At 68.2% G+C, this 40,751-nt stretch carries 42 protein-coding genes (1 of these 42 cut by a window edge); 15 read left to right on the top strand and 27 right to left on the bottom strand.

From position 1 onward, the window contains the following. Nucleotides 1-10: 10 nt before the first annotated feature. Entirely contained in the window at nt 11-1,393 is a 1,383-nt protein-coding gene (locus ABD089_RS03005; RefSeq protein WP_343884725.1) for a glycine--tRNA ligase, read from the bottom strand. Nucleotides 1,394-1,607: 214 nt separating this feature from the next. Next, a complete protein-coding gene (locus ABD089_RS03000) occupies nt 1,608-1,919 on the bottom strand; it encodes an antibiotic biosynthesis monooxygenase (RefSeq protein ID WP_343884724.1) in 312 nt (103 codons plus the stop codon). 61 nt (nt 1,920-1,980) lie between these two features. Between ABD089_RS03000 and ABD089_RS02995 the strand changes: the two genes are divergently transcribed. The 4 genes from ABD089_RS02995 to ABD089_RS02980 are packed head-to-tail and all read left to right on the top strand — an operon-like array spanning nt 1,981 to nt 5,162. Continuing rightward, nucleotides 1,981-2,937 carry a metal ABC transporter substrate-binding protein gene (locus ABD089_RS02995; protein WP_343884723.1) on the top strand — a complete coding sequence of 319 codons (957 nt, stop codon included), beginning with the start codon at nt 1,981-1,983 and terminating at the stop codon, nt 2,935-2,937. Then, entirely contained in the window at nt 2,934-3,743 is an 810-nt protein-coding gene (locus tag ABD089_RS02990; protein WP_343884722.1) for a metal ABC transporter ATP-binding protein, read from the top strand. The genes ABD089_RS02995 and ABD089_RS02990 overlap by 4 nt, the downstream gene beginning before the upstream one ends. Before the next feature lie 2 nt (nt 3,744-3,745). Beyond that, nucleotides 3,746-4,726 carry a metal ABC transporter permease gene (locus tag ABD089_RS02985; protein WP_343884721.1) on the top strand — a complete coding sequence of 327 codons (981 nt, stop codon included), beginning with the start codon at nt 3,746-3,748 and terminating at the stop codon, nt 4,724-4,726. Between the two features lie 19 nt (nt 4,727-4,745). Continuing rightward, nucleotides 4,746-5,162 carry a Fur family transcriptional regulator gene (locus ABD089_RS02980; protein WP_343884720.1) on the top strand — a complete coding sequence of 139 codons (417 nt, stop codon included), beginning with the start codon at nt 4,746-4,748 and terminating at the stop codon, nt 5,160-5,162. A 33-nt stretch (nt 5,163-5,195) separates the two neighbouring features. Here ABD089_RS02980 and recO read toward each other — a convergent pair whose 3' ends face one another. Next, a complete protein-coding gene (recO, locus tag ABD089_RS02975; RefSeq protein ID WP_343884719.1) occupies nt 5,196-5,945 on the bottom strand; it encodes a DNA repair protein RecO in 750 nt (249 codons plus the stop codon). Between the two features lie 28 nt (nt 5,946-5,973). Beyond that, nucleotides 5,974-6,180 (bottom strand): hypothetical protein, encoded by a 207-nt coding sequence (locus tag ABD089_RS02970; protein ID WP_343884718.1) that lies wholly within the window; start codon nt 6,178-6,180, stop codon nt 5,974-5,976. 29 nt (nt 6,181-6,209) lie between these two features. On the opposite strand from ABD089_RS02970, the gene ABD089_RS02965 reads away from it, so the two are divergent. Then, complete coding sequence (locus tag ABD089_RS02965) at nt 6,210-7,013, top strand: isoprenyl transferase (RefSeq protein WP_386769416.1); 804 nt, start codon at nt 6,210-6,212, stop codon at nt 7,011-7,013. Nucleotides 7,014-7,091: 78 nt separating this feature from the next. Here the strand turns inward: ABD089_RS02965 and leuA are convergent, their stop codons facing one another. Next, a complete protein-coding gene (leuA, locus tag ABD089_RS02960; protein ID WP_343884717.1) occupies nt 7,092-8,831 on the bottom strand; it encodes a 2-isopropylmalate synthase in 1,740 nt (579 codons plus the stop codon). A 239-nt stretch (nt 8,832-9,070) separates the two neighbouring features. Between leuA and ABD089_RS02955 the strand changes: the two genes are divergently transcribed. Then, nucleotides 9,071-10,531: an amidohydrolase gene (locus ABD089_RS02955; protein WP_343884716.1), complete on the top strand. Its 1,461-nt coding sequence runs from the start codon at nt 9,071-9,073 to the stop codon at nt 10,529-10,531. A gap of 3 nt (nt 10,532-10,534) precedes the next feature. Here ABD089_RS02955 and ABD089_RS02950 read toward each other — a convergent pair whose 3' ends face one another. Genes ABD089_RS02950 through ABD089_RS02930 form a run of 5 tightly spaced genes read right to left on the bottom strand, consistent with a single transcriptional unit; the run spans nt 10,535 to nt 14,964 of the window. Beyond that, nucleotides 10,535-11,092 carry a hypothetical protein gene (locus ABD089_RS02950; protein WP_343884715.1) on the bottom strand — a complete coding sequence of 186 codons (558 nt, stop codon included), beginning with the start codon at nt 11,090-11,092 and terminating at the stop codon, nt 10,535-10,537. A gap of 46 nt (nt 11,093-11,138) precedes the next feature. Further along, a complete protein-coding gene (gene era, locus ABD089_RS02945; protein ID WP_343884714.1) occupies nt 11,139-12,188 on the bottom strand; it encodes a GTPase Era in 1,050 nt (349 codons plus the stop codon). Further along, complete coding sequence (locus ABD089_RS02940) at nt 12,181-13,488, bottom strand: hemolysin family protein (RefSeq protein WP_343884713.1); 1,308 nt, start codon at nt 13,486-13,488, stop codon at nt 12,181-12,183. Before ABD089_RS02940 ends, era begins: the two co-directional genes overlap by 8 nt. Nucleotide 13,489: 1 nt before the next feature. Next, the gene (ybeY, locus tag ABD089_RS02935; RefSeq protein WP_343884712.1) at nt 13,490-13,945 is read right to left on the bottom strand and encodes an rRNA maturation RNase YbeY; all 456 of its coding nucleotides are present in this window, start codon (nt 13,943-13,945) and stop codon (nt 13,490-13,492) included. Next, complete coding sequence (locus ABD089_RS02930) at nt 13,942-14,964, bottom strand: PhoH family protein (RefSeq protein WP_343884853.1); 1,023 nt, start codon at nt 14,962-14,964, stop codon at nt 13,942-13,944. Before ABD089_RS02930 ends, ybeY begins: the two co-directional genes overlap by 4 nt. Nucleotides 14,965-15,235: 271 nt before the next feature. On the opposite strand from ABD089_RS02930, the gene ABD089_RS02925 reads away from it, so the two are divergent. Then, nucleotides 15,236-18,634 carry a bifunctional proline dehydrogenase/L-glutamate gamma-semialdehyde dehydrogenase gene (locus tag ABD089_RS02925; RefSeq protein WP_343884711.1) on the top strand — a complete coding sequence of 1,133 codons (3,399 nt, stop codon included), beginning with the start codon at nt 15,236-15,238 and terminating at the stop codon, nt 18,632-18,634. Between the two features lie 18 nt (nt 18,635-18,652). Here ABD089_RS02925 and pip read toward each other — a convergent pair whose 3' ends face one another. Next, complete coding sequence (pip, locus tag ABD089_RS02920; RefSeq protein ID WP_343884710.1) at nt 18,653-19,702, bottom strand: prolyl aminopeptidase; 1,050 nt, start codon at nt 19,700-19,702, stop codon at nt 18,653-18,655. A gap of 25 nt (nt 19,703-19,727) precedes the next feature. Continuing rightward, nucleotides 19,728-20,156: a DUF5709 domain-containing protein gene (locus ABD089_RS02915; protein WP_343884709.1), complete on the bottom strand. Its 429-nt coding sequence runs from the start codon at nt 20,154-20,156 to the stop codon at nt 19,728-19,730. 333 nt (nt 20,157-20,489) lie between these two features. On the opposite strand from ABD089_RS02915, the gene ABD089_RS02910 reads away from it, so the two are divergent. Further along, complete coding sequence (locus ABD089_RS02910) at nt 20,490-21,203, top strand: queuosine precursor transporter (RefSeq protein WP_343884708.1); 714 nt, start codon at nt 20,490-20,492, stop codon at nt 21,201-21,203. Here ABD089_RS02910 and ABD089_RS02905 read toward each other — a convergent pair. Beyond that, on the bottom strand, nt 21,188-22,243 hold the full coding sequence (locus ABD089_RS02905) for a nucleoside hydrolase (RefSeq protein WP_343884707.1): 1,056 nt from the start codon (nt 22,241-22,243) through the stop codon (nt 21,188-21,190). The genes ABD089_RS02910 and ABD089_RS02905 overlap by 16 nt on opposite strands. A 50-nt stretch (nt 22,244-22,293) precedes the next feature. On the opposite strand from ABD089_RS02905, the gene ABD089_RS02900 reads away from it, so the two are divergent. Then, nucleotides 22,294-23,040: a GNAT family N-acetyltransferase gene (locus tag ABD089_RS02900; RefSeq protein ID WP_343884706.1), complete on the top strand. Its 747-nt coding sequence runs from the start codon at nt 22,294-22,296 to the stop codon at nt 23,038-23,040. 110 nt (nt 23,041-23,150) lie between these two features. On the opposite strand, the gene ABD089_RS02895 is transcribed toward ABD089_RS02900, so the two are convergent. The 6 genes from ABD089_RS02895 to hrcA are packed head-to-tail and all read right to left on the bottom strand — an operon-like array spanning nt 23,151 to nt 28,929. After that, nucleotides 23,151-23,624 carry an NUDIX domain-containing protein gene (locus tag ABD089_RS02895; RefSeq protein ID WP_343884705.1) on the bottom strand — a complete coding sequence of 158 codons (474 nt, stop codon included), beginning with the start codon at nt 23,622-23,624 and terminating at the stop codon, nt 23,151-23,153. 53 nt (nt 23,625-23,677) lie between these two features. Beyond that, nucleotides 23,678-24,640 carry a PAC2 family protein gene (locus tag ABD089_RS02890; RefSeq protein ID WP_343884704.1) on the bottom strand — a complete coding sequence of 321 codons (963 nt, stop codon included), beginning with the start codon at nt 24,638-24,640 and terminating at the stop codon, nt 23,678-23,680. Next, on the bottom strand, nt 24,640-25,989 hold the full coding sequence (tgt, locus tag ABD089_RS02885) for a tRNA guanosine(34) transglycosylase Tgt (RefSeq protein ID WP_343884703.1): 1,350 nt from the start codon (nt 25,987-25,989) through the stop codon (nt 24,640-24,642). The genes ABD089_RS02890 and tgt overlap by 1 nt, the downstream gene beginning before the upstream one ends. Beyond that, nucleotides 25,982-26,722, bottom strand: a complete 741-nt coding sequence (locus ABD089_RS02880; protein WP_343884702.1) for a 16S rRNA (uracil(1498)-N(3))-methyltransferase — start codon at nt 26,720-26,722, stop codon at nt 25,982-25,984. The genes tgt and ABD089_RS02880 overlap by 8 nt, the downstream gene beginning before the upstream one ends. After that, complete coding sequence (gene dnaJ / locus ABD089_RS02875) at nt 26,722-27,900, bottom strand: molecular chaperone DnaJ (RefSeq protein WP_343884701.1); 1,179 nt, start codon at nt 27,898-27,900, stop codon at nt 26,722-26,724. The genes ABD089_RS02880 and dnaJ overlap by 1 nt, the downstream gene beginning before the upstream one ends. Before the next feature lie 12 nt (nt 27,901-27,912). Beyond that, a complete protein-coding gene (gene hrcA / locus ABD089_RS02870) occupies nt 27,913-28,929 on the bottom strand; it encodes a heat-inducible transcriptional repressor HrcA (RefSeq protein WP_343884700.1) in 1,017 nt (338 codons plus the stop codon). 108 nt (nt 28,930-29,037) lie between these two features. Here hrcA and ABD089_RS02865 point away from each other — a divergent pair, with 108 nt between their 5' ends. Continuing rightward, complete coding sequence (locus ABD089_RS02865; RefSeq protein ID WP_343884699.1) at nt 29,038-29,931, top strand: MBL fold metallo-hydrolase; 894 nt, start codon at nt 29,038-29,040, stop codon at nt 29,929-29,931. Nucleotides 29,932-29,961: 30 nt separating this feature from the next. Here ABD089_RS02865 and ABD089_RS02860 read toward each other — a convergent pair whose 3' ends face one another. Then, on the bottom strand, nt 29,962-30,747 hold the full coding sequence (locus ABD089_RS02860) for an inositol monophosphatase family protein (protein WP_343884698.1): 786 nt from the start codon (nt 30,745-30,747) through the stop codon (nt 29,962-29,964). A gap of 61 nt (nt 30,748-30,808) precedes the next feature. Between ABD089_RS02860 and ABD089_RS02855 the strand changes: the two genes are divergently transcribed. Next, nucleotides 30,809-31,069 carry a type II toxin-antitoxin system Phd/YefM family antitoxin gene (locus tag ABD089_RS02855; RefSeq protein ID WP_343884697.1) on the top strand — a complete coding sequence of 87 codons (261 nt, stop codon included), beginning with the start codon at nt 30,809-30,811 and terminating at the stop codon, nt 31,067-31,069. Continuing rightward, entirely contained in the window at nt 31,053-31,448 is a 396-nt protein-coding gene (locus ABD089_RS02850; RefSeq protein WP_343884696.1) for a type II toxin-antitoxin system VapC family toxin, read from the top strand. The genes ABD089_RS02855 and ABD089_RS02850 overlap by 17 nt, the downstream gene beginning before the upstream one ends. Before the next feature lie 12 nt (nt 31,449-31,460). Here the strand turns inward: ABD089_RS02850 and ABD089_RS02845 are convergent, their stop codons facing one another. Genes ABD089_RS02845 through hemW form a run of 3 tightly spaced genes read right to left on the bottom strand, consistent with a single transcriptional unit; the run spans nt 31,461 to nt 33,984 of the window. Beyond that, the gene (locus ABD089_RS02845; protein WP_343884695.1) at nt 31,461-32,309 is read right to left on the bottom strand and encodes a DUF3097 domain-containing protein; all 849 of its coding nucleotides are present in this window, start codon (nt 32,307-32,309) and stop codon (nt 31,461-31,463) included. A 41-nt stretch (nt 32,310-32,350) separates the two neighbouring features. After that, a complete protein-coding gene (locus ABD089_RS02840; protein ID WP_343884694.1) occupies nt 32,351-32,773 on the bottom strand; it encodes an SRPBCC family protein in 423 nt (140 codons plus the stop codon). Nucleotides 32,774-32,778: 5 nt separating this feature from the next. Next, complete coding sequence (hemW, locus tag ABD089_RS02835) at nt 32,779-33,984, bottom strand: radical SAM family heme chaperone HemW (RefSeq protein ID WP_343884693.1); 1,206 nt, start codon at nt 33,982-33,984, stop codon at nt 32,779-32,781. 115 nt (nt 33,985-34,099) lie between these two features. Between hemW and ABD089_RS02830 the strand changes: the two genes are divergently transcribed. From ABD089_RS02830 to ABD089_RS02820, 3 genes are read left to right on the top strand one after another with little or no spacing between them, the layout of a single operon-like run. Next, nucleotides 34,100-35,398 carry an ABC transporter substrate-binding protein gene (locus ABD089_RS02830; protein WP_343884692.1) on the top strand — a complete coding sequence of 433 codons (1,299 nt, stop codon included), beginning with the start codon at nt 34,100-34,102 and terminating at the stop codon, nt 35,396-35,398. Further along, on the top strand, nt 35,398-36,324 hold the full coding sequence (locus ABD089_RS02825) for a carbohydrate ABC transporter permease (protein ID WP_343884691.1): 927 nt from the start codon (nt 35,398-35,400) through the stop codon (nt 36,322-36,324). Before ABD089_RS02830 ends, ABD089_RS02825 begins: the two co-directional genes overlap by 1 nt. 13 nt (nt 36,325-36,337) lie before the next feature. After that, nucleotides 36,338-37,177 (top strand): carbohydrate ABC transporter permease, encoded by an 840-nt coding sequence (locus ABD089_RS02820; protein WP_343884690.1) that lies wholly within the window; start codon nt 36,338-36,340, stop codon nt 37,175-37,177. Nucleotides 37,178-37,198: 21 nt separating this feature from the next. Here ABD089_RS02820 and ABD089_RS02815 read toward each other — a convergent pair whose 3' ends face one another. The 4 genes from ABD089_RS02815 to ABD089_RS02800 all read right to left on the bottom strand — a co-directional run. After that, nucleotides 37,199-38,548: a GntP family permease gene (locus ABD089_RS02815; RefSeq protein WP_343884689.1), complete on the bottom strand. Its 1,350-nt coding sequence runs from the start codon at nt 38,546-38,548 to the stop codon at nt 37,199-37,201. Nucleotides 38,549-38,649: 101 nt separating this feature from the next. Then, nucleotides 38,650-39,582 carry an ABC transporter substrate-binding protein gene (locus tag ABD089_RS02810; protein ID WP_343884688.1) on the bottom strand — a complete coding sequence of 311 codons (933 nt, stop codon included), beginning with the start codon at nt 39,580-39,582 and terminating at the stop codon, nt 38,650-38,652. Between the two features lie 69 nt (nt 39,583-39,651). Continuing rightward, the gene (locus ABD089_RS02805) at nt 39,652-40,365 is read right to left on the bottom strand and encodes an ABC transporter permease (RefSeq protein ID WP_343884687.1); all 714 of its coding nucleotides are present in this window, start codon (nt 40,363-40,365) and stop codon (nt 39,652-39,654) included. Then, on the bottom strand, nt 40,362-40,751 hold the 3' portion of the coding sequence (locus tag ABD089_RS02800; protein WP_343884686.1) for an ABC transporter permease. Its footprint extends 267 nt past the window's final position; the window shows 390 of its 657 coding nt (coding positions 268-657); its start codon lies off the right edge, out of view; its stop codon occupies nt 40,362-40,364. The genes ABD089_RS02805 and ABD089_RS02800 overlap by 4 nt, the downstream gene beginning before the upstream one ends.

The raw sequence follows: 40,751 nt of genomic DNA, 5'->3' as shown, positions 1-40,751 counted from the left end.
ATCGTCCTGGTCAGCAGCCGATCAGGCGCTGGGCAAGGTAGCCCTGCACCTGGTCGAGCGCCACGCGCTCCTGCGACATGGTGTCGCGCTCGCGGATGGTCACGGCATTGTCCTCGAGGGTGTCGAAGTCGACCGTGATGCAGAAGGGGGTGCCGATCTCGTCCTGGCGGCGGTAGCGCTTGCCGATGGCCTGGGCGTCGTCGAAGTCGACATTCCAGTTCTGGCGCAGCTGCTTGGCGAGGTCACGCGCCTTCGGGGAGAGGTCCTCGTTGCGCGACAGCGGCAGCACGGCGGCCTTGACCGGCGACAGGCGTGGGTCGAGCTTCAAGACGGTGCGCTTGTCAACGCCACCCTTGGTGTTGGGAGCCTCGTCCTCGGTGTAGGCCTCGACCATGAAGGCCATCAGCGAGCGCGTCAGGCCCGCGGCAGGCTCGATGACGTAGGGGATGTACTTCTCACCCTTGGCCTGGTCGAAGTAGGACAGGTCCTGGCCCGAGTGCTCCGAGTGCGTCCTGAGGTCGAAGTCGGTGCGGTTGGCGATGCCCTCGAGCTCGCCCCACTCGCTGCCGGCGAAGCCGAACTTGTACTCGATGTCGACGGTGCGCTTCGAGTAGTGCGACAGCTTCTCCTTCGGGTGCTCATAGTGGCGCAGGTTCTCGCGCTGGATGCCCAGGCCCGTGTACCAGTTCGTCCGCTCGTCGATCCAGTACTGGTGCCACTCCTCATCCGTGCCGGGCTGGACGAAGAACTCCATCTCCATCTGCTCGAACTCACGGGTGCGGAAAATGAAGTTGCCGGGCGTGATCTCGTTGCGGAAGCTCTTGCCCGTCTGGCCGATGCCGAAGGGGGGCTTCATGCGCTGGGTCTGGACGACCTGCTTGAAGTTCACGAAGATGCCCTGCGCGGTCTCGGGACGCAGGTAGTGCAGGCCGGACTCGTCCTCGATGACGCCCAGGTGGGTCTTGAGCATCATGTTGAAGTCACGGGGCTCGGTCCACTGGCCCTTGTTGCCGCAGTTGGGGCAGTTGATCTCTTCCTTGCCCTCGGGCAGGCGCCCCTTCTTGGCCTCAAAGTCCTCCTCGAGGTGGTCGAAGCGGAAGCGCTTGTGGCAGCTCAGGCACTCGACCAGGGGGTCGGTGAACACGCCGACGTGGCCCGAGGCCACCCACACCTGGCGCGGCAGGATCACCGAGCTGTCCAGGCCGACGACGTCGTCGCGGCTGGTGACCATGTGCCGCCACCACTGCTTCTTGATGTTCTCCTTGAGCTCGACGCCCAGGGGTCCGTAGTCCCAGGCGGCACGGGTGCCGCCATAGATCTCACCGCAGGGGTAGACGAAGCCACGCCGCTTGCACAGGCTGATGACGTTGTCGAGCGCGCTGGTGGGTGCCACTTGTTCTTCTCCAAGTCCTCATTGGCTCCGGACACCAGGCTGGTGCCGGACGACGCGCCGGTTCCGCAGACGTGCGGGGCCTTCGGCGCTGGTCCCAACCCTATCGGCTGGTCGAGAGCCCACCGCCAACCGAGGCCAGGCCAGCCTCGACGAGCCGTCGGTGGCTGGGTCGTCCGGCGCGCTAGAAGGGGCCCGGGGGCAGGGATTGCGCCAGTCAGTTGTTCGAGCGCGGAATGTTCTCCCCCACGTCAGTGGGGTGCAGGTAGGCGGACGGCTCGTCAACCATCCACGCCAGCAGGCCGACGAAGGCCTGTTGCGCCGCAAACCCGAACAGCGCGCGGCGATAGCTGCCGACATTCGTCCAACGGGTGACCAGTGCCACGAGCTCGGGTTCATCAAGGTTCTGTACCAGTTCAACGGACTCGTTGCCAGCGGCAGCGCGGTAGACGTCGGCGAGCACCTCGACCCCGACCAGCACCCCGGTCGCGTCGGGCGTCTCGGAGCGGAAGCGGTTGATGACCAGCATGGGACGAATGCTAGGCGCTGCCGGCTTGCGTCGTGCCCACAGCTAATTGATAATGGTTTCCATGAAGCTTTATCGACGTCTTGCCCCGATCGCCCTGGCCTGCACCCTGCTGGCCACCGCCAGCGCCTGCGGGGGTTCCCAGAACTCCTCTGGGGCCCAGGACGCGTCCGGCAGCGGGCTCGAGGTCGTCGCCTCCTTCTACCCACTGGCCTTCCTGACCGAACAGATCGCCGGCGACCACGCGTCCGTCAGCTCCCTGACCACGCCCGGACAGGAGCCCCACGATCTGGAACTGTCCGCCAAGCAGGTGGCCAGCGTGGGCCAGGCGGACCTGTTCGTCTACCAGTCCGATTTCCAGGGCGCCGTGGACGATGCCGTCGAGACGACCTCTCCGCAACAGGTCGTCGACGCCACCGGCCTGGCCACCCTGCTCACCACGACCGAGGAGGAGCACGACCATGAGGGCGAGGTGGAAGGTGCGGACCACGACCACGGCAGCACCGACCCGCACATCTGGCTGGACCCCAAGAACATGGTGAAGATCGCCACCGGGATCGAGGCGAAGCTTGCCGAGGTGGACCCCGAACACGCCCCCGACTACGCCAGCAACCTCGCGGCGCTGACCGCGAGCCTCGGCAGGCTCGATGCCGACTTCAGCACGGGGCTCGCCACCTGCGAGCGAACCGAGTTCATCACCAGCCACGCCGCCTTCGGATACCTCGCGCACGAGTACGGGCTGACCCAGATCGGCATCAGCGGCCTCTCGCCGGACGAGGAGCCCTCCCCCGCTCGGATCGCCGAGGTGCAGAAGTTGGCCACCGAACATGGCGTCACGACGATCTTCTACGAGACACTGGTCTCCCCCGACATCGCCACGTCCATCGCCGGCGACCTCAAGCTCCGCACCGCCGTCCTCGACCCCGTCGAGGGCATCACCCCTGACTCCCCGGGCACCAACTACTTCGAGGTCATGAACGCCAACCTCACCGCCCTCAAGACCGCGAACGGCTGCCAGTGACCACTGTTGATTCCCCCCCTTCCCGTCAGGCGGACTCCGTCCTGGAGACGCATGGCCTGGACGTTCGGCTGGATGGCCACCAGATCCTCCACGGCGTCGACATCACGGTGCACGCCGGCGAGACCGTCGCCCTGCTCGGCGGCAATGGCTCGGGCAAGACGACGCTGGTGCGCGCCCTGCTGGGCCTGGCGCCCTCGAGCCCCGCGCCCGAGGTCTTCGGGCAACCGCTCGGACGCTTCCGCGACTGGCACCGCGTCGGCTATGTGCCCCAGCGAGGCCAGTTGCAGGTGGCCAATGCGACCGTCGACGAGGTCGTCCGCTCCGGACGACTCGCGCACCGCAAGCCCTTCTGGCCCGCCAGTGCCGCCGACCGGGCCGCGGTCGAACGCTCCCTGACACGGGTGAACCTCGCCACGCGGCGGCGCGAACAGCTTGTCCACCTCTCCGGCGGACAGCAGCAGCGCGCCCTGATTGCTCGCGCGCTGGCCAGTGAACCGGACCTGTTGGTGCTGGACGAACCCCTCGCTGGACTCGACCTGACCACCCAGTCGTCCCTGGCCCGCCTGTTGGGAGCTCTCAAGGCCGACGGGCTGGCGATGCTGGTCGTCCTGCACGAACTCGGTCCACTGGCCGACCTGATCGACCGTTCGGTGGTGCTGCGGCAGGGACGAGTGATCCACGACGGCCCGCTGCTGGAGGGGGTCGGGCTGTCCGATGCCCACCACATCGACGCCAACTGCTCCCCCGTCGTCTTGCCCCAGCCCAGCTGGCACGTCCACACCGACACCGAACGCAGGAGTCACTGAAGATGGACTTCCTCTCCCAGGCCTTCATGCAGCGCGCCATCCTCGCTGCACTGCTCAGCGGCTTGCTGAGCCCAGCCATCGGCACCTTCATCGTGCAGCGCCGGCTGTCCCTGCTCGGTGACGGTCTTGGCCACGTCGCGATCGCCGGCGTCGGTCTGTCCTTCCTGACCAACACCGCTCCGTTGCCGGCGGCCATCCTCGTATGCGTCCTCGGGGCCGTCGCCGTCGAATTGCTGCGTCAGCACGGACGGGCGACCGGTGACGTCGGGCTGGCGATCTTGTTCTACGGCGGCCTCGCGTCGGGGGTGATGATGGCCGGTCTCGGCGGACGAGGAGCCGGCGCGCTGTCGCAGTTCCTGTTCGGCTCGCTGACCACGGTGAGCCCCAACGACATCCTCGTGATCGGCGTGCTCGGGGTGATCGTCGTCACCTTGTGCGTCGGGCTGCTGCCCCAATTGTTCGCGATCTGTGCTGACGAGGACTTCGCCCGCGTGCTCGGCCTGCCGGTGAGGGCCCTGAACCTGCTGGTGGTCGTGCTCGCGGCGCTGACCGTGACGCTGTCGATGCGCACCGTCGGGTTGTTGCTGGTGAGCGCGATGATGGTGGTGCCGGTGGCGACGGCGCAGAACCTGTTCGTGAGCTTCCGGGCGACGCTCTTCGGTGCGATGGCGATCGGCGCCCTGACCGCCACCGGAGGCACGGTGGGCAGCTACTACTGGAACACCGCCTCCGGCGCGACGATCGTCGTCTGCGCGATCGCGGTCTTCCTGCTGAGCTGGCCGCTGGCGGCCTGGCTGCACCACCGCCAGCACGTCGCCGCGCGCACCATCGCGGCCGATGAGCCGGCCGAACCGCATGTCATCGCGCATGCCAACAGCGGCGAACCGGTTGGCGAGCAGGCCCTGCTGCACGGGGACCACGTCGACTACCTGCACGACGGACACCGCCACGCACCCCACGGAGACCACTTCGATGAGCACTGATTCCACAAGCACTGATTCGATGAGCACTGATTCCACAAGCACTGATTCCGGCCGTCCGGTGCGACGGGTGACCAAGCAGCGCATCGCGATCGGTGAGCTGCTGAAGCGGGCAGACGCCTTCAAATCGGCCCAGACACTGCACGCCGAACTCCGTGCCGGCGGGGACACGGCCGGCCTGGCGACGGTCTATCGGACGCTGCAGTCGATGGTCGAGCTTGGTGAGGTGGACGCGATCCGTTCCGACGACGGCGAGATGGTCTACCGCCGCTGCGAGAGCACCGGCCACCACCACCACCTGGTGTGCCGCACGTGCGGACGTACGGTCGAGATCGAGGGCAAGGTCGTCGAGCGCTGGGCGGCCCAGGTGGCGCAGGAGCACGGCTTCCGCGACGCCGGCCACGAACTCGAGCTCTTCGGGCTGTGTTCTGACTGCTGAGGACTGCTGCGGTGTCTTGACTGCTGAGTTCCCTCAGGCCCAGCTGCGCTCGACCAGCGGCATGGAGCGCAGGCCATGGTCCAGATGCCACTGCACGAAGGCCGCCACGAGACCGGACGCCTCGCGCTGCCGGATCGGTGGCACCTCACGGGTGGCCGCCCAGTCGCCCGTGAGCAGCGCCTGCAGGTAGGCAATGGTCGCCGGGTCGGGACGCGCTGAGCCGGGCGGACGGCAGGACACGCACACCATTCCGCCCATCGAGGGGTTGAAGTACTGGTGCGGTCCGACGGTTCCGCAGCGCGCGCAGTCGGTCAGCGAAGGGGCCCAGCCAGCAATGGCGAGCGCCCGCACCAGGTAGCTGTCCAGAATCATGGCGGAGGTCCGTGGCCCGTCGGGGGTGCCGTCGCCAAGCGTTCGCAGGGCACCGACGAGCAGCCAGTACTGCTGCAGCGCGGGCTCGCGGTACTCAGAGACGAGCCGGTCGGCGGTCTCCAGCATCACCTGGCCAGCGGTGAAGGCCTCGTAGTCGTTGACCAGCGCCTCACCGAGCGGACGGATCGACTCGCACTGGGCGACGATGTCGAGCGAGCGTCCCTCAGCGAACTGGATGTCGACCTGACTGAAGGGCTCCAGCCGTCCCCCGAACTTGGACGAGGTGCGCCGCACCCCACGGGCCACCGCGCGCAGCTTGCCGTGCTCCCGCGAGAGCAGCGTGATGATCCGGTCTGCCTCACCCAGCTTGTGCGTGCGCAGGACGACGGCCTGGTCGCGGTAGGTGGGCATGGGTCCGATTCTCCCACCCGGCCCAAGCTCAGCCGATGACCTCGCTCGTGTCGCCCTCCACCCCCAGCGCCGCGCCAGCACGCACCCACCGGCGCTTGACCCCGCGTGGACGAAGGCGTCCGATGATCTCGTCCAGCGAGTCGAGCACCAACCCAACCCCGCCGCTTCCCGCCGACCAGGGGGTCAGGTGTTGTGGCTGCCCACCGAGCTGATGCGACGACAGGTACAGGCGCATGGCCGAAGGCTGCGCGGTAGTCTCGCGCCGTGGCAAGGAAACATGACCGTCCCGCCAAGATGGCGCCCACCCCGCACCCGTCCGGCGCCCGTCCCCCGCAGATCGACCCGAAGCTGCTGCCGCGGCACGTGGCGATCGTGATGGACGGTAATGGCCGCTGGGCCAAGGAACGTGGGCTCAAGCGCACCGACGGGCACGCCCGCGGCGAGGAGTCACTCTTCGACGTGATCGAGGGCGCCATCGAGATGGGTATCCCCTGTCTGTCGGCCTACGCCTTCTCCACCGAGAACTGGAAGCGCTCCCCCGAAGAGGTGCGCTGGTTGATGGGCTTCAACCGGGACGTGATCCACCGCCGCCGTGACCAACTGGACGCGCTCGGCGTGAAGGTCGTGTGGGCCGGTCGTCGTCCGCGGCTGTGGGGCTCGGTGATCCGCGAGCTCGAGGAGGCGATGGAGCAGTCCAAGGACAACACCACCATGACGCTCCAGTTCTGCGTCAACTATGGCGGACGTGCCGAGATCGCCGACGGAGTCCGCGAGATCGCCCGTCTGGCGGCCCAGGGGAAGATCTCACCCGACCGGATCACCGAGAAGACGATCGCCCAGCACCTGTACTGCCCAGAGGTGCCCGACGTCGACCTCTTCGTCCGCAGTTCCGGGGAGCAGCGGACGTCGAACTTCCTGCTCTGGCAGGCGGCCTATGCCGAGATGGTCTTCCTGGACCGGCTGTGGCCCGACTTCGACCGGCGCGACCTGTGGCACGCCGTCAGCCTCTACGTGAACCGGGACCGGCGCTTCGGCGGCGCGATCCCGAACGAGGTCGAGCCCCGCTGAGCCCCCGACAACGCGGAACCGGGGTTGGCCTGCACCGACAGCGGTGCAAACCAACCCCGGTTCTGTGCCCGAGCCCGATCAGATGCGGTTGACCGCGCTGACGACGCCCTTCAGCGACGCCTTGGTGATGTCGGCGTCGATCCCGACGCCCCACAGCACGTGCGCGTCGTCGTCGGTGCCCACCTCGCACTCGACATAGGCGGCGGCCTGCGCGTCCCCACCGGCAGTGAGGGCGTGCTCGGTGTAGTCCAGCACCCGCAGCGCGACGCCCAGGTGGCCCAGCGCGTCGACGAAGGCGGAGACCGGGCCATTGCCCTCACCGGAGATGACCTTCTCGGCGCCCTTCCACGCGACGGTGGCGTCGATGGTGTGGGTGCCGTCGTCGGTGCTGGCGGTGCGGGTGCTGACCAGCTTCAGCGGCTCGGTGTTGTCCAGGTACTCGGCCGAGAAGATGTCCCAGATCTGCTGCGAGTTCACCTCGCCGCCCTCGGAGTCGGTGTGGGCCTGGACGACGCGGCTGAACTCCATCTGCAGGCGACGCGGCAGGTCCAGCTTGTGCTCGTTCTTCATCAGGTAGGCCATGCCGCCCTTGCCCGACTGCGAGTTCACGCGGATGACCGCCTCGTACGAACGGCCGACGTCGTGCGGGTCGATCGGCAGATAGGGAGCCTCCCAGGCGATCTCGTGCAGGCCGACACCCTGTTCGGTGGCGCGCTGCTCCAGCGCCTCCAGGCCCTTCTTGATCGCGTCCTGGTGCGAGCCGGAGAAGGCGGTGTAGACCAGGTCACCCGCGTAGGGGTGGCGCGGGTGCACGGGCAGGCCGGTGCAGTACTCGACGGTGCGGCGCACCTCGTCGATGTCACTGAAGTCGATCTGCGGGTCGATGCCCTGGCTGAACAGGTTCAGGCCCAGGGTGACCAGGTCGACATTCCCGGTGCGCTCGCCGTGGCCGAACAGGCAGCCCTCGACGCGGTCGGCGCCGGCCATCTGGCCCAGCTCGGCGGCGGCGACGGCAGTCCCGCGGTCGTTGTGCGGGTGCAGCGAGACGGCGACGTTCTCGCGGTTGCGCACATTGCGGCAGAAGTACTCGATCTGATCGGCGTAGGTGTTCGGAGTGCTCATCTCAACCGTGGCGGGCAGGTTGAAGATGACCTCCCGGCCGTCCTCGGGCTGCCACACGTCGGAGACCGCATTGCACACCTCGACGGCGAAGTCGGTCGGCGTCTGGGTGAAGATTTCTGGGCTGTACTGGTAGCCGAACTCCACGTCGCCCAGGTTGGCCTCGGCGTGCTTCATCACCATCTCGGTGCCGCGCACGGCCATCGCGATGCACTCGGCCTCGCTGACCTTGAACACCACACGGCGGAACAGTTCCGCGGTGGCGTTGTACATGTGGATGTTCGCGCGCCTGGCACCCACCAGCGACTGCGCGGTGCGCTCGATCAGGTCCTCACGGGCCTGGGTCAGCACCGAGATCTGGACGTCGTCCGGGATCGCGTCCGAGGTGATCAGCTGGCGCACGAAGTCGAAGTCGGTCTGCGAGGCGGACGGGAAACCCACCTCGATCTCCTTGTAGCCCATGGCGACCAGCAGGTCGAACATGCGGCGCTTGCGGGACGGGGTCATCGGGTCGATCAGCGCCTGGTTGCCGTCGCGCAGGTCGGTGGACAGCCAGCGCGGGGCCTTGGTGATCTTCTGGTCGGGCCAGGTGCGATCGGGGACGACCACGGGCTCGAAGGCGGTGTACCGGCCGAACGGCATCGGGGAGGCTTGCTGCACGGGGCGTCCGCTCTGGGGACGGGTACCGAAGTTGGACATGTCTGTGGCTTCCTTGCTGTGGACGGGGTGCTCAGGCGTCTGAGTCAGCGCTCAACAGGGCTCCGCAGCGAGGATGCCTGGCCGGGTGTGTTACCGGGCCTCGCTGCGGCACGCAAGAAGCAGTCGACCGCTCAACTGGGCGGGACGCGACTCGGTCACCATGGCGGACATTTTAACCACACGACTGCTGCGCTGAGCGTCGTCTCGCCACCTGTTGGGACGACGTGTTGGATGGGGCCATGATCCTGCGGAATGCGCGTGTGGTGTGCCTCACCACCGGCCGGGCCGGAGCCCCAACCGACCTGGAGGTCGTGGATGGGGTGCTGGTGGCGCCCGGCGCAGGCACCGGGGGCCCGGTGGTCGACCTGGCCGGACGCTTCGTGCTGCCGGGCCTGTGGGACCAGCACGTCCACCTGGGGCAGTGGGCGATCCATCGGCACCGGTGGCAGGTGCCGCCGACGCGCTCCGCCGACGAGACTGCCGCGCTGGTCGCCCAGGAGGTCGCGGGTTTGCCGGGTGGCGAGGTCTTCGTCGGCGTCGGCTACATGGACGCGAACTGGCCCGAGCCGCCCACCGCCGCGGCTCTGGACCGCCACGTCCCCGAGGTTCCCGTGGTGCTGGTCAGCGCCGACATGCACTCGGTGTGGTTGAACACGGCGGGGTTGCGACATCTCGGGGTGGGCCCCGCGACCGGCTCGGGGATCGAGGACGGGACAGGCTCGAGGATCGTGGGTCGGCTCGTCGAGCAGGACGCCTTCGACGTTGAACTGGCGATCTCCCAGGTGCCGACGGCGACCTTGGACGAGTGGGTCACCGATGCGGCGCGCGAAGCCGCGACCCTGGGCCTGGTCGGCATCACGGACGTCGAATGTGCCCGCGGAGACCTCGACTGGACGCGCCGAATGCACGCCGGCTTCGACCTGCTGCGGGTGCGGGCGTCGATCTGGTCACAGCATTTGGACGACGCCATCGCCGACGGCTTCCGCACCGGACGCCGATTGTCGCCGCTGCTGGAGTGCGGGCCGCTGAAGGTGATCGTGGACGGGTCGCTGGGCTCGCGCACCGCCTGGCTTGATGATCCCTACCAGGGCACGGATTCTCGGGGCGTCTTGTCGGTCCCGGCCGCCGAACTCACGCGGTTGCTGGCGATGGCCAGCGAGCACGGCATCGAGGTGGCACTGCATGCCATCGGTGACGCCGCGGTGCATTTGACGCTGGACACGATGCAGGCCACCGGCGCCATGGGACGTGTCGAGCACGCCTGTCTGGTGCGCCCAGGCGACGTCGAGCGGATGGCGCGACTGCGGGTGGGCGCCTCGATGCAACCCGCCCATCTGGGGCTCTCCCCCGCCGCACGCACGGCGAGCCTCGGGGCACGCGCGGCACGCGTCCAACCATTGCGGGAGTTTGCGGACGCGGGCGTGGAACTGTTCCTGGGCAGTGATGCGCCGGTGGTTCCATTGTCGCCGTGGGCAGCGGTCGCCGAAGCGGTCACCGCCGAACACCCGTCCCAACGGCTGACGCTGTCCGAAGCACTGCTTGCGTCCACGAATGGCGTCCACACGCTGCAGCCGGGCAGCCCGGCCGACCTCATGGTCCTGGACGAGAACCCCTTCGACGTGGACGTCAACCGGCTGGCCGGGTTCACGTCCGCGCTCACGCTCGTCGCTGGGGCAACGACCCACCCCAGCCGGGGCTGAGGCTCAGGAATCGACGAAGTTGCGCAACCGGACGGCGACCTGGTTGTCGAGTCCCTCCACCAGCTCGGCCATCTCGGCCACTGGCCGCGACCCGATGCCGCCCCAGTCGGAAGCCAGCACCTCGTCGCCCACCACGCGGTGCCGGTTGGTGGCCCGGCCGTCGATGTACAGCACCACCTCATCCGCCTCGTGCATGAGGATCGCGGGGGCCGTCTCGCCCGTCTCCTCGTCCAGCCGGGTGAAGGCCACCTCCCGGTCGCCGGACTGCAGCAGACGATGGACCAACAGCCACTCGGCGTGGCTGGGCACGGTCTCGCCGGGGTCGGAGGCCTCGTGCTCGCGCTCGAGGAAGGTCTCCCCATCGTGGTGAACATAGTGCGTCCAGCTGAAGGGGTCGTCGCTGTCGAACTCGACTCGGTTCTCGACGTGGTGCAGCAGCCCAGGCTCGGTGAAGCAGGTCAGCGTCGCGAGGCTCGTTGGGCTCACCCTGCGCACGAGCACGCCGGTCTTCACCCCACCGCGGGTGTGGAAACTCTCCAGGACAAGGTCTTCGTCGGCCATGGCTCGATCCTGACACAGACCGGCCCGGTTGCTGTGGGCGTCCGACTCAGAAACCCAGCCGGTTGAGGAACTTCGGGTCGCGCTGCCAGTCCTTGAGCACCTTGACCTTGAGGTCGAGGTGCACGGGCGTGCCGAGCAGGGCGCTGATCTGCTGGCGGGCACGGGTGCCGATGTCCTTGATGTGCTCGCCCTTGTGGCCGATCAGGATGCCCTTCTGCGACTCCCGCTCAACGATCATGGACGCGAAGACGTCCAGCAGCGGACGGTCTTCGGGACGGCCCTCACGCAGGCCCATCTCGTCGATCTCGACGCTGATGGAGTGCGGCAGCTCGTCCCGAACGCCCTCCAGCGCGGCCTCGCGAATGAGCTCCTTGACCAGGGTCTCGGTGGGCTCGTCGGTGACCTCGCCCTCTGGGTAGAGCATCGGACCATAGGGCAGCAGCTTCACCAGCTCGTCGGCGACGACGTCGACCTGCTCGCCGGATACGGCCGAGCACGGGATGATCGCCTCCCAGCGAACCCCGAGGCTCTCCTCGAGCTTGGCGATGTCCATCAGGTGCCCGCGCAGCCGCTCGGAGCTGACCATGTCGGTCTTGGTGGCAAGGGCCACCAGCTTCGGGGCCCTCGGGAGCTTGGCGATCTCGCTGACCAGGAAGGTGTCGCCGGGGCCGATGTGCTGGTTCGCGGGCAGGCAGACACCGATCACGTCGACGGTCCCCCAGGTCTCGTGTACCAGCGCGTTGAGGCGCTGGCCGAGCAGGGTGCGGGGCTTGTGCAGGCCGGGGGTGTCGATCAGCACCAGCTGCGCGTCCGGTCGGGTCACGATGCCGCGGATGGTGTGGCGGGTGGTCTGCGGCTTCGAGCTCGCGATGGCGATCTTGCTGCCCACCAGGGCATTGGTCAGCGTCGACTTGCCCGCGTTCGGCCGTCCGACGAAGCACGCGAAGCCCGACCGGAAGGTCTTGTCGCCGGTCCAGTCGACGTCGGACGCGCCGTTTGGCCCCACTCCAAAGTCGGGGGCGTCAGGATCGAAGTCGTCGTCCATCAGCTCAGCGAGCGTGGGCATCCGGTTCGGCAACTTGTCCTGCTCACTCATGGCTCTCCTCGACGGTCTCGTCCTCGTCCGCATCCTCTGGGACGCGACTGACCAGGCAGGTCTCGATCTGGTGGCGGCGGCCCCCGGCGGTCTCGGCGACGATCCGCAGGCCCTCATAGTCGACGGTGCTGCCAGGAATCGGCACCATGTTCAGCACCTTGGCCATCACGCCGCCAACCGAGTCGACGTCCTCGTCGTCCAGATCCATCCCGAACAGGTCGCCGAGCTCCTCGACATTGAGCCGTGCAGCGACGCGGAAGACACCTGGCTCGACCTCCTGGGTGGGGATCGGCTCGGGGTCGTACTCGTCCACGATCTCGCCGACGATCTCCTCCAGGATGTCCTCGATCGAGGCGACGCCGGCGGTGCCGCCGAACTCGTCCACGACGATGACGACATGGTTGCGCTGGGTCTGCATCTCGCGCAGCAACTCGCTGACCGGCTTGGAGTCGGGGACGAAGTGCGGCGCACGCATGATCGACTCGACGGTCTCGGTCTTCTCGGCGCCGGGGTTGTCGAAGGTGCGCTTGACCAGGTCCTTCAGGTACAGGATGCCCAGCACGTCGTCGAGGCCCTCGCCCACGACGGGGATTCGGCTGAAGCCCGACCGCAGGGCCAGTGACAGGCCCTGACGCAGGTTGCGGGAACGGTCTATGAACACGACGTCGGTGCGCGGCACCATCACCTCGCGGACGATCGTGTCGCCCAGCTCGAAGACCGAGTGGATCATCTCCCGCTCTTCGGAGTCGATCACGTCGCTGGCCTCGGCCTGGTCGACCAGGTCGCGCAGTTCGGCCTCGGAGGCGAAGGGGCCGTCGGTGTAGCCCCTGCCGGGGGTCAGCGCGTTGCCGATCAGGATCATCAGGCTGGCGACGGGCCCGAAGACGGTGGTGAGCAGGCTCAGCAGCCCACCCAGGGAGAGCAGTACCTTGTCAGCCTTCTGGCGCCCGATGGTGCGCGGTGCGACGCCCCACAGGATGAAGCTGACCAGCACCATCACGCCTGCGGTCAGCAGCGCCTGCTGCCACTCGCTGCGGAAGTGGTCGTAGACGACCATGCCGACCAGCACGATGGAGACGATCTCGAAGGTGGTGCGCAGGAAGAGCGCGGTGTTCACATAGGGCGCGGGATCATCGGCCATCTGCTTGGCGCGGCGGGCGCCGGAGCGCCCCTCCTCGACCAAGACCTCTGCGCGTCCCCTGGACATGTTCGCCAGGGCAGCGTCCGCTGCCGACAGCAGGCCGGCGAGCAGGGCACAGACGAGGGCGATCGAGAGTTCGATCCATTGGTGCTGGGCCATCTCAGTCGGCCTTGCGCTGGTTCCACGCCGCGATGATCCGGTCGTTCAGGCCGAACATGACGGCCTTGTCCTCCGGCTCGGCGTGGTCGTGCCCCAGCAGGTGCAGCAGGCCGTGGACGAGCAGGTACTCGGCCTCCTCGTCGGGACGACGGCCGTTCTCGGCCGCCTGGCGTTGCGTGACCGCCGGGCACAGGACGATGTCACCGAGCAGTCCGCGCGGCGGCTCCTCGTCCTGGATCGGCGCACGCATCTCGTCCATGGGGAAGCTGAGGACGTCGGTTGGTCCGGGCAGGTCCATGAAGCGCACGTGGTAGTTCTCCATCGTGGCCTCGTCGACCAGCAGGATCGACAGGTCGCTCTGCGGGTGGATCCGCAGCTCGTCGAGAGCGAAGGCCGCCAGGCGCACCAGCCCCTGCTCGTCTGCGCTCATCCCGGACTCGTTGTTGATGTCGATCACTTGCGCTGCTCCCGGTCTGGCCGTGCCGAATCGTGGCGGCCCTGTTCGTGGCGGCCCTGTTCGTGGCGGCCGAACGCTCGTCGGGCCGCGCGGTTGACCTGCACGGGGGGCTCGTCGGTGCTCTCGAACTGGTCATAGGCGGCGACGATGCGCCCCACCAGACGGTGGCGAACCACGTCGCGCGCGGTCAGGTTGCAGAAGGCGATGTCCTCGACGCCGTCCAGGATCTGCTGCACACCGCGCAAGCCGGAGGGCTGGCCGTTCGGCAGGTCGATCTGGGTCACGTCACCGGTCACTACGATCTTGGAACCGAAGCCCAGACGGGTGAGGAACATCTTCATCTGCTCCATGGACGTGTTCTGGGCCTCGTCCAAGATGATGAAGGCGTCGTTGAGTGTCCGTCCGCGCATGTAGGCCAGGGGCGCTACCTCGATCGTCCCGGCCGTCAACAGCTTCGGGACCGCCTCGGGTTCCATCATGTCGTGGAGCGCGTCGTAGAGCGGGCGCAGGTAGGGGTCGATCTTGTCGTTCAGGGTGCCGGGCAGGAAGCCCAGCCGCTCACCGGCCTCGATCGCGGGACGGGTCAGGATGATGCGGCTGACCTCCTTGCGCTGCAGCGCCTGGACGGCCTTCGCAACGGCCAGGTAGGTCTTTCCGGTACCGGCCGGGCCGATCCCGAAGACGATCGTGTGGGCGTCGATCGCGTCCACATAGCGCTTCTGGTTCAGCGTCTTGGGACGGATGGTCTTGCCCCGGTTGGACAGGATGTTGGCGGTGAGCACCTCGGAGGGGTGCTCGTCGGAGGAGGTCATCCCGACGATCCGCTCGACGTCCGCGCTGGTCAGGCCCTGGCCCGTGCGCAGGATCGTGATCATCTCGACGAAGACGTCGTGGGCCAGCGCGATGTCGGCGGCACTGCCGGTGAGAGTGATCTCGTTGCCGCGAACCATCAGGTCGGCGTCGAGCTCACCTTCGAGCAGGCGCAGGAACTCATCGCGGGGGCCGAGCACGTTGACCATGGGGATCGACGCGGGCACCTCGAGGCGGCGCGTGGCGGGCAGGCGCGAGATGCGCCGTTCGGCACCCCGGGCGTCATCTCCGGCGGGGACGGACTGTTCAGGTGTTGTCATCGCGGATGAGTCTACGGGCAGGCGCCGACAGTTCACCCGGGCATTTCTCCCACGGCGCGAATTCTTGTCCGGGTCGCAGTGTTTGCCCCGGCCCCTCCGTGGCCCGCTGTGTTGGGGAGCGGCGATTGGGAGTGTCAGTGCACCCCACTACGTTGGTCCCATGAGCGTCACCGTCGAACTCGAACCCCTCGTCGAACCTGCCGTCGAACTGGCCGAAACCTGGGCCCTGGCCACCGCCGCCGGGGAGACCGCCAGGGAGAAAGCCACCGCCGGTCAGCTGGCCCAACTCGTCGCCGACCCGGCGGGCCTGGCCCTGGCCGTTCGCTTCGTGGACCGAGTCGCACGGCCCGAGGACATCAAGGTGGCGGCTCGCGAACTGTCCGGGTTGGGCGTGCGTGAGGCGAACTTCCTCGGTCGCGTGGACCGCTCCCTGCTGGGCGCCGGGGCACTTGCCGCGCGGGTGTCACCGCAGGTCGTCGTCCCAGCCGCACGCCGGCGCCTGCGCCAACTGGTGGGCCACCTGGTCGTCGACGCCGACGACGCAGCCCTCACCAAGCACCTCGAACAGGCCCGCAGTGAAGGCTTTCGACTGAACATCAACCTGTTGGGCGAGGCCGTTCTGGGTGAGAAGGAGGCCGCGAGCCGCACCCAGCGCACCCAGGCGCTGCTGGAACGCGACGACGTCGACTATGTCTCGATCAAGGTCAGCTCGCTGGTCAGTCAGATCGTCACCTGGGACCTCGAGGGCACCGTCGCCCGCTGTCTGGACCGGCTCCGCCCGCTGTACCGCGCCGCGATGGTCGCCAGCCCGCACAAGTTCGTCAACCTCGACATGGAGGAGTACCGCGACCTCGACCTCACGCTGGCGGTGTTCGAAGCGATGCTCTCCGAGCCAGAATTCAAGGACATCTCGGCTGGCGTCGTCCTGCAGGCCTACCTGCCCGACGCCATGCCCGCCCTGGAAAGGGTGATCGACTTCTCCGCCCGTCGGGTCGCCGAGGGTGGGGCGCCGCTGAAGGTGCGGCTGGTCAAGGGCGCCAACCTGGCGATGGAAGCGGTGGACGCCGAACTGCACGGCTGGGAGCAGGCGCCCTACCCGTCCAAGGAGGAGACCGACGCCAACTACATCCGCTGCCTCGAGCGCGTGCTCCGTCCGGAGGTGAGCAGCTCCCTGCGCGTCGGCGTGGCTTCGCACAACCTCTACGATCTGGCACTCGCACACCTGCTGGCCACCACCCGCGACATCACCGAGATGATGGACGTCGAGATGCTGCAGGGCATGAGCCCCTCCCAGGCCCGCGCCGTGCGCGACACGGTCGGTGAAGTGATCCTCTACACCCCGGTCGTGGCGCCCAAGGACTTCGACGTGGCCGTCTCCTACCTCGTCCGTCGGCTCGAGGAGAATGCCGCGCCGCAGAACTTCGTCCACGCCTTCTTCTCCAACTCGCCCACGCAGATGGACGACCAGGAGCGCCGATTCCGCGCGTCGGTCGCCAACGCCGACCGCGCGTCGGTCGGGCCACGCCGGCCGTCCGGACCGGCCGAGATCGGCGACGCGTTCGCGAACACCCCCGACACCGACCCCGCGCTGCCGCCCAACCGCGAGATGGGTCTGGACGCGCTGGCAACCCCCGCGCGAGAGGCCCGCTCCCCCTGGCTGGCCTCGACCGCCGAGGTCGACGCCGTCATCGAGACCGCCACCCAGGCGGGCAAGGGGTGGGCGGCCCGACCGGCCACCGAACGCGCGCAACTGCTGCGCGAAGCGGCACGCCAATTGCAGGCGCGCCGTCCCCTGTTGTTGTCGGTGATGTCACACGAGGCGGGCAAGACGCTCGTGGAGGCCGACCCTGAGATCAGTGAGGCGGTCGACTTCGCGCGGTACTACGCCGAGTCTGCGCTGCAGCTCGGCCAGGGTCTGGCCGCCGATGGCGCACAGTTCCTGCCTGACCGCGTGGTGCTCGTCACTCCCCCGTGGAACTTCCCGGTCGCGATCCCCATCGGTGGCTGCCTGGCCGCGCTCGCCGCCGGTGCGGCGGTCGTGGTGAAGCCCGCCCCGCAGACCCCCGTTTGCCTGGAGACCGCCGTGGAGGCGCTGTGGGCGGCCGGGGTGCCCCGTGAGGTGCTGCAAGTGGTGCGTACCGACGAGGACGAGGTGGGCCAGCACCTGGTCAGCCACCGAGACGTCGACACCGTGCTGCTGACCGGCGCCACCCGCACCGCCGAGGTCTTCGCTGGCTGGCGGGGCGAGCACCCCCGCGGGCCGCGCGTCTTCGGTGAGACCTCGGGCAAGAATGCGTTGGTCGTCACCCCCGCCGCAGACCTCGACCTGGCGGTCGCCGACCTGGTGAAGTCGGCCTTCGGGCATGCCGGCCAGAAGTGCTCGGCCGCTTCGCTGGCGATTCTGGTGGGCTCGATCGCCACTTCCGAGCGCTTCCGAAACCAACTCGTCGACGCCGTCTCATCCTTGGTCGTCGATTGGCCCACGACCAATGCGGGCACCGTGATGGGCCCGCTGATCGAGGCGCCCGGCGACAAGCTGCACCGCGCGCTGACCCAGCTCGATGTGGGCGAGGAATGGCTGGTCGAGCCCCGCCAGCTGGACGACGAGGGACGGCTGTGGAGCCCCGGGGTCAAGACGGGCGTCGCGCCCGGCTCCTACTTCCACACCACGGAGGTCTTCGGACCGGTGCTTGGCCTGATGACCGCCAAGGACCTCGCCACCGCGACCGGCCTGCAGAATGCGACCGGCTACGGCCTGACCGGCGGCCTGCACTCGCTGGACGAGAAGGAGATCGCCTGGTGGCTCGACCACGTCGAGGTGGGCAATGCCTACGTCAACCGGCAGATCACCGGCGCGATCGTGCAGCGGCAGAGCTTCGGCGGCTGGAAGCGCTCGTCGGTGGGCCCCGGCGCCAAGGCAGGCGGCCCCAACTACGTGGCCCAGCTGGGTGCGTGGAAGGCGAACGGCATCCCGCAGTTCCGGGGGTCCAGCACCCCCGAGGTACAGCGTGCCGTGGACCGGGCCCAGGCAGACCTGGGGCTGGAGTTGTCGGCCGACGACCGCGCCTGGGTGCGGGTGGCTGCGGAGTCGGACGCTGCCGCGATCGGCACCGAGTTCGGCGCCGAACACGACCGCTCCGGCCTGCGTAGCGAGCTGAATGTCTTCCGCTACCGGCCGCTGGACCGTCTCGGGGTGCGGCTGCAGACCGGTGCCCGGGCGGCTGACCTGGTGCGCCTGGTCGCCGCCGCCGCGGTGACGGAGGTCCGGTTGGAGGTCTCGGCTGATCCGACGGTGAACCTGCCCGAGCAGGTGGCCGGTCACCCGGTGACCACCGAAAGCGCGGCCGGCTTCAACGAGCGGATGGAGCGCGAGGACGACCTGCGGGTGCGTGTGGTGGGCAACCCGGGCAGCCTGCGGGTGACCAACCCGGGCGTGGCATTGCTGACCGGCCCGGTGCTGGCCACCGGCGGAAGGGAGCTGCTGGCCTTCGTGCACGAACAGGCAATCAGCCGCACCACCCACCGCTACGGCCACGCCCAGGTGGATCCCAGCGTCTGAGGAAGGGGCGTTTGGGGCTCAGGGCGTCTGGCCGGCGAAGCGGTCGGTCGCCTTGACCAGCTCGGAGGCGATCAACGGCTCGAAGGCGGAGTGGCCGGCTGCGACCACGTGCAGCTCGGCCTCCGGCCAGGCCGTGGCCAGGTCGTTGGCCGTCCGCAGCGGGCAGCACAGGTCGTACTTGCCCTGCACGATGACGCAGGGGATGTGGCGGATGGCGTCGACGTCGCGGATCAGCTGGCCCTCGTCGAACCAGCCAGCGTTGACGAAGTAGTGGTTCTCGATCCGCGCGAAGGCCAGTGCGTACTCGGGTGACTCGTAGCTGACGTCGTGCTCGTCGAACAGCAGGTGGCTGGTGGCCCCCTCCCAGGTCGTCCACGCCCAGCCCGCCGCCAGCGCCGTCTCGTGGTCGGAGTCGAAGAGCAGCTCGTGGTACTTCGCGATGTTGTCGGACGAGAAGTCGTGCCCGGCCCGCTGCAGCGGGGCGCAGAACGACTCCCACCACTGCGGCGCCAAGTGGGAGGCGCCCTCGTTGTAGTACCAGTCCAGTTCGCTGCGGCGCAGGGTGAAGATGCCGCGCAACACCAGTTCGCTCACCCGGTCCGGGTGGGTCTCGGCGTAGGCCAGTGCCAGTGCGCTGCCCCAGGATCCGCCGAAGACCAGCCAGCGCTCGACGTCCAGCAGCTCGCGGAGCTTCTCGATGTCGTCGACGAGGTTCCAGGTGGTGTTGGTGGACAGGTCAGCGCCCGGTTCACCCGCGTGCGGGGTGGACTGGCCGCACATCCGCTGGTCGAGGCAGATGACGCGGTAGCGGGCCGGGTCGAAGAAGCGTCGACGGTCGGTGCCGCCTCCCCCACCCGGGCCGCCGTGCAGGAAGAGCGCTGGCTTGCCGTCCGGGTTGCCGGACTCCTCGAAGTAGACGCGGTGGCCGTCGCCGACGTCCAGCATCCCGGTGCGATGGGGCCCCACCGGGGGGTACAGCTCCCGCTCTGGGTGCAGTTCGATGCCCTCGACGATGTCGGTGGGCTTGCGAAGCGGGGCTGTGGGGTTGAGGGCATCATCGGACGTCATGCCGACGATCCTGCCCTACCGGCGCTCAGTCGATCGGCTTGGGGTCCTCGTCCTCGGAGCCCTCGATGACGTACATCGCGGCCTCCTCGGCGCAGGCCACGCCACCGTCGATGCCGACCTCGGCCGCGTTCGGCTCGCCGTCGGAGTTGTCGCCGGCGATCAGGCGGCCGGCGCGACGGCTGCCCACTTCGCGTGACTCCCCGCCTTCGTTCCAGAACGGCACGTCGACGGTCGGGTCGGCGTCGGGCACCTCCTGGGTGATGCGGATGTCAAGGGTCTCTCCCCTCGCCTGCTCGTCGGCGGTGTTGCCGAAGCCCTGCGCCGGGGACCAGTGGTCAGGGGCGATGTAGCCCTCGTCCAAGACGTCGTCGACACCCCGGTCAACCAAGGTGTCTTCGGACTGCAGCTGGTCGAGCTGTTCCGATTCGTCCGGGATATCGATGTCATCTGCCATGACCAAATCCTGCCACCAAAAGGGCGTCGAAGTGTGTAGTCACGCCCACTTTCACGCCCGGTGTCGGAGTCAACCGAGCACGCGGAGATTGAGGCCGACCAATGATCCGGCCGCCGCGTCGCTGATCGCGTGCGGCGCGGACGGCGACCTGGCGCCAGGAGCGACTGGTCAGGTCGGGTCATGCTCCCATCCCGGGAGCGCGAGCCGCCTGCCAGCGATGCGCTGTTGGTGATGAACCAGCAGGCCCGCTTCTCGCCGGCCGCCCACTCGACAGAGGCCTGAAGCCTCGGCGCGGCTGCTCGGGGGCCAGAGGGTATGGGAGCATGTCTCCTCGTGACAGCCACCACCCCCAGCCTCGACCTCGCGTCCACCGCCTCGCCGGATGCCCAGCACGGTTACTACGACATCGTGCTCGCCTGCTTCGTCGGGCTTTTGCTGATCTCCGGGATCGGCGCGACCAAGCTGTTCGAGGGCCCGCGAATCCCGTTCATCAGTGACCTCTTCTACGGCGGTGGGCCACTGGTCTTCGACGGCGGCGCCTTCCTGTTCCCGCTGTCCTACGTGATCGGCGACATCATGACCGAGGTCTACGGCTGGCGCCGCGCGAAACGGGCGATCTGGACCGGTTTCGCGCTCACCTTTCTGGCCGCGGTCACCTACTGGGTGGTCTCACTGACCCGTCCGGTCGCCGGCTTCGAGAACTGGGACACGGTGTTGGCACCCGTGTGGCGGATCACCGTCGCGGGGCTGGCCGGGTACTTGGCAGGCGAGCTGTTGAATTCGCTGGTCGTGGTCCGGTTGAAGTCCCGGATGGCCGAGCGCCGGGTGGCCTTCCGACTCATCACGTCCACGCTGATCGCCGAACTGGTGGACACGCTGCTGTTCTGCTCGATCGCCTATGCCGGGACGATCACCGGCGCGGAACTGTTCAACTACACGCTCACCGGGTACGTCTACAAGTGCCTCGTCGAGGTGTGCATCGTCCCCGTGACGCTGCTGGTGATCCGGTACCTGAAGAGGGTCGAGCCCAGCTACCGTCCGGCCTGAGCGTCATTGGGGCGCACCAGCCTCGCGACCGCGGCGGCGAATGCGTCGAAGACCTCCTCAGGGTGGTTGTCATCCACGACCTGACAGTTGCCCACCCGTCCCCAGATCTTCCGGTCGTCGCGGACGGAGGTACCACGGAGCATTTCGGAGTCGGTTCCGACGTCGACGGCGCTGACGGTCGTGGTGATCGTCGCGATCCCAGCGGCGACCTGCGCGGCGAGCAGGTCGTGCAGGTGTGCCACGTAGCCCTGGTCATAGTCGTGGTGGAACTCGAAGTAGAAGCGCAGGGCATCGGCCAGCACGTCCAGCAGGACCGATCCGGTGTCGGCCTGGGGTCGTTCCGCCCGCGGGCGAGCCGCGGTGTAGCCCAACAGCTTGGCACCGGCGCGGACGACCAGGTCGTCGAGCAGGTCGGGGCGGTACTCGCAGCGCTCGGTCACCTGCAGGGAGCACAGGACGGGCAGCTTGCCACTGGGGAGGCCATTCTCTGCGGCCCGGTGGCTGGCGGCGAAGACCTCCTTGGCGGCGTCCGGGTCGCACCAGAAGTTCCAGTCGGCCGTTGGGGTCGTGTTGCCCTGGTACCAGAAGGCGCCGCCCATGATGACGACCCGCTGCGCGAGCTCGAACAGGCGCGGCTCGGCCAGCAGCGCCAAGGCAAGGTTGGTGGAGGGTCCGGTGACCAGGATCGTCGTCTGCCCAGGGTGTCGGCGCAGTTCATCCAGCCAGAAGTCGACAGCGCCGTCCAGTCGGACGCGATGGGCGACGTCAGGCAGGTGTGCCCACCCCACACCATCGGGCCCGTGGGTCTCGGGCGTTGTCACCAGGGGTTTGAGCAAGGGTTGGCAGGCCCCGACCACGACCGGGACGTCCGGTCGTCCGCACAGTTCCAGGACGCCCGCCGTGTTGGCAGCGGACTGTTCGGCGGTGGTGTTCCCTCCGGTCGTCGTGACGCCGACGAGTTCGACGCCTGGGGTGCCGCACAGTTGGAGCAGCGCGCACAGGTCGTCGATGCCGGTGTCGACGTCAGCCAGGATCCTCACGGCGCACAGTCTGCCCCAGGCGCGACAGATCCAGCTGCCAGAATGTCCCGGTGAGGCTTCGAACCCCCAGACTTCTGCTGCGCCCCGTGGAACAAGCCGACGCCTCCGACTGGCTCGCGATGAACCAGCAACCCGGAGTGCTGCGCTTCATCTCGTCCAGCGCGCCCAGGCTGGCCGAGACCGAGGCATCCATCGCCAGAATTCTTGCTGGCGCGCGACTGCACCACGGCTACGGCAACTGGTCAGCCTTCGACAGCGAGGATGCGTTCGCCGGCTGGTTCCACCTGCGCCCGGGAGGCCCCGACCACGACGACATCCTCGACCCCGAACTCGGCTACCGTCTACGGCCCGAATACTGGGGTCAGGGGCTCGCAACCGAGGGCTCCCGTGCGCTGCTGGAGTACGCCTTCGGGGAGCTGGGGGTAGCGTCGGTGCACGCCGAGACGATGGTTGTGAACGCGGGCTCGCGCCGGGTGATGGAGAAGTTGGGCATGGTCGCGGACGAGTTCTTCGCTTGGGCTGTCGAGGACGAGGTTCCCGGAGCCGCAGAGGGTGAGGTGCGGTACCGGATCGGGGTCGTCGACTGGCTGGACGCCAACCGCTCCGCACGGGACGCTCTGCGGCACATGCAGCAGGCGGCCCTGGTGGCCCACCGCGGCGGGGTTCTGGGAGCAGCCGAAACATTGGACGCCCTCCGCCGGGTCGGGATGGAGCTGGCCCGCATCGAGCTCGACCAGACCAAGGCATCGGACGACCTGGTCCGCCGCCTGGCCACCCAGGTCGGCGTCCTCCTCTGACATTCCCCGAGCGCGCGCTCCACCTTGCCGAAGCCTGTCGAGGAACCCCGACAGGCACGAGGAACGCACAAGCCAAGCTCGGGGGATGGGAGAGCACCCGCTGGGACGCTTCAGTTCACGGGGCCCAAGTAGGTCCGACGCGCCGAGGCGTCCTCGAGCAGCCAGGTTTTCAGCTCGGCAGGATAGATCGGCGCGTCGGACAACTCGTCCAAGGGCACCCAGGCGACACCCGTCTGGAACTGGTCGGGCTCGATGACCCCCATCGCGGGAACCTGGCCGGGGGCGAGATCGCACCAGAAAGCCATCTCGATCTGGTGGAAGTCGGAGTCCCAATCGGCGAACTCGTGCCGGGAGCCGATGTAGTCGCGCACATAGGCCAGGTCGCGCACCACGACCTCGCAACAGATCTCCTCGCGGCACTCGCGGTGAACCGTCTCCACCATAGACTCGCCGAAGTCCTGCCCCCCGCCGGGAAGCAGGTAGAACTCGTCGGTCTCGTCGGAGTTCACGGTGACCAGCAGGCGCCCTTCGCTGACGATGAGGGCCTTGATCGAGGGCCTGACCTTGCGCTTGCTGTCCGCCATGAACCGATCATGCCAGCGGTCCGCCTGCGCCTGGGGGCGGTGCCGGATGCCGGTCAGCCCCAGCTGGGACCACCGTCGCCCTCACCGCTGCTTCCCCGACCGCCGTCCTTGTGTCCCTTGTCGGTGTCCTTGAGGAACTGCTCGAACTCGGCGGCCAACTGGTCGCCGCTGGGGATGTCAGACTCGTCCACCGGCTGCGTCGGACGATCACCGGTCAGCTCCCGGCCAGCGGTGGCGGCGTCGTAGGCCGCCTCCATCTGACCGATCGCCTCGGCGTTCTCCGGGTTCTGCGCGACGAGCTGGTCGATCCCGCGCAGGTACTCGTCCGCTGCCGAACGCAGGTCCGGCACAGCCAGCGACAGCTCCGCCACTTCGGCTGCGGAGTCGATCAGCCGCACGGCACCGGCCGGGAACTCCGAGCCCGCCAGGTAGTGCGGGACGTGCACCGAGAAACCGCCGGCACGGATGTGCGCCTGCGGCAGCTTGAGCTCCAGCAGCCCCTCCATCGAGGCGGGCAGCTGCATCCGGTCGTGCAGCGACGGGAAGTCAGCCATCACCGTCGGGTCGACCGAGTGCGCCGTCAGCCCGATCGGACGCGTGTGCGGCGCGCCCCATGGAATGCCGTGCAGCGTCAGCGCCAGGTTCACCCCGATCTCGGAGAACAGGATCGTGACCGCCTGGACGAAGCGCTCCCACTGGTAGTCGGGCTCGGGTCCGGTGAACAGATAGAAGGTCTTGCCTGCGTCGTCGCTCAGCTCACGGACCACGAGTTCCAGCGGCTGGTAGTCCTCGTAGTGGTCACCGGCGTAGGTGATCATCGGGCGCCGCGACCGGTGGTCGATCAGCTGGTCGACGTCGAAGCGCGCGATGACATTCCCCGCTTGCTTCTCGATCAGGTGCTGGACGGCGAGCTGGCCAGCCTGGCCGCCATCCATGAAACCGCTGAGCGAGATCAGCACCGGTCCCGGCTGGCCGGGCACGGCGGTGAGTCGGTAAAGCTCCCTGGGGTCGTTCATCATGTCCTCTCCGAAGCGCTGACGACGCTCTTGGGATCAACGTCCGAACTGCTCGTGGCATTCCCCACCGAGGAGCTCGCCGACGGCGTGCGGGAGGCGTAGAAGCGTCCGAGGTATTCGGTGCGCAGTGCCTCGAAGTCCCCCGCGTCCATCGCCGCGCGGATCTGGTCGACCAGCCGCACCGTGAAGCGCTCGTTGTGGATCGTCGCGAGCGTGTAACCCACCATCTCCCGCGCCCGCAGCAGGTGGTGCACATAGGCGCGGGTGTAGTGGGCACAGGTGTAGCAGTCGCACCCCTCCTCCAGCGGGACGAAGGCGCGACGGTGCTTGGCGGCGGTGATGTTGTAGCGGCCGTCGGCGGTGTAGATGGCCCCATTGCGCGCCACCCGGGAGGGATTCACGCAGTCGAAGGTGTCCGCACCGGCGGCGACGGCGGCGAAGAAGTCGTCCGGCTCGCTGATGCCCAGCAGGTGTCGCGGCTTGTCAAAGGGCAGTTCCTCGGCCATCCAGGTGCAGATGGTGCCCAGGTTCTCCTTCTCCAGCGCGCCGCCGAATCCGAAGCCGTCGAAGCGCTGCCCGTCCACCTCCATCGTCCCCAGGTCGTGGGCTGCCTTGCGACGCAGGTCCTCGTACTGCGCCCCCTGCAGCACCCCGAACAGCGCCTGATAGGGCTTGTCGGACCGCTCCAGCGTGAGCCGACGGTGCTCGGCCAGGCAGCGCTCCGCCCAGAGCCGGGTCCGCTCCAGAGAGGTCTCCTGGTAGCCACGGGTGTTGTGCAGGGTGGTCAGCTCGTCGAAGGCAAACATGATGTCGGCACCGAGCTGGTGCTGCACCCCCATGCTCACCTCTGGCGTGAAACGGTGCTTGTCGCCATTCAGGTGGCTCTTGAAGGTGACGCCGTCATCGTCCACGTGCGCGAGGCGCTCCTTGCCCTCGGCGATCGCGTCGTCGCTGTTCGCGGTGGACGCGTCCATGCTGATCACCTTCTTGAACCCGGCACCGAGGCTCATCACCTGGAAGCCGCCGGAGTCGGTGAAGGTGGGACCGCTCCAGTTCATGAACCGGCCCAGGCCGCCGGCCTCGTCGACCAGGTCGGCGCCGGGCTGCAGGTAGAGGTGGTAGGCGTTCGCGAGGACGGCTTGGGTCCCCAGCTCGACGAGCGTCTCCGGCAGGACGGTCTTGACGGTCGCCTTGGTGCCCACGACGACGAAGGCGGGGGTCTGGACCTCACCGTGCGGCGTCGTGATCGTCCCGGTGCGTCCCACGCCATTGGGCAGGACGGTGCGGTGGGTGAAGCCGAACTGGTCGGAGCCCAGCTGGTCTGGACCGTTCTGGTCTGCCTCAGGCATGCGACATCTCCACGGCCTTGAGCTGGAGCTGCGCCAGAGCGACGACCCCGGCGGTTGAGGTCCGCAGCACCCCGTCCGAGACCAGGACGGTGCGCGCCCCGGCCGCCTCGAAGGCAGCGAGCTCGTCCGGGCTGATCCCGCCCTCGGGCCCGACGATGAACACGACGTCCCCCGACGGCGGCAACTCCACGTCCGCGATGTGCTCGCTGGCCGACTCGTGCAGCACCAGCGCGAGCGCTGCCTGTTCGATGCGTCCGACCACCTGCTTGGTGCCGGCGGCCGAAACATCCGGGACGACGAACCGGCGCGACTGCTTGGTCGCCTCCCGCGCTGTCGACTGCCACTTGGCAACGCCCTTGTCTGCCTTGTCGCCGCTCCAGCGGACGATGGACCGGGACGCCTGCCAGGCCAGCACCTCGTCCACGCCCAACTCGGTGAGCGTCTCGACGGCAAGGTCGGACCGGTCGCCCTTCGCCAACGCCTGGACGGCCACCCAACGGTGCGCGCGCTCGACGGCGCCCAGCACCTCGGCGACCCGCACGGTGATGCCCTGCTTGCTGACCGCGGTCACCGGACCGCGTACGGCACGACCCTTGCCGTCGGCCAGCAGCACCGACTCCCCCAGCTCGATCCGCTTCACGACCGCCGCATGGCGGCCCTCGTCACCGTCGACGACCACCAGGTCACCGACGGCGGCGCCGGAAACCGGCGCGAGGAAGAGGGCGTCGGTCACTAGAAGGCTTCCTTCATCCGGTCGAAGAAGCCCTTCTTGCCCTTCTGCACGCGACCGGTCACGGTCTCCTCGCCACGGATGGCGGCCAGCTGACGCATCAGCTCGCGCTGCTGCTCGTCCAGCTTGGTCGGGGTCTGCACCACCAGCGTGATGCCCAGCTCACCGCGGCCATTGCGGCGCAACCGGGGGACGCCCCTGTCGGCCAGCGCGATGCGGGTGCCCGACTGGGTGCCTGCCGGCACGTCGATGGTGACCTGGCGGTCGTCGGGGTTGCTGTCCTCGCGGTCGGCCTCGAGGGTCGCCAGGTCGAGCGTGGTGCCCAGCGCCGCGGCGGTCATGGGGATGTTGACGACCATCTCGAGGTTGTCACCATCGCGGCTGAAGACCTCGTGGTTCTGCACGACGAGTTCGACGTAGAGGTCGCCGGCGGGGCCGCCGCCGGGGCCGACCTCGCCCTGGGAGTCGAGGTGCAGGCGGTTGCCGGTGGTGACGCCCGCCGGCACCTTGACGTCGAGGGTGCGGGTGGAACGGACACGTCCCTCGCCGGAGCACTCACCGCAGGGGTGCGGGATGGTAGTCCCATAGCCGCGGCAGGCCGGGCAGGGCTGGGAGGTGCGGATGTCGCCCAGGAAGCTGCGCTGGACGTGGGTGACCTCACCATGGCCCTCGCAGGTGGTGCAGGTCACGGGCTCGCTACCGTCGGAGCAGCCGGTGCCCTCGCAGCGGGGGCACAGGACGGCCGTGTCGATGCTCACCGGGAGCGTGGTGCCGAAGGCGGCGTCGGCCAGCGAGATGGACTGGCGGATCAGCGCGTCCTGGCCGCGACGGGTGCGGGACCGCGGCCCACGCGAGGCCGCCTGGCCGAACATCGCGTCCACCAGGTTGGTGAAGTCGAAACCACCCTGCGCGCCGCCGAAGTTCCCGAAGCCGCCGAAGCCACCCGCGCCGCCGCCGAAGCCGGAGCCCAGCGGATCGCCGCCGCGATCGTAGATCGCGCGCTTGTTCGGGTCATGCAGGACCTCGTAGGCCTCCTGCACCTGCTTGAACTTCTCGGCCGCGTCCGGCTCGGTGGCGACGTCCGGATGGACCTTCATCGCCATCTTGCGGTAGGCCTTCTTGATCTCTTCGGGGCTCGCCTCGCGGGAGACCCCGAGGACCTCGTAGTAGTCAGCGCTCATGGGGTTGCTTGCTCATCCTTCTGCCAGGAATCGTCCGACATAGCGGGCCACGGCTCGCACCGAGGCCATCGTGGAGGGGTAGTCCATCCGGGTGGGGCCGACGATGCCGAGGGTGGCAAAGGCGTCGTCGGGGTTCCCATAGGTGCTCGCCACCAGGGAGGTGGTCTGCAGGGGTTCATAGGGGTTCTCGTGACCGATGCGGACGGTCACGTCGCCGGCGCTGCCGTAGGCCTCGCCGAGCAGGTGCAGCAGGACGACCTGCTCCTCCAGCGCCTCGAGCACGGGCTTGACCGTGGTCTCGAACTGGTCGCCGAAGCGGGTCAGGTTCGGCACGCCACCGACCACGACACGGGTGGACGGGTCGGTCGCCAGCATCTCCAGCACGGTGGCCACGACGCTCGCGGCACCGTGGCGATCCTCAGCCGGCAGTTCCCCCAACAGGTTGCTGAGCCGCTCGGCCGCCGGGCCGGGCGCGTGCCCAACCAGCGCGGCGTTGAGGCGGTCGCGCAGCCGCGCCAGCGCGGACTCGTCCGCGACGACCTCGATGGCGCGCTGCTCCACCCGTCCGGTGGAGTTGATCACGATCACCAGCACGCGGTCGATGGTCAGCGGGACCAGTTCGACGTGCCGGACGACCGCCGAGGAGGCGATGGGGTACTGGACGATCGCGACCTGCTGGGTGATCTGGGCCAGCAACCGGACGGTGCGGGTGACGATGTCGTCGACGTCGAGGGCTCCGGTCATGAAGGCCTGGATCGCGCGCTTCTCCGCCGCCGACAACGGCTTGACGGTGGCGATCCGGTCGACGAAGAGGCGATAGCCCTTGTCGGTGGGGATGCGTCCGGCGCTGGTGTGGGGCTGGGTGATGTAGCCCTCCTCCTCCAGCACCGCCATGTCATTGCGGACGGTCGCCGGGGAGACCTTGAGCTGATGGCGCTCGACCAGCGCCTTCGACCCGACGGGCTCCTGGCTGGACACGTAGTCGGTCACGATCGCCTTGAGCACGTCCATCTTGCGGTCGTCCAGCATTCGTCCCTCCCCTGTTCCAAGCCGCCGTCGCGTCAGGTTTCCAGCACGGCAGTTTGGCACTCACCCAACGCGAGTGCCAGTCTAGCGGCCGCTTGGTAGCCTCACGGCGTGCGTGAGTTCTCGATGGGTGAATGGCAGCAGGTCCGCGACGGCGTCTTCTGGGTGCGCCTGGAACCGGCTTCGGTGAACGCCGGCCTGGTGGTCGGCGAGACCGGGGTGTTGTTGGTGGACACGGGTTCCTCGCCCGAACAGGGACGGGCACTGGCCGAGTCCGCCAAGGAGTTGGTGGGCCGCCCGGTGACCCATGTCGTGGTGACCCACTGGCACTTCGACCACTTCTTCGGCCTGGCCGGCATCCCCGACGTCACCTCGATCGGGCACGACTCGTTGATGGCCCACCTCAGCGGTGACGATCCCGACATCGGCGCCGAGGTGGTGCGCGAGCAGCTCGGCTTCGAGCTCTCGGAGGTCGTGGCACCCAGCCAGGAGATCGGGATGATCAAGGCCGTTGACCTCGGGGGCCGCCACGTCGAGGTCGTCCACCTGGGCAAGGGACACACCGACGGTGACCTGTTCGTGCTGGTGCCCGACGCCGAGGTGATCTTCACCGGCGACCTCGTCGAGACCTCCGGTGCGCCCGCGATCGGGCCCGACTCCACGCTCAAGGACTGGCCCAAGGCGATCGACGGCGCGGTGAAGCACCTCCGGGAGGACGTCGACGTGCTGTTCATCCCCGGGCACGGCGACCCGGTCGGGATGGACGTGGTGCTGCAGCAGCGCGCCGACCTGTCGGCGCTCTACGGCGTCGCCGAAGACCTGGTGCGCAAGGGAGTCTCCCTGGACGAGGCCCTGGCCGATCTCAACGGCGCCGAGCAGTACGACTGGCCCTTCGACCGCCAGGACGTCGCCGACCGGCTGCCGTTGGTCTTCGACGAGTTGGCCCGCGCCGGGGTCACCAAGGACAAGATGCTGCCGCTGCTGAACCAGCCGCACGCGCACTGAGCCGGCCCACTCGCCCCGAGCCGGGAGCGGTCAGGGCGCCTGCCAGGTGTCGACGACCAACTGCGCAACCTCTGGCGAGACCGCCGCAACCAGGCCGGGGCCGGTCGAGGCGGGACGGTAGTCGTCCCCGTCGAAGGTGATGGCAACCCCACCGGCCTCGCGCAGCAACAGGGTGCAGGGCACGTGGTCCCAGGGCTTCAGGTTCTTGTAGACGAGGTAGTCGAGCTGGCCCTCGACGACGCGCGGGTAGTCCAGGGCGACGCACCAGATGCTGGAGACCACGGAGGCCAGGCGGCCGTCGGCATCGAAGCCGAATCGGGAGCCCTTGGAGGTCGCCCCACGCGGCTGCTCGGGTGCCGCTCCGACCCGCAGCACCTCGTCGGAGCTGGCGTCGCGGCGGTGGGCCCCGGAACCCTTCTCGGCCAGGTAGGCGACGCCGTGCTGCGGCTGCCAGATCCAGGAGCGGACGGGTTCACCGCGCTGCAGTTCGGCGACCATCACGCCGTGGTCGGGGCTGCCCTTGACGAAGTTCCGGGTGCCGTCGACCGGGTCGACGAGGAAGACGTGTTCGTCGTCCAGTCGGTCGAGGATGGTCGGGTCGAGGAAGGTGGCCTCCTCACCCACGACCACCGCTCCCGGGAAGTGCTTCGGGAGGGCCGCGGTGAGCAACAGCTCGGACTCGCGGTCGGCGATCGTAACGTAGTCGCCCGGGTTCTTCTGGTCCACCTCACCGGACGCGAGCGCCCGGAAGCGAGGATCGATCACCTCGGCGGCAACCTCCTGCATCAGCGTGAGGACCTCATCCATGCCTGCCATGTGGTCATGCTACATCGACCAGATGCTTGAACTAAGTCGGACTAAGTCGCACAATGGCGGCATGTCCACGGTCAACATCCATGAGGCGAAAACCCACCTCTCACGCCTGCTCGAGGCGGTCGAGGCAGGTCAGACCGTCACCATCGCACGGGCGGGAAAGCCGGTCGCGGACCTCGTCCCCCATCGCCGTGCCGACATCGTGTTCGGGACCATGAGGGGGCAGATCCTGCTTTCGGACGCCGACGCCGACGACCTCCTCGACGGACCCGACGACCTGGTCGACGCCCTCACGGAGAGCCCCACGGATGCCGAACTCCTCTGACCTGCTGCTGGACACCCACGTCCTCGTCTGGCTGCTGGAGGACTCGGAGCGGCTCGGGCCCACCGCCCGGCGCCTGATCACCGGGGGCGGGTCCGTCCGCTACTCCGCTGCCTCGGTCTGGGAACTGGTGTTGAAGCAACGTCGTGGTCGATTCGTCATCGGCCCAGGCCTCGTTGAGGGCATCCAGATGGCTGGGGTGCAGGAGTTGCCGGTCACCGCTGTGCACAGTCTGCATGCGGCGAGCGTGGAGCTCCCCCACAACGACCCATTCGACGCGCTGATCATCGCGCAGGCGCAAGCCGAGTCACTCACCTTAGTCACCGCCGACAGGCTGGTGCTGTCCAGCGGTGCGTGCGCCCTGGTCGATGCCCGCCGCTAGGCGTCGTGACCGCTAGCCCTCGTCGATGTGGTCCTGGGTGACGAAGTCGATCAGCTTCTCCATCTCGGTGTTGAACTTGGGGTCCAGGTCGCGCCAGCTGGTGACCCGGGCCAAGATCGCCTGCCAGGCCTGGGCGACGTCCTTCTGGTCGGCGTGTGGCAGGTTCAGCGCCGCGAGCGTCCCCTTCTTCCAGTCCTGGTCCTTGGGGACCTCGGGCCACTTCTTCAGCCCGATCCGGGACGGCAGCACCGCCTGCCAGATGTCGATGAAGCGGTGGCCGGTGATCATCACGTAGTCGCCGTAGCCGCCGCGGGCGACATCGGCCGCGATCCGCGACTCCTTGGAGCCGGAGACCAGGTGGTCGACCAGCACGCCGAGACGTCGTCCCTTCTCGGGACGGAACTCGGCGACGATGCCGACCAGGTCGTCGATGCCACCCAGGTACTCCACGACCACGCCGACATGGCGCAGGTCATCGCCCCACACCTTCTCCACCAGTTCGGCGTCGTGGCGTCCCTCGACGTAGATCCGGCTCGGGAGCGCCACCTTCGCCGGGCCGGACGGGACCGCCCGCGAACCCGAGGCCGTGTACTTGCCCTGGGCACTGCCCTGCCGTGGCGGCACCCGCAGCGCCACCGGCTGGCCCTCCAGCAGGAAACCGGGGCCGACGGGGAACGACCGCCGCTTCAGCTTGTAGTCCTCGAGGACGACCACGCCGTGCTCCCACTTGACGATGGCGCCGCAGAAGCCGGTCTTGGGCTCCTCGACGACCATCCCGATCTCCATCGGCACGTCCGTGGTGACGGGCTTGTTGCCCCGCTGCCACCCGGGGGTGAGCACGTCCTTGCTGTAGCGATCCACATCCGTCCTTCCGTTCGGACGTCGAGGCTACCGCCGCGCGCTCACGGGGCGAGGATGGCGCGCAGGCTGCGTCGATACCCGGCTGCAACGACCGGACGGACGAGGGCCGCGGCCCGGTCCGGGACCCCGCGGGCGCCGTAGTGCTGGGTCCAGACGACCCGGGTGCGCTCGCCCTCGGCGGCCAGTTCGACGGTGATGGTTCCGGTCAGCAGGCGGCCGCACTTGGTGATGGCGGCCAGTGACGGCGGTTCCCATCCGTCAACGACCATCACGTCGTCGAAACCGATCGGTCCGACGGTGGTCCGGGCGACGAATCGGGAGCCGTGGCGCAGGGCGCCGTCATCACTTCCAACTCGGGTGAGCGGCACCGAGGCCGTGTGCCGGTCGAGGTCCCACAACCGCGCCCAGACCTGCTCCGGCCCGCCATCGACGAGCAGTTCCAGACGAAAGAACGGGCTTGCCATGGCGGTCAGTCCAGCAGGTCGCGAATGACGGCGTCAGCGAGCAGGCGTCCACGCAGGGTGAGCACCAGGTTCTGGTTGCGCAGCTCACCCAGACCCGAGTCCACCACGGCGTGGACCCGCTCGGCCTCGGAGTCGGTCAGCACTTCCACCGGCAGCCCGTCCGAGAGGCGCAGTTCCAACAGCACCCGCTCCACCCGCCGGTCATCGGGATTCAGGACCTCGCGTCCCGCGCCGGGTGAGCGTCCCGCGGCCAAGGCGGCGGCATAGCTGCGCGGATGCTTGACATTCCACCAACGGACCCCGCCGACGTGGCTGTGCGCGCCAGGCCCGATGCCCCACCAGTTGTGCCCGAGCCAGTAGGCCATGTTGTGGCGTGCGCGGTGCTGCACGCCGCGCGACCAGTTGCTCACCTCATAGGCGTCCAGACCCGCCTTGGTGAGCACCTCCTCAGCCAGCAGGTACTTGTCCGCCAGGTCGTCGTCGTCGGTCATCGGCACCTCACCGCGCTCGATCCGACGGGCCAGCCGCGTGCCGTCCTCGATGATGAGTGCGTAGGCGCTGATGTGCTCCGGGTCGGCCGACAGAGCGGTCTCAAGTGAAGTGCGCCAGTCGTCCAGCGACTCCCCCGGCGTACCGTAGATGAGGTCGAGCGAGACGTCGGCGAATCCTGCCGCGTGGGCCATCCGGGCGACCTCGACCGCCCGTCCGGGGGTGTGGACGCGGTCCAGCAGGCGCAACACGGACGGGGTCGCGGACTGCATGCCCAAGCTCATCCGGGTGAAACCGGTGGCCAACAACTCGTCGAGCAACTGGGGGGTGACGGTCTCGGGGTTGGCCTCGGTGGTCACCTCCGCGTCAGGCGCCAGCCCGATCACGTCTCGGACGTGTGCCACAAGTCCACCCAGCTCAGCGCCGGTCAGCAGCGTCGGGGTGCCACCGCCGACGAAGATCGTGGACGCGGGCGGGGCGCCGTCCAGAATGCGTGCGGCCAGGTCGATCTCGGCGTGCGCTGCGGCGAGGTAGTCGCTCGTCCCGGTGCCCTGCAGCTCGTTGGCTGTGTAGGTGTTGAAGTCACAATATCCACAGCGCGTCGAGCAGAACGGCACGTGCAGGTAGATCGAGAGGGGTGTTCGGGTCAGGTCCACGACCGCGGGTGCCGGCAGTGAACCGTCGGTGGGGACGGGTTCACCGTCAGGCAGGGTGGATGGCACCCGCCAACCCTACCCAGCGCCCCGGTGCGCCCACCCGGTTGCGCCGTGAGCCGACCGGCAGGATCGAGTGCCGAGCATCCTCCGATTTGCCGGACCGACGCAATAGGCTCCGGCCATGACTTTCAACCGGCGCCATTTCCTCACCCTGTCCGGCGCGGCGGCCACCGCCACCGCCCTGGCCGCCTGCGGCTCCAATGACGGAGGCCTGTCGAGCGGCTCGTCGTCGAGCACCGCTGCCTCCGGGGCAGGCTCCGCATCGTCCGTGGCCCTGACGCAGTGGTACCACGAGTACGGCGAGGCGGGCACCCAGGAGGCGGTCAAGAAGTACGCCGCCGCCTACGACCCGGCCAAGGTCACCGTGAAGTGGAATGTCGGCGACTACGCGAAGCTGCTGTCGGCCGCACTGTTGACGGCCGACATCCCGGACGTCTTCGAGTCCGAGATGGGCCCGAGCATCGACATGATCCAGGCCGGTCAGGTGGCCGACCTCACGGACGTCATCGGCGACGCGAAGAGCAAGTTCAACACCGAGCTGCTCAACCGCATGACCTATGAGGGCAAGATCTACGGCATCCCGCAGGTCGTCGACATGCACCTGCTGTACTACCGCAAGTCGATCCTGGAGAAGGCGGGCGTGCAGGCTCCCACCACCTTCGACGAACTGGTCAACGTGGCCAACAAGGTCAAGACCAAGGACATGGGCGGCCTGTTCGTCGGCAACGACGGCATCGGCCCGATCGGCACGGCGCTGCTGTACGCGTCCGGCAACTCCCAGCTGAACGCCGATCGCACCGGCGCGGGCTTCCTGAACCAGAACTTCTACACCGCGCTCACCGACTACCGCGACAAGCTGTTCAACGGTGGCGGGCTGCTGCAGTCGGCCTCGAAGGACTGGTACGACGGCTCCCCGTTCGCGAACGAGGAGTGCGCTATGCAGTGGGGTGGCCTGTGGTCGATGACCGACATCGAGAAGGCGCTCGGCGACGACTTCGGCGTCATCCCCTTCCCCGCCGTCGGGGCCGCCGGCAAGCAGGCGACCATGTTCGGCGCCTTCGGCTCCTGCGTCGCCGCCAAGGGCAAGAACGTCGAGGCCGCCAAGCAGTACGTGAAGTGGTTGTGGGTCGACCAGGTCGACGACCAGGTGGACTTCGCGAACAACTACGGCACCCACGTTCCCGCCCAGACCGAGCTGGCGCCCCGCTGCACGAAGCTCGCCGACGGCGCCGGCGCCGATGCCGCGAAGATCCTCACCGACTTCGGCAAGCCCGCCAGCGACATCCTGTGGTCGGGCGCCATGGGTGATGCCTACTCGGCCGCGGTCAGCAATGTGATCAAGAAGAAGGCCGACCCGGCCAAGGAGTTCGCCACGGTCGGCACCAAGATCACCTCCGAGCTCAAGCGCATCAAGGGCTGATGAAGGGATTCCTGCGACGGGTGGGGGGCCATCAGGGAAGCACCTGGTGGTTCCTCGCCTTCGTCGCGCCCTTCGTGATCGGGTTGGCGCTGTTCGTCTACATCCCGATCTTCTGGAGCGCGTACCTCTCCTTCTTCGACGCCCGCAACACCGTCACGCCGACGAAGTTCGTCGGCCTCGACAACTACCGCTACCTGCTGGGCGACCGGCTCTTCCAGCAGTCGATCGTCACCTTCATCGGCTTCAGTGCCTTCATCGTCCCGGCCACCTTCGTGGCCTCCTTGGGCCTGGCGCTGCTGCTGGACGGCATCAAGACCGGTCAGGCCTTCTTCCGCTCGGTCTTCTTCATCCCCACCGCCGTCTCCTACGTGATCGCGGCGATGATCTGGCGTCTGGCCTTCTTCTCCGGCACCCGATTCGGGCTGGTCAACTCGCTGCTGCGCCAGGTGGGCGGCGAGAACGTGAACTGGCTGGGTGGGACGAACTCCTGGTACTGGCTGGTGCTGGTCAGCCTGCGGCTGTGGCTGCAGGCCGGCTTCTACATGATCTTGTTCATCGCCGGCCTCAACAAGATCCCGCTGGAGACCTACGAGGCCGCTGCCCTCGACGGTGCGACCGGCTGGCGGCTGTTGCGCCACATCACGCTCCCCCAGCTGCGGGCCACATCGGTGGCCGTGCTGATGCTGCTCCTGATCGGCGCCTTCCAGGCCTTCGACGAGTTCTTCAACCTGTTGGGCACGATGGGCTCCTACCCGCCCTATGCCCGTCCCCCGCTGGTGCACCTGTACCTGATCTCGATCGGCGGCGGCCAGCAGGACCTCGGTCTCGGCGGCGCCGGGACGATGATCATCACCGCCCTGATCGTCTTCTTCGGGCTCGTGCAGAACTGGCTGGTCAATCGCACCGAGAAGGCGGACGCGTCATGACAAGGCAACGACGATGAGCGCCCCGGGACGCGGACGCAACCGCGGATGGCTGGGCCTGCGCTATGCGCTGTTGTGCGTGCTGGCGGTGCTCTTCCTGCTGCCCTTCTACGTGCTGGTGCGCAATGCCTTCGCATCCAACCGGCTGATCACCGCCGCGCGCTGGCGGTGGCTGCCCGACCAGCTCGACCTCACCAACTTCCGGGCCCTGTTCGAGGACGGAAATGTCTCGATGGCGTCCTCGATGCTGCACTCCGCGGTGATGTCGATCACGCAGACATCGCTCACGCTGCTCATCTCGCTGCTCGCTGGTTATGCCCTGGCCCGGTACGACAATCGGCTGTCCCGGGCACTGCTGGGCCTGACGCTGTTCACCCTGATGGTTCCGGCCGCGGTCACCTTCATCCCGATGTTCGTGATGACCGCGCAGCTCGGCTGGATCGACAGCTACCGCGGCCTGGTGGTGCCCGGCCTGTTCTCCGCCTTCGCCACCTACCTGTTCCGGCAGAACTTCCTGGGCTTCCCCGTGGAGCTCGAGGAGGCCGCCCGCGTCGACGGCGCCAACCCCTGGACCACCTTCTGGCGCGTCGTCGCCCCCAACTCGCTCGGCATCGTCGGGGCGGTCGGGACCATCACCTTCATCGGCTCCTGGAATGCCTTCCTGTGGCCGCTGTTGATCGGCCGCGAGAACACCCGGACGGTGCAGGTGACACTCAGCCAGTTCATGACCAGCCAGGGCGTCAACTACCCCGTGCTGTTCGCCGGGGCGCTGGTGGCGATCATCCCCGTCGTCGGTGTCTTCCTGTTCCTGCAGCGCTTCCTCGTCGAGGGCGTGGAGACCTCCGGCCTGAAGTAGTGCCGCTGCCGAACGAGCCGCTCAGCTGACGAGGGCGACCGCCATCACCATCGGCAGCGCCACCAGGGAGCCGATCGTCGTCACCGTCGTCATCGTCTTCAACGAGCCCTTCGTGGTCAGGCCGAGCAGCGACTTGAACATCCAGAAGAAGTTCGAGTTCACGTGCAACGCGAACAGGGCGCCGGCGGCGATCGCCAGACCGACGGCGACTGGCGCGACCTCGATGGAGCTCATCAGCGGGGCGATGATGCCGGCGCCGGTGATGGCGGCGACCGAGACCGAACCGATGGCCAGGTGCAGCACGGCCGCGACGAACCAGGCCAGCAGGATGACGACGACCGCCGACGAGCCCGAGTCGGTGCCGAACATGTCGCCCAGCACCTTGGCGAGCCCCGTCGCCTTGATCACCGCGCCCAGCGAGCCGCCGATGCCGGTGACCAGCAGGATCTCACCGGTGGTGTGCAGGCCGTCCGAGAAGGCCTCCTGGGTGGCGTCCTGCCCGACGGTGCGGCGGGCCAGCACGTAGGCCATCAACAGGCCGACGAAGAGGGCGACGTTCGCGTTGCCGAGGAAGTCGATGAACTGGTTGGTGAACCCGAACAGTTCGGCGAAGGCCCCGAACGCGATCATCACCAGCGGCACCAGGATCGGCAGCAGGGAGAGCGCCAGCGGCGGGGTTCCGGACAGGTCCTGGGCAGCGGCCAGCTCGCGCTCCTCCACCTCGCGCAGCGCCTCGGCATCGTCCTCGTCGGTGTCTGGATTCCACCACCCGAACCGCAGCATCACACGGAAGATCAACACGGTCAGGAAGGCCGTGAGTGGGCCGATGATGATGCCGTACAGCAGGTAGGTGCCCAGCGGGATCGACATCAGGCCCGCGATCGAGATGGCCGACAGGCCGGGGACGACGAATACGTAGCCGGAGAAGATGCCGATGCCCAGGGCAGCTGCCATCAGGCCGAGCCCGTTGCGTCCCATGTGCCGTGCCGCCTGCCGGGCGACCGGGGCGGCGAGCACCACCTGCACGTCCACGTAGATCGACGGGAAGATCGTGCCCAGCGCCAACGCGAGCCCGAAGGGGATGCGCTGGGGGCCGAACAGGCGCAGCAGCGCCGTCACCATCTTGGTGAAGGCACCCGTGGTGTGCAGCAGAGCACCGATGAGCACGCCGAAGCCGATCAGCAGGCCCACGCTGGTCATGATGTTGCCGAAGCCCTTGGTGATCGCCTCGACCGTCCCCGGGAAACCGACTCCGCCGGCAAGGCCCAGGTACAGCGAGGCGACCACCAACGAGATCACCGGGTCGATCTTGAACCTGATGATGAGCAGCACACACGCTGCGATGGCGATGGTGGTGTGGAGGACGAGCATCGTTGCTTCTTCCCGGAGGTTCGACGACCAGTTGTGGCCGATCCCGGAAAACTAGCAAAGGTGCGGGCCCCGCAAAGCTCGAACCGCAAAGGAAAGCGGCATCAGGCGAGCTGGTTGTCCTTCAGCCAGGCATCGGCGACGTCGGCCGCGTCCTCCTTGTCGATGACCACCTTCTTCACCAGGTCGGTGACGACCTCGGTGGTCAGCTTGGCCGAGACGGCGTCCAGGGCCGCGGTCACGGCCTCGCTGGCCTTCGCCTTGGTCACCACGGGGACGATGTTCTGCGCGCCGAACAGGAACTTCGGGTCGTCCAGCACGACGAAGTCGTTGGCGGCCACGTTCGGGTCGGTGGAGAACAGGTTCGCCACCTGCACCTGGCCGTTCTTGAGCGCCTGGACGCTCAGCGGCCCGGCGGCATCCAGCGCCTTGAACTGCTTGAAGGTGAGGCCGTAGACACGCTTGAGGCCGTCCACCCCGTCCACTCGCGTCTTGAACTCCGGCGGGGCGCCCAGCACCAGCTCGGCGGCATGCGCCGACAGGTCACCGATCGCCTTCAGGGAGTACTTGTCGGCGGTGGCACGGGTGACGACCATCGAGTCCTTGTCCTCGGCGGCCGAGGGGGTCAGCGCGGTCAACGTGTCTGGCAGCGCCTTCTTCAGGGAGGCCAGCGCCTTGTCGGAATCGCTGATGTCGGCGGACTTGTCGAGGTAGCGGGCCAGGTTGCCGGTGTACTCGGGGACGAGGTTGATCTCGCCCTTCTGCAGCGCCGGGATGTAGGTCTCGCGGCTGGCGATGTTGAGCTTGGTGGTGACGGCGACGCCCTTGGCCTTCAGCGCGCCGGCGTAGATGTCGGCCAGCAGCTCGCTCTCGGGGAAGTTCGCCGAGCCGACCACGATCGAGTCACCGGCGGCGCTGCCACCGGCCGTTGCGGTCGAGTCAGCGGTGGCCAGCGGATCGGACGACCCGCCGCATGCGGCCAGCGTGGTGAGGGCGGCGAGTCCGGTGCCGGCGCCCAGCAGGGTCCTGCGCTTCATCTTCTTCTCCTTCGTGGGTTGGTCACGGGATTCGAGGGGTCCGGGTTTGGAGGCTTCGGGGTTTCGAGGTCAGGACTGTGGTTCCGGGAGCGCCCGGCTGCGGACGCGTCGTCCGCTCAGGCCGGGTGAGACGACGCTGCGCTGGACGAGCGCGAAGAGTCCGTCCACGGCCAGCGCCAGCAGTCCGACCAGTACGGCACCGGCGCCCATCATCCCGTAGTCCTGGTTGGCCTGGCCGAACTGCAGCAGCCGTCCCAGGCCGCCGAGGCTGACGAAGGCCGCCAGCGTCGCGGTGGCGACCACCTGGAGCGCGGCCGAGCGGATGCCGCTGAACAGCAGCGGCAGGGCGCACGGCAGTTCCACCTGTCGCAACACCTGGCCGGGTGTCATGCCCATCCCCTTGGCCGCGTCCCGGGCCCCGGGCGGAGTGGAGTCCACGCCCGAGTAGGCGCCGGCCAGCACGGGCGGGACGGCGAGCAGGACGAGCACGAAGATGGCCGGGACGAGGAAGGCGTTGTCGCCCCCGATCCGCGGACCGACCACCAGCACCGCGACGTAGAGCAGGCCGAGGGTGGGAACCGAGCGCATGCCATTGACCAGGTTGACCACCAGGACTCGTCCGCGGCCGGTGTGGCCGATGAACAGCCCCAGGGGGATTCCGATCAGGCAGGCGATCAGCAGCGCGAGCGCGCTGTACCCGAGGTGTTGCCAGATGAGCGCGAGCGCTCCGTCGTCACCTCGCCAGTTGGCGGGGTCGGTGAGCCAGGCCCAGATCTTGTTCATGCGGCACCCCTGACCGCACGCGTGGCGCGCTCCCATGGTGTGAGCAGGCGGGTCACGGCGATGATGACGAGGTCGAAGACCAGCGCGAGGACGATGCAGGCGATGATGCCGACGACGATCTCGGTCGGGAAGTTGCGGGCGAACCCGTCGGTGAACAGCGAACCGAGCTGCGGGACCCCGATCAGGGCGGCGATCGAGACGATGGAGACATTGCTGACCGCCGCCACCCTCAGCCCGGCCGAGATCACCGGAACCGCGAGCGGCAACTCGACGGTGAACAGGCGACGCACCCGTCCGATGCCCATGGCGGAGGCGGCTTGGGCGACCTCCTCGGGCACCGAACCCAGCCCGTCCGCGACGGTTCGCACCAGCAAGGCCACCGTGTA

The organism is Luteococcus sanguinis (assembly GCF_039527675.1).
GTDB lineage: Bacteria > Actinomycetota > Actinomycetes > Propionibacteriales > Propionibacteriaceae > Luteococcus > Luteococcus sanguinis.
This window is presented reverse-complemented; position numbering and strand designations above follow the sequence as displayed.

Coding starts and splice junctions, on each gene's coding strand:
- ABD089_RS02860 (WP_343884698.1), bottom strand. CDS start 30,747: ATGGCAGGCATGGATGAGGTCCTCACGCTGATGCAGGAGGTTGCCGCC.
- ABD089_RS02820 (WP_343884690.1), top strand. CDS start 36,338: ATGAGCGCCCCGGGACGCGGACGCAACCGCGGATGGCTGGGCCTGCGC.
- hrcA (WP_343884700.1), bottom strand. CDS start 28,929: ATGCTGGACGACCGCAAGATGGACGTGCTCAAGGCGATCGTGACCGAC.
- ABD089_RS02915 (WP_343884709.1), bottom strand. CDS start 20,156: ATGGCAGATGACATCGATATCCCGGACGAATCGGAACAGCTCGACCAG.
- ABD089_RS02940 (WP_343884713.1), bottom strand. CDS start 13,488: ATGGCCCAGCACCAATGGATCGAACTCTCGATCGCCCTCGTCTGTGCC.
- era (WP_343884714.1), bottom strand. CDS start 12,188: ATGAGTGAGCAGGACAAGTTGCCGAACCGGATGCCCACGCTCGCTGAG.
- ABD089_RS02830 (WP_343884692.1), top strand. CDS start 34,100: ATGACTTTCAACCGGCGCCATTTCCTCACCCTGTCCGGCGCGGCGGCC.
- ABD089_RS02980 (WP_343884720.1), top strand. CDS start 4,746: ATGAGCACTGATTCCACAAGCACTGATTCCGGCCGTCCGGTGCGACGG.
- ABD089_RS02955 (WP_343884716.1), top strand. CDS start 9,071: ATGATCCTGCGGAATGCGCGTGTGGTGTGCCTCACCACCGGCCGGGCC.
- ABD089_RS02810 (WP_343884688.1), bottom strand. CDS start 39,582: ATGAAGCGCAGGACCCTGCTGGGCGCCGGCACCGGACTCGCCGCCCTC.
- ABD089_RS02815 (WP_343884689.1), bottom strand. CDS start 38,548: ATGCTCGTCCTCCACACCACCATCGCCATCGCAGCGTGTGTGCTGCTC.
- ABD089_RS02985 (WP_343884721.1), top strand. CDS start 3,746: ATGGACTTCCTCTCCCAGGCCTTCATGCAGCGCGCCATCCTCGCTGCA.
- ABD089_RS02895 (WP_343884705.1), bottom strand. CDS start 23,624: ATGGCGGACAGCAAGCGCAAGGTCAGGCCCTCGATCAAGGCCCTCATC.
- recO (WP_343884719.1), bottom strand. CDS start 5,945: ATGCCCACCTACCGCGACCAGGCCGTCGTCCTGCGCACGCACAAGCTG.
- ABD089_RS02995 (WP_343884723.1), top strand. CDS start 1,981: ATGAAGCTTTATCGACGTCTTGCCCCGATCGCCCTGGCCTGCACCCTG.
- leuA (WP_343884717.1), bottom strand. CDS start 8,831: ATGTCCAACTTCGGTACCCGTCCCCAGAGCGGACGCCCCGTGCAGCAA.
- ABD089_RS02890 (WP_343884704.1), bottom strand. CDS start 24,640: ATGAACGACCCCAGGGAGCTTTACCGACTCACCGCCGTGCCCGGCCAG.
- tgt (WP_343884703.1), bottom strand. CDS start 25,989: ATGCCTGAGGCAGACCAGAACGGTCCAGACCAGCTGGGCTCCGACCAG.
- dnaJ (WP_343884701.1), bottom strand. CDS start 27,900: ATGAGCGCTGACTACTACGAGGTCCTCGGGGTCTCCCGCGAGGCGAGC.
- ABD089_RS02970 (WP_343884718.1), bottom strand. CDS start 6,180: ATGCGCCTGTACCTGTCGTCGCATCAGCTCGGTGGGCAGCCACAACAC.
- ABD089_RS02840 (WP_343884694.1), bottom strand. CDS start 32,773: ATGGCAAGCCCGTTCTTTCGTCTGGAACTGCTCGTCGATGGCGGGCCG.
- ABD089_RS02855 (WP_343884697.1), top strand. CDS start 30,809: ATGTCCACGGTCAACATCCATGAGGCGAAAACCCACCTCTCACGCCTG.
- ABD089_RS02930 (WP_343884853.1), bottom strand. CDS start 14,964: ATGGTCAACGTGCTCGGCCCCCGCGATGAGTTCCTGCGCCTGCTCGAA.
- pip (WP_343884710.1), bottom strand. CDS start 19,702: ATGACGTCCGATGATGCCCTCAACCCCACAGCCCCGCTTCGCAAGCCC.
- ABD089_RS02850 (WP_343884696.1), top strand. CDS start 31,053: ATGCCGAACTCCTCTGACCTGCTGCTGGACACCCACGTCCTCGTCTGG.
- ABD089_RS03000 (WP_343884724.1), bottom strand. CDS start 1,919: ATGCTGGTCATCAACCGCTTCCGCTCCGAGACGCCCGACGCGACCGGG.
- ABD089_RS02950 (WP_343884715.1), bottom strand. CDS start 11,092: ATGGCCGACGAAGACCTTGTCCTGGAGAGTTTCCACACCCGCGGTGGG.
- ABD089_RS02925 (WP_343884711.1), top strand. CDS start 15,236: ATGAGCGTCACCGTCGAACTCGAACCCCTCGTCGAACCTGCCGTCGAA.
- ABD089_RS02805 (WP_343884687.1), bottom strand. CDS start 40,365: ATGAACAAGATCTGGGCCTGGCTCACCGACCCCGCCAACTGGCGAGGT.
- ABD089_RS02825 (WP_343884691.1), top strand. CDS start 35,398: ATGAAGGGATTCCTGCGACGGGTGGGGGGCCATCAGGGAAGCACCTGG.